Source organism: Streptomyces sp. NPDC030991 (genome assembly GCF_055571235.1).
This window is the reverse complement of the sequence record NZ_JBVIFR010000026.1, coordinates 1-56,292: the sequence shown is the minus strand read 5'-3', so window position 1 is coordinate 56,292 and position 56,292 is coordinate 1. Positions and strand designations below refer to the sequence as shown.

The 56,292-nt window shown below is 71.4% G+C and carries 49 protein-coding genes and 2 pseudogenes (1 of these 51 only partly in view); 26 read left to right on the top strand and 25 right to left on the bottom strand.

All coding sequences use genetic code 11. The features are described 5' to 3' along the window. Together ACZ45E_RS34375 and ACZ45E_RS34370 are read right to left on the bottom strand one after the other, a co-directional pair. Positions 1 to 948, bottom strand: partial view of an AMP-binding protein gene (locus tag ACZ45E_RS34375; RefSeq protein WP_468228700.1) — the 5' portion only. The gene continues 501 nt to the left of window position 1, outside the view; the window shows 948 of its 1,449 coding nt (coding positions 1-948); the start codon lies at positions 946 to 948; the stop codon falls past the left edge of the window. Beyond that, positions 945 to 2,237, bottom strand: a complete 1,293-nt coding sequence (locus ACZ45E_RS34370; protein ID WP_468228698.1) for an MFS transporter — start codon at positions 2,235 to 2,237, stop codon at positions 945 to 947. Before ACZ45E_RS34370 ends, ACZ45E_RS34375 begins: the two co-directional genes overlap by 4 nt. Before the next feature lie 163 nt (positions 2,238 to 2,400). On the opposite strand from ACZ45E_RS34370, the gene ACZ45E_RS34365 reads away from it, so the two are divergent. The 7 genes from ACZ45E_RS34365 to ACZ45E_RS34335 all read left to right on the top strand — a co-directional run bounded on the left by ACZ45E_RS34365 (position 2,401) and on the right by ACZ45E_RS34335 (position 14,419). Further along, positions 2,401 to 5,736: a non-ribosomal peptide synthetase gene (locus ACZ45E_RS34365; protein WP_468228695.1), complete on the top strand. Its 3,336-nt coding sequence runs from the start codon at positions 2,401 to 2,403 to the stop codon at positions 5,734 to 5,736. Further along, positions 5,736 to 8,333, top strand: coding sequence for a condensation domain-containing protein (locus ACZ45E_RS34360; RefSeq protein WP_468228692.1), 2,598 nt, complete (start codon positions 5,736 to 5,738; stop codon positions 8,331 to 8,333). The genes ACZ45E_RS34365 and ACZ45E_RS34360 overlap by 1 nt, the downstream gene beginning before the upstream one ends. After that, entirely contained in the window at positions 8,330 to 9,493 is a 1,164-nt protein-coding gene (locus tag ACZ45E_RS34355) for an acyl-CoA dehydrogenase family protein (RefSeq protein WP_468228690.1), read from the top strand. The genes ACZ45E_RS34360 and ACZ45E_RS34355 overlap by 4 nt, the downstream gene beginning before the upstream one ends. Then, a complete protein-coding gene (locus ACZ45E_RS34350) occupies positions 9,490 to 10,371 on the top strand; it encodes an acyl-CoA dehydrogenase family protein (protein ID WP_468228688.1) in 882 nt (293 codons plus the stop codon). The genes ACZ45E_RS34355 and ACZ45E_RS34350 overlap by 4 nt, the downstream gene beginning before the upstream one ends. Continuing rightward, positions 10,368 to 11,129 carry a thioesterase II family protein gene (locus ACZ45E_RS34345; RefSeq protein ID WP_468228685.1) on the top strand — a complete coding sequence of 254 codons (762 nt, stop codon included), beginning with the start codon at positions 10,368 to 10,370 and terminating at the stop codon, positions 11,127 to 11,129. Before ACZ45E_RS34350 ends, ACZ45E_RS34345 begins: the two co-directional genes overlap by 4 nt. 181 nt (positions 11,130 to 11,310) lie before the next feature. Further along, the gene (locus tag ACZ45E_RS34340; protein ID WP_468228683.1) at positions 11,311 to 11,586 is read left to right on the top strand and encodes an MbtH family protein; all 276 of its coding nucleotides are present in this window, start codon (positions 11,311 to 11,313) and stop codon (positions 11,584 to 11,586) included. Between the two features lie 91 nt (positions 11,587 to 11,677). Continuing rightward, complete coding sequence (locus ACZ45E_RS34335; RefSeq protein ID WP_468228681.1) at positions 11,678 to 14,419, top strand: ATP-binding protein; 2,742 nt, start codon at positions 11,678 to 11,680, stop codon at positions 14,417 to 14,419. On the opposite strand, the gene ACZ45E_RS34330 is transcribed toward ACZ45E_RS34335, so the two are convergent. Genes ACZ45E_RS34330 through ACZ45E_RS34315 form a run of 4 tightly spaced genes read right to left on the bottom strand, consistent with a single transcriptional unit; the run spans position 14,402 to position 18,321 of the window. Beyond that, positions 14,402 to 15,526: an acyl-CoA dehydrogenase family protein gene (locus ACZ45E_RS34330; protein ID WP_468228678.1), complete on the bottom strand. Its 1,125-nt coding sequence runs from the start codon at positions 15,524 to 15,526 to the stop codon at positions 14,402 to 14,404. The two genes, ACZ45E_RS34335 and ACZ45E_RS34330, sit on opposite strands and share 18 nt — an antisense overlap. Continuing rightward, positions 15,523 to 17,097, bottom strand: coding sequence for an amino acid adenylation domain-containing protein (locus ACZ45E_RS34325; RefSeq protein ID WP_468228675.1), 1,575 nt, complete (start codon positions 17,095 to 17,097; stop codon positions 15,523 to 15,525). The genes ACZ45E_RS34330 and ACZ45E_RS34325 overlap by 4 nt, the downstream gene beginning before the upstream one ends. A gap of 12 nt (positions 17,098 to 17,109) precedes the next feature. Next, positions 17,110 to 17,361 (bottom strand): phosphopantetheine-binding protein, encoded by a 252-nt coding sequence (locus tag ACZ45E_RS34320; protein WP_468228674.1) that lies wholly within the window; start codon positions 17,359 to 17,361, stop codon positions 17,110 to 17,112. Between the two features lie 12 nt (positions 17,362 to 17,373). After that, positions 17,374 to 18,321, bottom strand: coding sequence for a chlorinating enzyme (locus ACZ45E_RS34315; RefSeq protein ID WP_468228671.1), 948 nt, complete (start codon positions 18,319 to 18,321; stop codon positions 17,374 to 17,376). A 152-nt stretch (positions 18,322 to 18,473) separates the two neighbouring features. Here ACZ45E_RS34315 and ACZ45E_RS34310 point away from each other — a divergent pair, with 152 nt between their 5' ends. The 4 genes from ACZ45E_RS34310 to ACZ45E_RS34295 are packed head-to-tail and all read left to right on the top strand — an operon-like array spanning position 18,474 to position 21,989. Beyond that, positions 18,474 to 19,061, top strand: a complete 588-nt coding sequence (locus ACZ45E_RS34310; protein ID WP_468228669.1) for a helix-turn-helix domain-containing protein — start codon at positions 18,474 to 18,476, stop codon at positions 19,059 to 19,061. Further along, positions 19,058 to 19,678: an adenylyl-sulfate kinase gene (gene cysC / locus ACZ45E_RS34305; protein WP_468228667.1), complete on the top strand. Its 621-nt coding sequence runs from the start codon at positions 19,058 to 19,060 to the stop codon at positions 19,676 to 19,678. The genes ACZ45E_RS34310 and cysC overlap by 4 nt, the downstream gene beginning before the upstream one ends. After that, the gene (gene cysD, locus ACZ45E_RS34300) at positions 19,675 to 20,658 is read left to right on the top strand and encodes a sulfate adenylyltransferase subunit CysD (protein WP_468228664.1); all 984 of its coding nucleotides are present in this window, start codon (positions 19,675 to 19,677) and stop codon (positions 20,656 to 20,658) included. The genes cysC and cysD overlap by 4 nt, the downstream gene beginning before the upstream one ends. Before the next feature lie 50 nt (positions 20,659 to 20,708). Further along, positions 20,709 to 21,989 (top strand): sulfate adenylyltransferase subunit 1, encoded by a 1,281-nt coding sequence (locus ACZ45E_RS34295; protein ID WP_468228662.1) that lies wholly within the window; start codon positions 20,709 to 20,711, stop codon positions 21,987 to 21,989. A 208-nt stretch (positions 21,990 to 22,197) separates the two neighbouring features. Here ACZ45E_RS34295 and ACZ45E_RS34290 read toward each other — a convergent pair whose 3' ends face one another. Further along, complete coding sequence (locus ACZ45E_RS34290) at positions 22,198 to 22,455, bottom strand: hypothetical protein (protein WP_468228794.1); 258 nt, start codon at positions 22,453 to 22,455, stop codon at positions 22,198 to 22,200. On the opposite strand from ACZ45E_RS34290, the pseudogene ACZ45E_RS34285 reads away from it, so the two are divergent. After that, positions 22,370 to 22,756 (top strand): annotated as a pseudogene (locus ACZ45E_RS34285) (helix-turn-helix domain-containing protein); the annotation flags it as partial. The gene ACZ45E_RS34290 and the pseudogene ACZ45E_RS34285 overlap by 86 nt on opposite strands. A 51-nt stretch (positions 22,757 to 22,807) precedes the next feature. Here ACZ45E_RS34285 and cpt read toward each other — a convergent pair. After that, the gene (gene cpt / locus ACZ45E_RS34280) at positions 22,808 to 23,338 is read right to left on the bottom strand and encodes a chloramphenicol phosphotransferase CPT (RefSeq protein WP_468228791.1); all 531 of its coding nucleotides are present in this window, start codon (positions 23,336 to 23,338) and stop codon (positions 22,808 to 22,810) included. Between the two features lie 1,059 nt (positions 23,339 to 24,397). On the opposite strand from cpt, the gene ACZ45E_RS34275 reads away from it, so the two are divergent. Beyond that, the gene (locus ACZ45E_RS34275) at positions 24,398 to 25,759 is read left to right on the top strand and encodes a pentapeptide repeat-containing protein (protein WP_468228660.1); all 1,362 of its coding nucleotides are present in this window, start codon (positions 24,398 to 24,400) and stop codon (positions 25,757 to 25,759) included. A 160-nt stretch (positions 25,760 to 25,919) separates the two neighbouring features. On the opposite strand, the gene ACZ45E_RS34270 is transcribed toward ACZ45E_RS34275, so the two are convergent. From ACZ45E_RS34270 to ACZ45E_RS34250, 5 genes are all read right to left on the bottom strand, one after another. After that, positions 25,920 to 26,594 (bottom strand): hypothetical protein, encoded by a 675-nt coding sequence (locus ACZ45E_RS34270; RefSeq protein WP_468228658.1) that lies wholly within the window; start codon positions 26,592 to 26,594, stop codon positions 25,920 to 25,922. A gap of 250 nt (positions 26,595 to 26,844) precedes the next feature. Beyond that, positions 26,845 to 27,015 carry a hydrophobic protein gene (locus tag ACZ45E_RS34265; RefSeq protein ID WP_468215179.1) on the bottom strand — a complete coding sequence of 57 codons (171 nt, stop codon included), beginning with the start codon at positions 27,013 to 27,015 and terminating at the stop codon, positions 26,845 to 26,847. 103 nt (positions 27,016 to 27,118) lie between these two features. Then, complete coding sequence (locus tag ACZ45E_RS34260; protein ID WP_468228655.1) at positions 27,119 to 28,330, bottom strand: phospholipase D-like domain-containing protein; 1,212 nt, start codon at positions 28,328 to 28,330, stop codon at positions 27,119 to 27,121. Positions 28,331 to 28,493: 163 nt separating this feature from the next. After that, positions 28,494 to 28,832 (bottom strand): MerR family transcriptional regulator, encoded by a 339-nt coding sequence (locus tag ACZ45E_RS34255; protein WP_468228652.1) that lies wholly within the window; start codon positions 28,830 to 28,832, stop codon positions 28,494 to 28,496. 775 nt (positions 28,833 to 29,607) lie between these two features. Then, a complete protein-coding gene (locus ACZ45E_RS34250; RefSeq protein WP_468228649.1) occupies positions 29,608 to 30,771 on the bottom strand; it encodes an FUSC family protein in 1,164 nt (387 codons plus the stop codon). A 265-nt stretch (positions 30,772 to 31,036) separates the two neighbouring features. Here ACZ45E_RS34250 and ACZ45E_RS34245 point away from each other — a divergent pair, with 265 nt between their 5' ends. Together ACZ45E_RS34245 and ACZ45E_RS34240 are read left to right on the top strand one after the other, a co-directional pair. Further along, positions 31,037 to 31,480 (top strand): Hsp20/alpha crystallin family protein, encoded by a 444-nt coding sequence (locus ACZ45E_RS34245; protein WP_468228646.1) that lies wholly within the window; start codon positions 31,037 to 31,039, stop codon positions 31,478 to 31,480. A gap of 334 nt (positions 31,481 to 31,814) precedes the next feature. Then, positions 31,815 to 32,306, top strand: a complete 492-nt coding sequence (locus ACZ45E_RS34240) for a CAP domain-containing protein (protein ID WP_468228644.1) — start codon at positions 31,815 to 31,817, stop codon at positions 32,304 to 32,306. A 161-nt stretch (positions 32,307 to 32,467) separates the two neighbouring features. Here ACZ45E_RS34240 and ACZ45E_RS34235 read toward each other — a convergent pair whose 3' ends face one another. Beyond that, positions 32,468 to 33,700: a cytochrome P450 gene (locus ACZ45E_RS34235; RefSeq protein WP_468228641.1), complete on the bottom strand. Its 1,233-nt coding sequence runs from the start codon at positions 33,698 to 33,700 to the stop codon at positions 32,468 to 32,470. Between the two features lie 327 nt (positions 33,701 to 34,027). Between ACZ45E_RS34235 and ACZ45E_RS34230 the strand changes: the two genes are divergently transcribed. The 5 genes from ACZ45E_RS34230 to ACZ45E_RS34210 all read left to right on the top strand — a co-directional run bounded on the left by ACZ45E_RS34230 (position 34,028) and on the right by ACZ45E_RS34210 (position 38,281). Beyond that, positions 34,028 to 34,540, top strand: a complete 513-nt coding sequence (locus ACZ45E_RS34230; protein ID WP_468228639.1) for a GtrA domain-containing protein — start codon at positions 34,028 to 34,030, stop codon at positions 34,538 to 34,540. A gap of 138 nt (positions 34,541 to 34,678) precedes the next feature. Next, entirely contained in the window at positions 34,679 to 35,086 is a 408-nt protein-coding gene (locus ACZ45E_RS34225) for a YciI family protein (RefSeq protein WP_468228636.1), read from the top strand. Beyond that, positions 35,083 to 36,258, top strand: a complete 1,176-nt coding sequence (locus tag ACZ45E_RS34220; RefSeq protein WP_468228633.1) for an RNA polymerase sigma factor — start codon at positions 35,083 to 35,085, stop codon at positions 36,256 to 36,258. The genes ACZ45E_RS34225 and ACZ45E_RS34220 overlap by 4 nt, the downstream gene beginning before the upstream one ends. Before the next feature lie 166 nt (positions 36,259 to 36,424). Beyond that, positions 36,425 to 37,222: a GAF and ANTAR domain-containing protein gene (locus tag ACZ45E_RS34215; protein ID WP_468228631.1), complete on the top strand. Its 798-nt coding sequence runs from the start codon at positions 36,425 to 36,427 to the stop codon at positions 37,220 to 37,222. A gap of 192 nt (positions 37,223 to 37,414) precedes the next feature. Then, positions 37,415 to 38,281 carry a calcium-binding protein gene (locus ACZ45E_RS34210; RefSeq protein WP_468228629.1) on the top strand — a complete coding sequence of 289 codons (867 nt, stop codon included), beginning with the start codon at positions 37,415 to 37,417 and terminating at the stop codon, positions 38,279 to 38,281. Between the two features lie 83 nt (positions 38,282 to 38,364). Here the strand turns inward: ACZ45E_RS34210 and ACZ45E_RS34205 are convergent, their stop codons facing one another. The 5 genes from ACZ45E_RS34205 to map form a co-directional block, all read right to left on the bottom strand. Further along, entirely contained in the window at positions 38,365 to 38,508 is a 144-nt protein-coding gene (locus tag ACZ45E_RS34205) for a hypothetical protein (RefSeq protein ID WP_468228626.1), read from the bottom strand. A 37-nt stretch (positions 38,509 to 38,545) separates the two neighbouring features. Then, entirely contained in the window at positions 38,546 to 39,445 is a 900-nt protein-coding gene (gene galU / locus ACZ45E_RS34200) for a UTP--glucose-1-phosphate uridylyltransferase GalU (RefSeq protein WP_468228623.1), read from the bottom strand. A 99-nt stretch (positions 39,446 to 39,544) separates the two neighbouring features. Further along, complete coding sequence (locus ACZ45E_RS34195) at positions 39,545 to 41,827, bottom strand: bifunctional glycosyltransferase/CDP-glycerol:glycerophosphate glycerophosphotransferase (protein ID WP_468228621.1); 2,283 nt, start codon at positions 41,825 to 41,827, stop codon at positions 39,545 to 39,547. Between the two features lie 293 nt (positions 41,828 to 42,120). Beyond that, entirely contained in the window at positions 42,121 to 45,264 is a 3,144-nt protein-coding gene (locus ACZ45E_RS34190; protein ID WP_468228618.1) for a glycoside hydrolase family 3 protein, read from the bottom strand. Between the two features lie 93 nt (positions 45,265 to 45,357). Further along, entirely contained in the window at positions 45,358 to 46,143 is a 786-nt protein-coding gene (gene map / locus ACZ45E_RS34185; protein WP_468228615.1) for a type I methionyl aminopeptidase, read from the bottom strand. Positions 46,144 to 46,259: 116 nt separating this feature from the next. Here map and ACZ45E_RS34180 point away from each other — a divergent pair, with 116 nt between their 5' ends. Beyond that, positions 46,260 to 46,526, top strand: coding sequence for a helix-turn-helix domain-containing protein (locus ACZ45E_RS34180; protein WP_468228613.1), 267 nt, complete (start codon positions 46,260 to 46,262; stop codon positions 46,524 to 46,526). A 28-nt stretch (positions 46,527 to 46,554) separates the two neighbouring features. On the opposite strand, the gene ACZ45E_RS34175 is transcribed toward ACZ45E_RS34180, so the two are convergent. From ACZ45E_RS34175 to ACZ45E_RS34155, 5 genes are all read right to left on the bottom strand, one after another. Beyond that, positions 46,555 to 47,649: a serine hydrolase domain-containing protein gene (locus tag ACZ45E_RS34175; protein ID WP_468228610.1), complete on the bottom strand. Its 1,095-nt coding sequence runs from the start codon at positions 47,647 to 47,649 to the stop codon at positions 46,555 to 46,557. Beyond that, a complete protein-coding gene (locus tag ACZ45E_RS34170; protein WP_468228607.1) occupies positions 47,649 to 48,578 on the bottom strand; it encodes a DUF6895 family protein in 930 nt (309 codons plus the stop codon). The genes ACZ45E_RS34175 and ACZ45E_RS34170 overlap by 1 nt, the downstream gene beginning before the upstream one ends. Next, positions 48,575 to 49,324 (bottom strand): hypothetical protein, encoded by a 750-nt coding sequence (locus ACZ45E_RS34165; RefSeq protein WP_468228604.1) that lies wholly within the window; start codon positions 49,322 to 49,324, stop codon positions 48,575 to 48,577. The genes ACZ45E_RS34170 and ACZ45E_RS34165 overlap by 4 nt, the downstream gene beginning before the upstream one ends. A 44-nt stretch (positions 49,325 to 49,368) precedes the next feature. Further along, a complete protein-coding gene (locus tag ACZ45E_RS34160) occupies positions 49,369 to 49,551 on the bottom strand; it encodes a hypothetical protein (RefSeq protein WP_468228602.1) in 183 nt (60 codons plus the stop codon). Positions 49,552 to 49,787: 236 nt separating this feature from the next. After that, the gene (locus tag ACZ45E_RS34155) at positions 49,788 to 50,213 is read right to left on the bottom strand and encodes a DUF6299 family protein (protein ID WP_468228599.1); all 426 of its coding nucleotides are present in this window, start codon (positions 50,211 to 50,213) and stop codon (positions 49,788 to 49,790) included. A gap of 299 nt (positions 50,214 to 50,512) precedes the next feature. Between ACZ45E_RS34155 and ACZ45E_RS34150 the strand changes: the two genes are divergently transcribed. From ACZ45E_RS34150 to ACZ45E_RS34140, 3 genes and pseudogenes are all read left to right on the top strand, one after another. Further along, positions 50,513 to 50,716, top strand: coding sequence for a cold-shock protein (locus tag ACZ45E_RS34150; RefSeq protein ID WP_468228596.1), 204 nt, complete (start codon positions 50,513 to 50,515; stop codon positions 50,714 to 50,716). A 132-nt stretch (positions 50,717 to 50,848) separates the two neighbouring features. After that, a pseudogene (locus ACZ45E_RS34145) lies at positions 50,849 to 51,289 on the top strand (GPP34 family phosphoprotein); the annotation flags it as partial. Between the two features lie 207 nt (positions 51,290 to 51,496). Further along, complete coding sequence (locus ACZ45E_RS34140; protein ID WP_468228594.1) at positions 51,497 to 52,102, top strand: hypothetical protein; 606 nt, start codon at positions 51,497 to 51,499, stop codon at positions 52,100 to 52,102. A gap of 135 nt (positions 52,103 to 52,237) precedes the next feature. Here the strand turns inward: ACZ45E_RS34140 and ACZ45E_RS34135 are convergent, their stop codons facing one another. Further along, positions 52,238 to 54,442, bottom strand: a complete 2,205-nt coding sequence (locus ACZ45E_RS34135; protein ID WP_468228591.1) for an MMPL family transporter — start codon at positions 54,440 to 54,442, stop codon at positions 52,238 to 52,240. Between the two features lie 230 nt (positions 54,443 to 54,672). Here ACZ45E_RS34135 and ACZ45E_RS34130 point away from each other — a divergent pair, with 230 nt between their 5' ends. Beyond that, entirely contained in the window at positions 54,673 to 55,188 is a 516-nt protein-coding gene (locus ACZ45E_RS34130; protein ID WP_468228588.1) for a hypothetical protein, read from the top strand. Positions 55,189 to 55,281: 93 nt separating this feature from the next. Beyond that, on the top strand, positions 55,282 to 56,127 hold the full coding sequence (locus tag ACZ45E_RS34125) for a DUF4097 family beta strand repeat-containing protein (RefSeq protein WP_468228585.1): 846 nt from the start codon (positions 55,282 to 55,284) through the stop codon (positions 56,125 to 56,127). Positions 56,128 to 56,292 lie beyond the last annotated feature (165 nt).

Below are 56,292 nucleotides of genomic sequence, written 5' to 3'. Positions count from 1 at the left end.
CACCCGCACTCCGGGGACGGCGGTGCCGAGCGCCGGGAGCGCGGGCCACTGGGCCGGGTCGCCGGGCAGCGCGTGCCGGGTGATGACGTGGGTCTCCGAGGGGCCGTACTGGTTGGTCAGCCGGGCGCCCGGCAGGCGCAGGAACATGCGCACGATGTCCGGGGTGCATTTGAGCACCTCGCCCGCCGTGATCACCTCGGTGAGGCGCAGGTGTGCGGTGAGCGGGCTCGTGGCGGCCTGCACGGCGAGCATCTGCAGCGCGACGTACGGCAGGTGGAGCACCTCGATCCGGGTGTCGGCCAGCCAGGCGAGGAAGGCGTCCGGGCTCGCGCGGATCTCCGCGGGCACCACGGCGAGCGTCCCGCCCGCGGCCAGCGTGCAGGTGATCTCCTGCAACGACACGTCGAAGGCGACCGGGGCGAACCACGCGACCCTGCGGTGCGGGCGTCCGCCGAGTTCGGGGAGCTGCCAGGCCACGAGGTTGTCGAGGGCGGCGCGGGGCATGGCGATGCCCTTCGGCCGGCCGGTGGAGCCCGAGGTGAACACGTAGTAGCCGTCCGTGGCGCAGCGGTCGAGGCCCAGCGGCGCGGTGGCGTCCGGTCCCGGGCCCGTGTGCCGCTCCAGGCTTCCGTCGCCGGCGATCGTGGCGGCCGGGGCCGCGGCGCGCAGCACCTGCTCGCGCCGCAGCTCGGTGGCGCCGGGGTCGAGGGGGACGACGGCGGCGCCCGCGCGCCACGCTCCCAGCGCCGCGACGACGTGTCCGGTGCCGCGTCCCGCGGCGAGGCAGACCCGGCTCCCGGGCCCGGCTCCGGCGGCGGCGAGCCGGGCCGCGGTCTCGCCGGACTCCGCCCACAGTTGCGCGTACGAGACGGTACGGCTCCCGTCGAGGATCGCCACCGCGTGCGGGTCCGCCGCGACGCGAGCCGCGATCCGGTCGATGAACGTCACGTCTTCACCTCCAGTACCTCGTGGTCCACGTGATCGGGCGTTCTGCCGAGCGAGCGCACGCTCCGGTGCCCGAGGGGCAGCACGGCCGCGGTGAAGACGAACGGGACGATCCACAGCGTCGCCTGCGTACCGAACCGCTCCACGAGCAGTCCGCCCAGCAGCGCCCCCAGGGGGATGGTGCCGAAGGTGACCATGCGGTAGCTGGCGTTCATCCGGGCGTGCAGGGTGGGGGGAGTCAGCAGCTGGCGCACCGTCACGCTCACGACGCCGCCGACGCCGGTGCCCGCCGAGGTGATGGCGAGGGCCAGGGCGAACGACGCCACCACGAGCGTGCGCGAACCGTCCGCGGCCGGGAAGATCCAGAACGCGTTCACCGAGATCGCGAGGGTGCCGAGCATGGCCCGGCCGTAGCCGAGGGCGCGGATGAGGCGGGGCGCGGCGAGGGTGCCGAGGACGGCGCCGACGCCGCCGCACACCAGGACCAGGCCGTAGGCGGCGCTGCCGTATCCGCGGTCCCCCACGAGGTGGATGACCAGGGTGACGTTCAGGAGCTGGACGCCGGCGTTGTTGAGCGCCGCGTGCACGGCGATGCTGCGCACCGGGGGTGTCCTGAAGACGGTGTGGAGCCCCTCGCGCACTTCCCTGGGCAGGTCGCGGGCGGGGCGGCCGGCGGGAGGCGGGGGTTCGCGGTGCGCGATCCGGCCGGTCATCAGCGCGCACCACAGGTAGGACAGCGCGTCAAGGACGAGTGCGTTCGACGCTCCCACCAGCGCGGTCAGCCAGCCGGCGAGCCCGGGGCCCGCGGTGCCGCCGACGGCGAGGCCGACGTTGAGCCGGCTGTTGGCCGAGGCCAGCCGGTCGGCACCGACGAGCCGCGGCACCAGGGAGACCTTCGCGATGTCGGAGACGACGGTCCCGGCGCCGCCCAGCAGGGCGATGGCGTAGAGGTGTGCCAGGCCGAGCGAGCCGAAGGCGTCCGCGACCGGGACGGAGAGGACGAGAGCGGCGCTGAGCAGGGCCATCAGGATGAGCACCGGGCGCCGGGCCCGGTGCTCCAGCCACACCCCGGCGGGCAGCGGGACCAGCAGGAACGGCAGCGTGTAGAGCGCCTGGAGCAGGCCGACCTGGCCGGCTGATGCGTGCAGTGCGGCGACCGCCGTGACGGGCAGCGCGAAGAGGGTGATCTGGGAGCCGAGTTGGGAGACCGCGTCCCCGGCCCACAGGCGCCGGAAGTCGTCGTCCTGCCGTGCCGGACGTGGATCCGCCCGCCGTTGCCTTCGGGTCAGCACCGGTGCCCCACCTCGCTTCGTCGCCCCAGCGCTCCGGAAACTCCCGAGTCACGCTGGGACACCGGGGCCAGGACCGGCCAGTCGGGAGAAGTCCCGATACCCGCCCCGCACCGCGTGGGCCACAGTTGCCAGGCACCAGGAGTCCGCGCAGAGGAGATGCCGCATGCCGAGGTTCGAAGCCGGCGGGCCGATCCAGGCTCGTGCCCGCACCGCTCGCACGGCCACCGGTGACGTCACCGAGGCCACGCGTCTGCTGAAGGAGCTGGGCGCACGCCGCGGCGCTCCGGCGACGCGGCTGTCCCCGGTGCCGCGCGACCGTCCGCTGCCGCTGTCCTTCGCCGGGCAGCGGCTCTGGTTCCTCGACAAGTGGACGCCGGGGCAGGCCGTCTACAACTCACCGCTGGGGCTGCGGCTGAGCGGGGAGCTGGACCACGAGAAGCTGGTCGCGGCGCTCACCCTCGTCGTCGGACGGCACGAGAGCCTGCGCACCCGTTACCGCGAAGAGCACGGTGTGCCCCACCAGATCATCGATCCGGCCCCGGAGCGCGTGGACATCCCGCTGACCGACCTGACGGGGCGGCCCGACGCCGACGAGAGGGCCCGCGCCCTCGCCCACGAGGTCGCCACCGCCGGCTTCGACCTGGCCGCGGGGCCGCTGCTGCGCGCCCGCCTGATCCGCCTCGCACCCGCGGAACACCTGCTGGTCCTCTGCATCCACCACATCGCGACCGACGGCTGGTCCACCGGCATCCTGGTCTCGGAACTGACGGCCGCTTACGCCGCCGCGATCGCGGGCACCACCCCCGAACTTCCTCAACTGCCGGTCCAGTACGCGGACTTCGCAGCGTGGGAGCGGGAACGGTCCTCGGCCGATGCGACCGAGCGCCTGCTCGCCTACTGGCGCGAGCGCCTCACGGACCTGCCGGCCCTCGACCTCCCCACCGACCGGCCGCGCCCGGCCGAGCAGAGCTTCCGCGGCTCCACCGCCGTCCTGCGCCTGCCCGACGGGCTGCGCACGCGCCTCACCGAACTGGCGCGCGCCGAACAGGCGACGCTGCTCAGTGTGGTGCTGGCCGCCTTCAACGCGCTGCTCACCTGCTACACCGGCGCCAAGGACATCGCCGTCGGCTCGGTGTTCTCCGGGCGCGACCACCCCGACATCGAGCGGCTCATCGGCTTCTTCGCCAACACGCTGGTGCTGCGCACGGACACCTCGGGCGACCCGGCGTTCAGCGAGCTGGTCGCCCGGACCAGGGAGACCGTCCTCGGCGCCCATCTCCACCAGGGGCTCGGCTTCGACCGGCTCGTCCGCGAGCTCCGCCCCGAGCGCGACACCAGCCGCAACCCGCTCTTCCAGGTCTCCTTCACCCTGCAGAACGCGACGGCCGGCAGCGGCGAGGCGGGCGGCCTGCGGGTGGTCCCCGAGGCCGTCGGGCAGGGCACCGCCCGGTTCGACCTGGCCGTGCAGGTCACGGAGGTCCCGGGTGAGGGCCTCGACCTCTGGGCCGAGTACGCCACCGACCTCTTCGACGCGGACCGCATCGAGCGGCTGCTCGCGCAGTACGCCGCCGTCCTGGACCAGGTGTGCGCCGACCCCACCGTCCCGCTCTCCCGCCTCGACCTGCTCGGCCCCGGCCAGCGGGGACTCGCGCTGCGCCACAGCACCGGCCCCGCCGCGCCCGGTGCGCGCGGCCGCCTGCTCCACCAGCTCTTCGAGGAGCGCGCCGCCGCCGATCCCGACGCCCCGGCCTGCCTCTTCGAGGGCACCACCGTCTCCTACGGGGAGCTGAACTCCCGCGCCGACCGGCTGGCCCGGCGGCTCACCGATACGGGCGGGATCGTCGGCGTGCTGCTGCCGCGGGGCCCCGACCTGCCCGCGGCGCTGCTCGCGGTGCTCAAGTCGGGCGCGGCCTATCTGCCGCTCGACCCGGGCTATCCGGCGGACCGGATCGCGTGGATGCTCGACGACGCGGGCTGCCGGACCGTGGTGAGCGTGCGCGATGTCGCCGGGCTCCTGCCCGCGGGTGTGTCGCCCGTCCTGCTGGACGCCGAAGACACCGAGAACACCGAGAACACCGAGAACACCAAGGACACGGGGGGCACCGAGGGCGAGGTTCGTGCGGACGCTGTCGGCTCCGCGCCGGTCGTCGACCCCGCTTCCGCGGCGTACGTCATCTACACCTCGGGCTCCACGGGCCGTCCCAAGGGCGTGGTGGTGGAGCACCGCCAGGTCGTCGAGTTCGTGCTCGCCATCGTCGACACCTTCCGGCTCGCGCCCGGCGACCGTGTGCTGCAGTTCGCCAACCCCGCCTTCGACGTCAGCGTCTTCGACTTCTTCTCGGCGCTCACCAGCGGCGCGGCGCTCGTGCAGGCGCCGGTCGAGGTGCTGCACGACTTCGGCCGGCTCGCCGCGCTGATGCGGACCACGGCGGTCACGGTGACCGACCTGCCGCCGTCGATCCTCGCCGAGCTCGACGCCGACGCCTTCCCCGACCTGCGCGGCCTGTTCGTGGGCCTTGAGCCCTACCCCGGCGACCTGGTCAACCGGTGGAACATCCCCGGCCGGGAGTTCCACAACGCCTACGGGCCCACCGAGGCGACCGTGGCCTGCATCGACCACCTCGTCCCCGACGTGCTGGACGGGCCCCCGCCGATCGGGCTGCCGCTCGCCGGCTACCGGGCCTACGTCATGGACGAACGGGGCGATCTGGCGCCGGACGGGGTCCCCGGTGAGCTGTACATCGGCGGCACCGGTGTGGCCCGCGGCTACCTCGGCCGCCCGGGGCTGACCGCCGAGAAGTTCGTGCCCGACCCCTTCGGTCCGCCGGGCAGCCGGGTCTACCGCACGGGTGACCTCGCGATCCGCCGCCCCGACGGCGTCCTCACCTTCCACGGCCGGGTGGACCGCCAGCTCAAGCTGCGCGGCCTGCGCGTCGAGCCCGGCGAGATCGAGGCGGTGCTCACCGACCAGCCGGGGATCAGGCAGGCCCTGGTGACGCTGCGGGACGGCGCCCTCGTCGCCCACCTCGTGACGGCGGACGGCACCGCCCCCGACACCGCGGCCCTGCGCGCGGAACTCTCCGCGCTGCTGCCCGCCGGGCTGGTCCCCTCCTCGTTCGTCGCCCTCGACTCCTTCCCGCTGAACGCCAACGGAAAGATCGACCACGCCAGGCTGCCCGTCCCCGACCGCCCCGCCGCGGCCGAGCGGACCGGGCCGCGCACGCCGACGGAGTCCCGTCTCGCCGAGATCTGGGGCGAGGTCCTCGGCACCACGGACCTCGGGGTGCACGACGACTTCTTCTCTCTCGGCGGCAACTCGCTGCGGATCACCCAGATCACGTCACGGGTGCGCGACGCCTTCGGGGTCAGCCTGGAGCTGCGCGCCTTCTTCCGGGCCTCGACCATCGCCGGCCTGGCCGCGCTCATCGAGAGCGAGGAACTGGCCGCCGCCGACGAGGACCTGCTCGCCGAGTTGCTCGACGATCTGGAGGACCTCTGATGGGCGCCGATCTGCGCGAGCGCCTCGCCACGCTCTCCCCCGAGCGGCGCGCCGAGCTGCTCGCCCGCCTCCGCGCCAAGGAGACGGCACGGGTACGGGACGGCGCGCCCGGCCCGATCACGCCGCTGCCGCCGGGCACTGTCGCCCCCATGTCGTACGCACAGCAGCGCATGTGGTTCCTCGACCAGCTGATGGACCATCAGGCGATCTACCACACGCCCGTGGTGCTGCGGCTGCGCGGCCCGCTGGACGTGCCCGCACTCGGCCGGGCCCTGACCGGCCTGGTCGCCGGGCACGCGGTGCTGCGCACCCGGTTCGCCCAGGACCGGCAGATCGTCGAGGACCCGCCCGCCCGCGTGCCGCTCCCCCTGGAGGACCTGTCCGGACTCGACGCGGCCGGGCGGGAGCGGGCGATGCACGAGCAGGTCGCGCGGGCGGCCCGGCAGCCGTTCGACCTCGCCGCGGCCGCCCCGCTGCGGGCACGCCTGTGGCGGTTCGCCGCCGACGACCACGTCTTCGCCCTGTTCCTGCACCACGCCGTCGTGGACGACTGGTCGATCCCCCTGCTCGTCGGCGAGCTCAGCCGGGGCTACGTCGCCGCGCCCGACGGGGCCGAACCGCACCGGCTGGCCCCGAGGGTGCGGTACACCGACTACGCCGCCTGGCAGCGCGACCGGATCGCCGGGCCCGTGGGCGAGCGGCAGGCGCAGTACTGGGCGCGGCGGCTGGACGGGGCCGTCCCCACGGTGCTGCCCGCCGACCGGCCCCGCCCGCGCAAGCCGACCTGGGCCGGCGAGACGATCACCGGGGTGACGCTGCCGGCCCGGCTGGCCGGGGAACTGACGGCGCTGCACGACGGACCGCTGCTCACCGTGCTCGCCACCGCGCTGAACGCGGTGCTGAGCCGCTGGGCCGAGAGCACCGACATCACGATCGGCACCGTCTTCGCCGGCCGGATCCGGCCCGAACTCGAACCGCTGATCGGCTTCTTCACCAACACGGTCGTGCTGCGCACCAGCACCGCAGGGGACCCGTCCCTCGACGTCCTCCTGGAGCGCACCGACGAAGCCGTCACGGACGCCCACCGCCACCAGGAGCTGCCCTTCGACCAGGTGGTGGCCCGGCAGCGGCCCGCACGGTCCGGCGCCCGCAACCCGCTGTTCCAGGTCGCGCTGGTGACGGGCGACACCCGGGTCGAGGAGTTCACCGTGGGTGGCCTGCGGGTGGAGCCGTGCGACGTGCCGCTCGGCACGTCACGCTTCGACCTGACGCTGAGCGCCGCCCGGACCTCCGGGAACGCGCTCGTACTGAACGCCGAGTACTCGACCGAGCTGTTCGACCGTGCGCGCGTCGACACGCTCCTGGCCGATCTGCGGACCGTGCTGGAGAGCATGGTCACGGCGCCCGGCACCCCGGTCAGCGCCCTCCCCCTGCGGGGGCCGGTCCCCGGCGTCCCGCTCACCGGGGCACAGGACGACACCGCACCACGCCCCGCGCCCACGTCCGCACCCGAGTTCTGGTCCCCGCTGGGCCAGTTGGTCACCGAACTGTGGCGCGAGAGCCTGGGCGTGGCACACGTGCGGGCGGACGACGACTTCTTCACTCTCGGCGGCGGCTCGCTCCAGGCGGCGGCGCTCGTGGTCGAGATCCGGGAGCGGACCGGGATCGCCCTGGACCTCGGCGAGTTCCTCACGCGGCCCACCCTGGCCGCCGTGGTCGCGGCGGCCGAGGAGGCCCTGGCCGCGCAGCCCGGCAGGGTGACGGCGGCCGCCGGCGAGCGGGCGGACCTCGTGGTGCCGCTGCTGTCCGGGGACCCCGGGCGTACCCCGGTCTTCTTCTTCCACGCGAGCAGCGGGTCATCGCTGGCGTACGCGCCGCTCTGCCGTGAACTGCCCGCCGGCATCCCGTACTACGGGGTCTCGGCGCCGGGTCTGGACGAGGGCGACCTTCCGGAGTCCGTGGCCCGGATGGCGGACGCCTACGCCGATGCCGTGTGCGAGGCCGTACCCGAGGGCCCGTACCGGCTCGTCGGCTGGTCGGTCGGCGGGGGCCTCGCCCACGCGACCGCGGTGCGGCTGCGCGAGCGGGGCGCGCAGGTCACGCTGCTGGCGATGCTCGACACCCAGAAGCCGACCATCCTGGACGAGGCACCGGACGCGGCGCTGCTGCGCGCCATGTTCGCCGAGAACCTCGCGCTGACGGCCGGACTCGACCCGCCCGAGGGGTCGCTCGAAGCGGCCGTCGCGGAGCTGTCCGGGCTGGACGAGAGCGCACAGGCCGACCGGATCATCGGCGGACTCGTGGCGGCGGGGCTGGTGCCGCCCGGATCGGCCGCCCTGATGAGACGCCGGATGGAGGTCTTCCGCTCGATCATCGCGACGGCCGCCGTGTGGCGGCCCGAGCGGTACGACGGACCGATCGACCTGGTGCTCGCCGAGGGGTCCCCGGCGTCCACCGTCGAGGACTGGGCGGCCTGGACCAGCGGGCCGGTGACCGGGCACCGCGTGCCCGGCGACCACTACGGGATGATGCGCCCTCCGCAGGTCGCGGAGTTGGGCCGGACGCTCGGCGCACTGCTGGACCGGGAGACGAGATGACCGTGCCGAACCTGCCCGTGGCCGATGTGCCCGACACCCGGCCGACACCGGCACAGCGCACCTTCCGCGAGGACGTGCGCGCGCTGCTGCGCTCGCCCCGCGTCCAGGAGGAGGTCGAGCGGATCCGGCGCCTTCCCCCCGGGGAGGAACCCGGACTGCTGGAGACCTACCGGCTGCTCGGCGAGCGGGGCTGGCTCGCGCCGGGCTGGCCCGAGGAGTACGGCGGTCTGGGGCTCGGGCATCACGAGGCCGCCGTGGTCACCGAGGAGATGATCCTCGCCGGAGTGCCGGACGACGCGTACGTGCTGAGCGTCGCCATCGTGGGGCGCTTCGTCCTCGACAGCGGCACCGACGCCCAGCGCGCCCGGCTGCTCCCGGCGTTGGCGCGGGGCGAGCAGATCGCCACCGTCCTGTTCACCGAGCCGCAGGCGGGCTCCGACCTCGGGCGGATGACCACCCGGGCCGAGCCCGACGGCGACGACGCCTGGCGGCTGTACGGCACCAAGGTGTTCAACCAGAAGTCCGGCTTCGCCGGGACGGCCCTGTGCGCGGCGGTCACGGCGCCCGGGACCATGCCCGGGATCGGGCTCTTCCTGCTCCCGCTGCGCTCCCCCGGCGTGACGATCCGCACGCTGGCGAACCTCACCGACGACGCCTTCTGCGAGATCTCCGTCGACGGGGTCCGGCTGACGCGCGACGACGTCCTCGGTGAGGTCGACGACGGCTGGCGGATGATCAGCGAACTGCTCGTTCTGGAGCGGACCGGAATCGACTTCCACGCCAAGATCCGCCACTGGCTCGACTCGGTCGCCGACATCGTGCCCGACGCCCTGCGGGAGCGGTACGCCGAACTCGACGCGCGGCTCGCGGCCGGGCACGCCCTCGCCTGGCGGACGGTGGCCGACCTGGACGCGGGCCGCACCGATCCGGTGCTGGCCGCGATGTCGAAGTGGTACGTCACCGAGCAGGCGCGCGAGGTGGCCCGGTTCGGCCTCGAACTGCGCGGCCGCGAGGGCCTGTTGAGCAGCCATGACCCCGGCGCGCCGGATCTCGGCCGCGTCGAGCGGGCGCTGCGCTACGCGCCGACGCTCACCCTCGCCTCGGGAACCTCCGAGGTGATGCTGCGCACCATCGCCACCTCTCACCTGGAGCTGCTGTGACGACGACCACCGCCGCCCCGCTGACCGACATCTTCTCGCCCGAGCTGCGGCCCGTACTGCGCAGGCTCGGGGAGCGCCCGCTGTCCGCCGAGGCGGCGACCGCCCAGGGCGCCGTGTGGTCCGCGCTGGCCGGGGCGGGCGCGCTGCGCGACGCGCACGCCGTGCTGCCCGTCGCCGAACTGCTGGGCGAGACCCTCTACCGCGGGCCCTACCTCGACACCGTGGCGGCCGTCGAGGCGCTTGCCGCGCTCCCCGGCCAGGCCGGGGCGGCGCCGCTGCTCGACGCGCTGCGCCGCGGCGACCTCGCGGCCGCGCTCGCCGGGCCTGACCGGCGCTTCGTCCGCTGCGCGGACCAGGCCGATCTCCTGCTCACCGTCGACGGGGCCGCGTTCACCGTCATCGAGCTCGACCACCCGGGGGTCCGGCTCTCGGAACACGCCGACCTCGGCCGCGGCGGGCTCTTCGGCATCGACGTGGACGCGGGCGTGCCCCACGTGCTGTCCGGCCGGCTGGCGGATCCGGGCGCGCTGACCGACCGGGTCCGCTCCGGCCAGGCCGCCTACCTGACCGGCCTGAGCCGGGGCGCCCTGGACCTGGCCACCGCGCATGCCCGCCGCAGGACCGTCTTCGGCCGGCCGCTCGGCGCGCACCAGTCGCCCGCCTTCCGGCTGGCGGCGCTCTCCGCCCGGCTGGAGGCCGTCCGCAGCCTGGTCCACCGCGCGGACGCGCCCGCCCACGCGCTGCGTCTCGCCCGTGGACTGGCCGTGGACACCACGGCGGAGACCCTCCAGCTGCACGGCGCGTCCGGTCTGCTCGACGAGGACGACGCCCAGCTCTTCTACCGCCGTGCCCTCACCGAGTCCGCCCTGTGCCGATGACCTCCCCCACCCCGGCCGAACGCGCCCTGTGGATCAGGCAGTTCCGGCCCGCGCACCCGCGGGCACCGCGCCTGCTCTGCCTGCCGCACGCGGGCGGCTCGGCCGGCTTCTACCTCCCCTTCTCCCATGCCCTGGCACCGGAGTTGAACGTCCTGGCCGTGCAGTACCCCGGCCGTCAGGACCGGCGCGCGGAGCCCGCGGCCCGGTCCATCGCGCCGCTCGCCGACACCCTCTTGCGCCTGCTCGACCCCGAGGACACCACCCCGCTCGCCCTGTTCGGCCACAGCATGGGCGCCGTCGTCGCCTTCGAGCTGGCCCGCCGGCTGGAGGCCGAAGGCCGCCCCGCCGGCCTCCTCGTCGCCTCCGCCCGCCGCGGCCCGTTCCTGCCCTCGGGCCCGTCCTTCCACCACCTCGGCGACGCCGCGATACTCGCCGAGGTGGAACGCCTGAACGGCGCCGACGGACTTCCGCCGGAGCATCCCGGTCTCCTGAAGCTGGCCCTGCCCGCTCTGCGCGCCGACTTCGAGGCCGTGGAGACCTACCGCGCCGCCCCGGCCGCGCCACTCACCTGCCCGGTCCTCGCCATGACCGGGGCCGACGACCCCCGGGTCCCTCCCGCCGACGCCGGGGCGTGGGCCGCCGTCACCACCGGCCCCGCCACCCTGTCCGTCCATCCGGGCGGCCACTTCTACCTCCTCGACCGGATCCCCGAGATCACCGCCGCGCTCACACATGAATTGACCTGCGCCCCCTCCTGACGCGGACACATTCTGTCCGCTCTTCTCGACTCGCCCGCCGCGCCGGCCCGCGTCGCCTATGGCGGCTCCCAAGTGTTTCTTGAGGCCCTGCGAATAGAATTCCGGACGATCGGCTGAACGGGCGGATCGACAGCCCACACCTGCAGTTGCCGCCACCCACAGGTCATGTAGGGAGATGAGTGTGTCTACCGACAGGTTCGAGCGCCATGTCGTTGTCATCAACGAAGAGGAGCAGTACTCGATCTGGCCCGAAGGAAAAGCGATACCGGCCGGCTGGCGGGCGGTGCGGGAGCCGGCCCCCAAGGAGCAGTGCCTGGAATACATCGAAGCGCACTGGACCGACATGCGGCCGTTGAGCCTGCGCCGCTCCATGGCGGCCGAGGGGCAGCAGCCGTCGGAGGTGGCGGGGCCGTCGGCGCCCCCGTCCCAGGAGAAGATCGCCGTTCATGGAAGGTGACCGAGGAATTCCCCGTCCGGCAGCGGCCGGACGGTCCACGAAAGCGGATGCGTCAATTCCATTCGATTCGCCGGGCGTTGTTCCTCCCGTCGTGGAGATTCTGGGACAGCCCTGGATCGGAAAGACCCGGTTGCTGCACCGGATACTCGAGGACGCCAAAAAGCACGGCTGGTCCGTCGCACATGCGGCGGCGGGACCCGCCGAAAAAGCCGCGCCCTATCAACTCTTCTCCGACGCCTTCGACGAGATTTTCTCCGAACGGGCCGAGACAGTTCTGCGGAACATACCGATCGCCTTTCAGCGTGTTCTCGGACAGGTGTTCCCCGCGTTGGACCCCGCGGTCCGGCCCGACACCGCGCCTCTCCCGTCCCCGGTACCGGCAGGACTGCTGGGGTCGGCGCTGCGCCAGGCGGTACGCGGGCTGACGGGGGCGGGCGGTCTGGTGCTCGCGCTGGACAACGCCCACTGGGCGGATCCCGCCTCGCTGGAACTGCTGGAGAGCCTCGTGCGCAGGCCGCCCGACGCCCGGCTGGTCATCGTGGTCGCCCATCGCGACCGCCAGTCGCCACTGCGTCTGCGCGGACTCCTGGCGTCCGTGCCCGGAGCACGCAGGATCGAACCGGGCCCCCTGTCAGGGCAGGAGCTCGACGCACTCCTGCCCGACGCGACGCCCCGGCCGGTGCGCAGGACCCTGCTCCACCGGTCGGGCGGCAACCCCGGCCTGCTGCTGGCCCTGGCCGCTTCCCCCCGCGCCCACGGGGGGACCGCGCCGGACGCCCCGGGACTCACCCCGCTCACCCGTTTCCTGGACGAGTTCCGCGCCGTGTCCGACGACGGCTGGCTCGCCGCGCAGTCCGCGGCGGTCCTCGGCGACCCGTTCACCCTCCAGGAACTGCGGTCCATCACCGAACTGCCCGCCGAACGCCTCACGGCCGCCGTCGCGGAGTTGCTGCGCGAGGACATCGTCCGGTCCGGTGAACCGGCGGCGGACCACTACCGTTTCCGCCACTCCCTGCTGCGGGCCACGGCCTATCACAGCACCGGCGAGCAGTGGCGGCTCGCGGCGCACACCGCGGCCACCTGGCTCGTCCGGCTGCCCGCCCCGTGCGTCCATACGCAGACCGGAGCGGTGTCGCACCGAACGCCGGTGGCCGACCGGGTCCGCTCGGGGCTGCTGCCGCGGGAGTCCGGCACCGCCCTCGGGGACGCGGCCCTCCTGCACGAGCAACGGGTGCGCACGGGTAAGGCCCTGGTCGTCGCGGGCCGACCGAGCGAGGCCCTCGACATCCTCGACCGGACGTCGTCGCCCGGCGCCGACGTGCCGCCCGTCCAGCGGGCGGAGGCGGCCGAGTGGCGAGCCAGGGCCCACCGGCTGCTGGGCAGGTACGCCCTCGCCGATTCGCTGCTGGAAACGGTGCGCCCGGACGTGGCCGGCGAACCCGAGGCGCTCGCGCTGGTCGATCTGGCGCGGCTCGCGGCAGCGCTGGAACGCGGAGGTCCGCTGCCCGGCGATGAACCGCCCGCGGTGCGCTGGGCCACCGGCCGGCCCGACCCGCTGGCCCGGGGGTACGCCCGGGCGCTGCTCGGCGCCCAGGACGCGGACGCGGGCCGCACCGCACAGGCCGCCGTCCGCCTCGGTGAGGTGGCCGACCTGCTCGACGGTCTCGACGACACCACCCTCATCGGCCGGCTCGACGTTCTCTACTGGCTGGCCAGGGCCCTTGCCCGGCTGGAGCGGGACGCGGAGGCCGCACGCCACTTCGAGCGCGGTCTTGGCATCGCCGCGGCGCACGAACTCGACTACCTGGTGCCGCAGTTCGCCACCGGGCTCGCCGAGGCACGGCTGCGGCTCGGGCGCATCGACCTGGCGGTCGAGTCGGGGCACCGGGCGATGCGCGCCGCGGACCGGATCGGGAGCGACTGCCTGCTGGCCGAAGCCGGTGCCGGGCTCGCCCGGGCGGCGTGGATCAGCGGCGACCGGGCGGCTGCCCGGCACACGGCGCGCGAGGCAGCACAGCGGGCGGCGGCCTGGCACGAGCCGTGGGCGGACCGCGTACGGCTGTCGCTGCTCGAGACGACCTTCGACACGGGCGACCAGGAGCTGTGCAAGGAACTCCTGTCGACGGGAACCGTACGGCGCGCCGCCTCGTTCCCCGTCGTCTCGATGGTCCCGGCCGTCGCCGAGGTCCTCGCCCGGCTCGAAGGGGAGCGGCGCGGTTCGGCCGCCGAGGCGGGGCGCTGGGCGACGGCGGCCGAGGAGGCCGCGGGCCGCATGCGGTTGCCGGGGGCGACGGGCCTGGCGCTGCTGGCCCGCGCACACCACCACCGGGTCACCGATCCGCTCAGGGCCGCCGTCTTCGCTTCGAGCGCGGTCGTCACGCTGACCCGGGCCGGCCGGCCGCTCGACGTGGTCCGCGCCCATCTGGCGGTCGCGGCGGCCTGGGCCGGCATCGACTCCGCGGTGGCGCGCAGCCAGCTCGACGAGGCGCAGGTCCTGCTGCGGGGCCGGGGGGCGCACGGATATCTGGACCACGCGGACGGCCTGGCCACGAACGCGCGGCCGCAGGCGGCCGATGCCCGGCTGGCCAAGTTGAGCAGCCGGGAGCGGGAGATCTCGGTGCTGGTCAGTGACGGTTGCACCAATCAGCAGATCGCCCGCGCGCTCCAGCTCAGTCACAAGACCGTGGAGACGCATCTCGGGCGGATCTTCAAGAAGCTCGACGTCGGTTCGCGGGCCCAGGTCGCCACCTCGATCGGCCGGGCCGCCAGGTTCACGGACGTGCGGTTCGCCGACCGGCCTGCCCCGGTCGGCGCGTCAGATCAGATCGCGTAGCAGCTCACTGGCACCGGCCGCGATCGTGCCCGCTGAGGCGTCGCGGTAGAGCCGGGCCGCTGTGGACTCGTCCAGGCACCCTTGCGCCCCATGGAATTGGAGACAGACGTGAGCAGCCCGCACCGCGAGCTCGGTCGCCTTGAGCTTGAGCACGGTCGCCGTCCGGCTGTCCAGCTCGCCGCGGCTGTGCAGCAGGGCCGCGTGCCGGCCGTACTGGGCGACCAGTTCGTGGTCGGCCGTGAGTTCGGCGAACGCGTGGCGGACGGCCTGGTGCCCGTAGAGCGGTGTGTCCTTGACCCGGCGTCGGCGTATGTGCCCGTCCAGCAGCTCCAGACAGTGGGCGACGCCGCCGACCGCGAGGAGACCCGCGGCCAGGCGCTCGAAGTCCAGGCCCTGGACCACGTGCATCAGCGCGCGGTCCCGGCGGCCGAGCAGCCGGTCCTCGGGGACGGCGACGTCCTCGAACACGACCTTGCAGACGTCGGCGGAGCGCCAGCCGAGCATCCGCTGCCGGGTGCGGTGCACCCCCGGGGTGTCGGCGTCGATCAGCAGCAGGCTCACGCCGGTCAGGCCCCGTGGCGCCGCCGTCTCCTCCCGTGTCCTGACGAGGACGACGAAGAACGACGCCTGGGAGCCGTTGGCGACGTAGAGCTTCTCGCCGTCGACCCGCAGGCCGCCGCCGTCGCGGGGGCGCGCCCGGGTCCGGAGCCCGCTGAGGTCCGAACCGGCCTCCGCCTCGGTGATGGCGAGGGCCGCGAGACGTTCGCCCCGTCGGGCCGGCTCCAGGTACGCCTCCTTCTGCGCGGGCGTACCGAACAGGTCGAGGTACGAGGTGGCCATGTAGGCGTGTACGCCGATGCCGGCGCGCAGGCCCGCGTAGCCGGTGCGGCCCAGTTCTTCGAGGAGGATCGCGCTCTCGAGGAACGCCTCGCCCCGGTGACCGCGGGCGAGCAGCCCTTCCGCCGCGAGGGCCTTCCACAGCCCGGGGTCCGGGTGGCCCTGCTCCTCCCACCGGTCGGCGTGCGGGAGGACGGTGTCGCGCAGGACATCGCGCACCCGCGTGCGGAACTCCTCGTGCCGCGGGGTCTCCCAGGAGGCGCGGTTCACTGCGCACCGCCCACGGCGTGCTCGGCCACCAGGGCCTGCCGGTCCACTTTCCCGGTCCCGGACAGAGGGAGGGAGTCCCGCAGATGGATCGCCGTCGGCATCATGTAACCCGGCAGGTGGACGCCGAGGAATTCGGTGATCTCCTGCACCGTGCACCGGTCGTCGCGCGGGACCGCGAACGCGATCAGCGACTTCTCCCCCGCGCCGTTCTCGCCGACCGCCACGTGGCTGAAGCGCACACCGGGGTGCCGGTCGAGGTGGTGGGCGATCTCGCTCAGTTCGATCCGGAATCCGTTGATCTTCACCTGGTCGTCGAGCCGGCCTTCGAAGACGACCTCGCCGTCCGTACGGAGTCGTCCGCGGTCGCCGGTGCGGTAGAGCCGTTCGCGTACCCCGTCGATCTCGCACTCCACGAAGTGGCCCCGGGCCGCGTCGCGCGCGTCGAGGTAGCCGGGGGACAGGCCGGGGCCGGCCAGGCAGATCTCGCCGACCCGGCCGGGCGGGCACAGGGTGTCGCCGTCCACCACGTACAGCCGGGTGTTCTGCAGCGGGCGCCCGATCGGCAGACCCGCCACGGACTCCGGCAGCCCGGGCAGGTCGAGCGGGTGGTAGGTGGCGAACGTCGTGGACTCGGTCGGGCCGTACACGTTGACGACCTTGCCGGGGCCGTAGCGGGTCACCGCCTTGCGCAGGTGCCGCATCGAGTGCGACTCGCCGCCGGTCAGGACGGTTTCGACCTGGTCGAGGGCGGCCGGCCCCTCGTCCACCACGGTGTTGAACAGCGCGGTGGTCAGGAAGACCACGGTCACGCCGTGCGAGGCGACGGTTCTCTTGAGCTCCGAGAGGCGGATCCGCCGCGACGGGTAGAGCACGCACGTCCCGCCGTGCAGCAGCGCGCCCCAGATCTCGAACGTCGCCGCGTCGAAGTAGACCGGGGCGAGCTGGAGGATCCTGGAGCGCTCGCCGAGTCTGGCGTACCGGGCGCCGAAGACCAGGCGGGCGATGCTCCGGTGCCGGATCGGCACGCCTTTGGGCCGGCCGGTGGAGCCGGAGGTGAAGTTGACGTAGGCGAGATCGTCCGGCCGCGTCCGCAGCTCGGGATCCGCCTCGACGGGCGGGGCGTCCGGCGTCGTGACGTCGAGGCCGGGGAAGCGGCCTGCGACCGCTTCGGGCGCGTCGGTGACGAGATGGGCGGCGCCGGTCTGGGCAAGGACCGAGCGGATGCGCTCCGCCGGCCACGCGAGGTCCACCGGGACGTAGTGGCCGCCGCACTTGAGGACGCCGAGGATCGCGGCGATCAGCTCGGGCGAGCGGTCGGCGCCGATCACGACGGCGGCGCCGGGGGCCACGCCGCGGCGCCGCAGCTGCGCGGCGATCCCGTTCGCCGCCCGGTTCAGGTCGCGGTACGTGATCACCCGGTCCCGGTGGACGAGCGCGGTCGCCTCAGGCAGACGGGCGGCGATCTCCTCGAAGAGCTCCTTGACGCCCCGGTCGTCGGGGTAGGGCACGGCGGTGCGGTTGATCCGCCGGTGCACGGCGAGCGCCTCTTCGCCACCGGTCAGCCTGTTCATGCCGGATCCCCGTCAGTCCAGGACCCGGGACCGGTCCCGGCTCGCCTGGATCGTCGCCGCGATCTCCTGCACGGTGCTGCGCTCGAAGAGGTCGTCGGGCGTCAGGGAGTCCTCTCCGTAACGCTCCTCGGCCTTCGCGATGAGCCGTACCGCGGTCAGCGAAGTGCCGCCCCCTGCGAAGAAGTCGTCGCCGGGGTCCGCCACCAGGAGCCCCAGCTCCCGGCAGGTGTCCACGACCCAGGACTCGATCTCTGTGCTGGCCATCGAGACGGCCTCCTAACGCGTGACGAAGGGACGACCGGTGACGGTCCGGTCGACGAAGCGGTTGTGGCCGTAGCCGTCCTTGCCGGAGACCAGCACGTTGCCGAACTTCTCCAGGCTGGCCTCGCCGCCGAACTCCACCAGCGCGTCGGAGTACGGGTAGACGCGGACGGACGTCGGCAGGTAGCGCGCCGCGAAACCGAGCCGCATCTGGTCGGTCAGGCCGCTGTGCGGGTGCGAGGCGTGCATGAGCGTCGACCAGAAGACGATGCACTGGCCCTTGCGCATCTCCATCGACACGGCCTGGGACTCGTCAGGACTCCAGTTCGGGTCCTTCTGGAGCTGCCGGTAGTCATAGCCGAAGAAGCCGCGCCGGACGCCGTCCTTCTCCTTCTTGTTGATGGAATCCGCGTCGTATTCCATCACCTTGGACTCGTCGTAGTTCATCGTCTTGTGCGAGCCCGGGATGAACTGCAGGCAGCCGTTCTCGACGGTGGCGTCGGTAAAAGCGGTCCATACGGTGATGGTGCCGCCGAATTCCGCGTCCTCGGGCCACACGATCTGGGGGTACTTCGAGCCGGCCACGTTGGAGAAGTTGTCGGCCTGGTGCCAGTCGGTCCCCTCGTCCCCGGGGTACTTGGGGAAGAACTCGGAGCGCCAGCAGAGCGTGTCCTCGCCGATCAGGCTCGTCACGGGGCCCACGATCTGCGGCCGCGTGATGTGGTCGGCCAGGAAGTCGACGTCCAGGTGACGGTCGTAGTTGGCCAGGTTGGTGGCGCCGGAGACGGCCCCGCGCTGCTGGTAGATCGACGTCTTCGTGTTGAGCAGCTTGGGCCGCAGCGCCTGCAGACTGCGCTCCATCTCCTCCGGCTCGTACACGTCGAACGGGCCGATGAACCCGTCCTCGTTGAACTGCTTGATTTCAGCGTCAGAAAGCGAGAAATCCGATATCTGCTGAGCCATGACCCACCTTTTTACTAGGAGGTTTCATCTCACATCCAATAGGTGACCACGTCGCCGAGTTCACTGTCAAGACGATTCATGGTTCCGAATTCGGAACGCCGGTCGCGACACATTGAGGTTCCTTTTTCGGAACGGAAAGGAATGTGGAGAAGATGACCAAACTTTTCGCCGTGGAGGTCGGGCGGCGCGTCAGATCACTACGGCAGCTGTACGGTCTGTCGCTGTCGGAACTGGCCCAGCGCGCGTCGATCGGCAAGGCGACTCTGTCCGGGCTTGAGACCGGTACCCGTAACCCGACCCTGGAGACCCTCTACGCCATATCCACGCAGCTCAACCTCCCGCTGGCCGTGCTGGTCGCCGATCCCGACCCGGCGGAGCGCCCCGAGGAGATCCACGGCATCGCGGTCTCCGCCACGCTGCTGGAGACGTTCACCGACCACGAGGTCACCTCGGAGCTGTACCGGATCCGTATTCGGCCGGGCATCGTGCAGGTCTCCCCGCCGCACCAGCGCGGCGTCACCGAGCACCTGACCGTCTTCTCGGGCAGGGCCCGGGTGGGACCGGCCGGGAAGCCGATGGTCGTCCCGGCCGGCAGCCACGCCCACTGGCCCGCCGACATCCCGCACATCTACACCGCGGACAGCGGCGCCGAGGTGCACGCCTCTCTCACCATCCGCCACCGCGGCTGCGTCACGGCCATGACCTTCCCACCGTCCTCCAGCATGCAAGGGGTGTCATGAACCCGCGGCAGCCGCGATCAGCGCGATCGACGAGGGAGCCGCGCGAGGAGCCGGCCGGCACCAACGGTCCGGTCTGCACGTGCGGGCCGGGGGCGACGGTGTGGCTGACCGGTCTGCCCAGCGCCGGCAAGACCACCCTCGCCCGCGCGCTGGCCGGGAGGCTGCGTGCCGAGGGACGGCGTGTCGAGGTGCTGGACGGTGACGAGATCCGGTCGTCCCTCTGCGCGGACCTGGGCTTCAGCCGTGCCGACCGCAACGCCAACGTCCAACGCGTCGGCCTGCTGGCCGAGGTACTGGCCCGCAACGGCGTCACCGCCCTGGTGCCGGTGATCGCGCCCTACGCGGCCGACCGGGAGGCCGTCCGCAGGCGACACGAGCGCAGCGGCACCCCCTATCTGGAGGTCCACGTCGCCACGCCGGTCGGCGTGTGTGCCGAACGCGATGTGAAGGGGCTCTACGCCCGGCAGGCGTCCGGGGAGATCACGGGTCTGACCGGGGTGGACGACCCCTACGAGGAGCCGGACGTCCCTGACCTGCGGATCGAGGCGCACCTCCACGGTGTGCGGGAGTGCGCGGCGACACTGCACGCGCTGCTGAGCGAGAGGGGACTGGTATGACGACGACTGCCGCGCCCGGCGCCGCCCCGGAACACGGGAGCCGCCCGCGGCACACGAGCGCCCGCCGGCCGGTCCGCGACGCTCGCCGCGCCCTGAGCCATCTGGATGTGCTGGAGTCCGAGGCGGTGCACATCTTCCGTGAGGTGGCGGGTGAGTTCGAGCGGCCGGTGATCCTGTTCTCCGGCGGCAAGGACTCGATCGTCATGCTGCACCTGGCCCTGAAGTCGTTCACACCGGCCCCGTTGCCCTTCGCCCTGTTGCACGTGGACACGGGACACAACTTCCCCGAGGTCCTCGGCTACCGGGACCGTGCGGTGGCCGCACACGGGCTGCGCCTCCATGTGGCCTCCGTACAGGAGTACATCGACCGGGGTGTGCTGCGCGAGCGGCCCGACGGGACCCGTAATCCGCTGCAGACGCTGCCGCTGACGGAGAAGATCCAGGTGGAGAAGTTCGACGCGGTGTTCGGCGGCGGGCGCCGCGACGAGGAGAAGGCCCGCGCCAAGGAGCGGGTGTTCTCGCTGCGCGACGAGTTCTCCCAGTGGGACCCGCGGCGTCAGCGCCCCGAGCTGTGGCAGCTCTACAACGGCCGCCACGCACCCGGCGAACACGTACGTGTCTTCCCGCTCTCCAACTGGACCGAGCTGGACGTGTGGCAGTACATCGCCCGCGAGAGGATCGAACTCCCGGAGCTCTACTTCGCCCACGAGCGCGAGGTGTTCGCCCGCGCCGGCATGTGGCTGGCGGCCGGCGCGTGGGGCGGCCCCGGGGACGGCGAGACACCGCAGAAGCGCCGGGTCCGCTACCGCACGGTCGGTGACATGTCCTGCACCGGCGCCGTCGACTCCGACGCCGACACCGTCGAGAAGGTGATCACGGAGATCGCGGCGTCCCGGCTCACCGAGCGGGGCGCCACCCGTGCCGACGACAAAATGTCCGAGGCTGCGATGGAAGACCGCAAGCGCGAAGGGTACTTCTAGATATGTCTACTTCTACCGTTGCCGGGGTTTCTGCCGTTGCCGAGGTCTCTATGGTTGCCGAGGTTTCTGCCGTTGCCGAGGTCGACACCCTGCGCTTCGCCACCGCCGGGTCCGTGGACGACGGCAAGTCCACGCTGGTCGGACGGCTGCTCCATGACTCGAAGTCTGTCCTCGCCGACCAGCTCGAGGCCGTCGAGCACGTCTCGCGCGGCCGCGGCCACGACACCCCGGACCTCGCACTGCTGACGGACGGTCTGCGGGCCGAGCGCGAACAGGGCATCACCATCGATGTCGCCTACCGCTACTTCGCCACGCACCGCCGCCGGTTCGTCCTGGCCGACACCCCGGGCCATGTGCAGTACACCCGCAACATGGTGACGGGCGCGTCCACGGCGGAGCTGACGGTCATCCTCGTCGACGCGCGCCACGGCATCGTCGAGCAGACCCGCCGGCACGCCGCGATCGCCGCGCTGCTGCGCGTTCCGCACGTCGTCCTCGCGGTCAACAAGATGGACCTCGTCGACTACGCGCAGCCCGTCTTCGACGCACTCGCGAAGGAGTTCGCCGCCTACGCGGGCGAGTTGGGCATCCGGAAGGTCACCTCCATCCCGGTCTCCGCGCTCGTCGGCGACAACGTGGTGGAGCCCTCCCTGACCATGGGCTGGTACGAGGGCCCGACCCTCCTGGAGCACCTGGAGACCGTCTCCGCCGACGACCGCCCCGACGAGGGGCCCGCGCGGATCCCGGTGCAGTACGTCATCCGCCCCCGGACCGCCGAACACCCTGACTATCGGGGCTATGCCGGGCAGATCACCTCGGGCCTCGTGCGCGTCGGAGATCCGGTGAGCGTGCTGCCAGCGGGCCGCACCAGCACCATCGAGGCGATCGACCTGCTCGGCGAGGCCGTGGACACCGCCTGGGCTCCGCAGTCGGTGACGGTACGGCTCCGCGACGACATCGACATCTCACGCGGCGACCTGATCGCTCCGGCCGGGGCGGCGCCCGCGGTCACCCGGAAGGTGAGCGCCGTCGTCTGCCACGTCGCGGACCGCCCCCTCGCCGTCGGCCAGCGGGTACTGCTCAAACACACCACCCGCACGGTCAAGGCGGTCGTCGACGCGATCCCCTCGCGGCTCACCCTGGACGATCTCTCCCAGCACGCGGACCCCGGGCAGCTGACGGCCAACGACATCGGCCGGGTCCTGATCCGCACGGCCGAGCCCCTCGCCCTCGACCTGTACGCCGAGTCCCGCCGCACGGGGTCCTTCCTGCTGATCGACCCCGCCGACGGGGCCACGCTCACGGCGTGCATGGCCGACGGCATCGGGTGAGAGCCTGTCTTTGAACGGGGCGTTGAAGGGGGTGCTGAAGGGGGTGCTGAACGGGGTGTTCGCCATCGCCGCCTCCGGTCGAGCGCGGGACCCCGGGCCTCCGGTCGGGTACGGGACCCCGGACCGTCCGGATCCGGCACGGTGTGGGTCGGGCCCGTCGGGTCGGGTCCGTCTTCCGTTCGGCGGCAGCGTGGTGGGCGCGGGGGCGTCAGGCCGTGTCCGGCAGGGCGTGCGCGAGGAGGGTCTCCGCCGCTGTCCGGGCGTGCCGGCCGTACTCCGCTTCGCCGAGCACCATGGCCCGGCCGGCCGCCCCGTCGGCGAGGGTGACGAGTTGTTCGGCGAGTACGACGGGTTCGCGGCAGCCCAGTTCCGTCAGCGCAGTGGCCGAGCCCGTTCGTGTGCGCAGGCTGACCGACCAGGAGGGGCAGAAGCTGCGGCAGATCGTGCGCCGGGGCAGCACCAACACGGTGCGCTACCGGCGCGCGATGATGCTGCTGGCTTCGGCCGGTGGCAGCCGCGTACCGGTGATCGCCCAACTGGTGGAGGCTGACGAGGACACCGTCCGCGACGTGATCCATCGATTCAACGAGATCGGGCTGGCCTGCCTGGACCCTCAGTGGGCGGAGGGCCGTCCCTGCCAACTTAGCCCTGACGACGAGGACTTCGTCGTGACGGCGGCCACCACCCGCCCGTGCAGACTCGGCCGGCCCTTCACCCGCTGGTCGCTGCGCAAACTCTGCGCTTACCTGCGCACAGTCCACGGCCGGGCTGACTCTTCCCGGCACCGCGATCACAGCCGCAGACAGCCGGACCGTCGATCACTTGACATATACGGCGATGGTCCGCGCGCACTCCATCGACTCGGCATGTGCGGTGTCCACCTCCAGGTCATAGGCCACACCCTGGTGCACCACATCCGCCTGGGACGCGGCCATCCCGGTCATCCGGTCACCTCGTGCGACCTCACGGCCTGCGGCAACCGCACTGTCGCACCTGACGCCGACCCACAGCACCCGCAGCTCGCCCAATGCCTTCTGCCATCGCTGCTGTGAGTCCGCTCCGCCGAGGAAGACCTCATCGACGATGACCCGGGCGCCCGCGCGGGCCATCGCGGCGACCCCCTCGATCCATGCCGCTTCCAGCGTTCGGAACTCCGGCCCGACGATCACCTGCCCGTCCGGAGCGAGCTCGATCCCGCCATCCGATGCCTGCATGGACGCTGGCATCGCCTCAACCAGCGTGTCCGTCCCGAGGGCGAGCCATGGATCGGGCAGGACTGCCTGCAGACACCGAATGATCCCGGACTTCCCCGAGCTGGAACCACCGTTGAGAACGATCACCTGAGTCATCACCGCGCCACGGTAGACGCACGAGGGCAACACTCGAAACGGATTTCCGATCGCGAGGTCACAGCCTTCCACCAGAAGCGTGGACGGGGTCTGAGAACGCCGCACATGCAGACACATTGCCCGATCCGCCATGCCGCGCCACCCGTAGCCGGTTTCCGCCAGGGAGACGTCGGCGCTGTCGGGCTCGATGATGGAAACGTGAACTCCTCTGGCTCTGCCAGGGGCCGCACAGCAGTGCGACTGGGGCCCTGGTTGCCCCCAGGACCCCAGCCTTGCGTGCGGGCGGTGAGGCGGGGCCGGCCGATCACGTTGCGGCCGGGCCCGCTTCATGCGAACTCGACCTCCCGTCCGGGCGCCTCCACCTGATCGCGCCAACCTCAGCGCGCGATCTGTCCCACGCATCCTGCAACTGCGGAGACCGCACCGAGCGCGGCGATGATCACCTGTGCTCGGACGGACGGAGCGAGCCGTTTCCGCCGGCCCGGCTCCTTTTGCCGCTTGTGCATGTTCACCCCCTCTCCATGGACGGGGCGCGCCCAGAAGATGCACTGGACGTCCGGTTCTATCCGACCTCAACTCCCCATGTGCAGACCATCTGGCGCGCTCTGGCGAACCCTGGCGAATAGTCCCGCAGCAACTGCTCGGAGAACGCGTTCGGCAAGCGGCGAAACCGGAGATCACCGAGAGGTCGTTCAGGCTGCGTAGGTCAGCCCCTCGCTCGACTCGTCACCGGTCGATCGGGGCCGCACGGCCGGTGACCGCCTCTGCCGTCATGGCAAGGTCGTGCGCCTCGTCGCGGGCTAGGAGTTGTCCGCAGCGACTCGGTTGCACACCTGGTCGGCCCACTCGGGGAGGGTGTGAGCGATGCCGCGACGCCGCAGCCGGCCGCGGATCGCCTTCGAGCTGTAGTCCTTGTCGCCCAGCACGCGGGCGGGCCCGCCCCGGGAACTTCCGCGTCGGGGGCTGGAGAGTCTCTTGCTCGACCGGGAACCTCAACTTCTGCTCCGAACCGCGGCGTTCACCACCTGCCGCAGGCGTAGGGCCGAGATCATGCCGGGCATGAGCACCGCGCCACTCGCCGCGCCGATAGAGACGCGATACCTGCCCGCCGCCGGACTCGCGTTGGCGGCCATCGTCCTGATCGGCGTCATCTGGTCCGTCATCCAGGACCGCGGCAAGCCTGCTCCGAACACGGACAGGGCACGCCGGCAGCGAACTCGAAACCAGACCGCCCGAGCCGCGCTGGGCGGCCTCGCCGGGGCCGCCATGTTCGTGCTCCTCTTCTGGCAAGGGCCCTGGTGGTTCGACGGCCTTCACATCCGCAAAACCCGACTCGGTCCCGCAGACGGCGTTGTCATCACAGGCTTCCGTACCGGCCTTGTCGCACTCGCAGCAGGCCTCATCGCCGCAGCCACCCTCTACTACACGCACAAGAAACACCAACTTGAGCAGCAGCAGTTCCTTCACGCTCAGCAGCAGTTCGCCGAGAACCAGCAGCAGTTCGAGACCACGATCCTCGAAGCCCAGAAGCGAGATGAGCAGCAAGCGCGGCTCACACGAGAAGCGCAGGTGACAGGGCGGTACGTCGAGGCGATCAAACTCCTTGCGTCCGAGGAGCTCCCCGAAAGGCTGGGGGCCATCTTCGCCCTCGAACGGATCATGATCGACAGCAGTCGTGACGAACCCACCATCATTGCCGTCCTCAGCGCCTACGTCCGCGGCCTGGGACGGAGTGAAGACGGGAAGGTGCCCGCCGACCTCCAGGCAGCAGTAGGTGTACTCGGCCGACGGCCTGCCGCCGACTACGCAGTTGACCTGAGCGGCGCCGATCTACGTGACGCGAACCTCGACGGCCTCAACTTCGAGGCCGCGGCCTTCCGGAAATCCAACCTTGACGGAGCCTCTTTGGCACGGGCCGACCTGGCACGGGCCGTCTTCACCGGAGCCTCCCTGCGACAGACCGACATGACCGGAGCAGACCTGGAGGCCGCGTCGTTCATGAACGCGTCCATGGAAGGCGCCACGCTTGCTGCGGCAAACTTGTCCCGCGCCACCCTGACCGCTGATCTCGCAGGCGCCAACCTGCGATTCTCGCTCCTCGCCGGCGCCAGTTTCAGCAAGTACGAAGTCAGCGTTTTCCGGTCCAGTTCGTTCACGTCGCATCGAGCGCGTATTGCCGATGCGGACCTTTTCGGCGCCGACTTGAGCTCCGCTTCAGGACTAGACGTCGACGATCTCATGGGTGCGAAGGTGTACAGCAACACGCAACTGCCCCAGGGTTGCAAGGACGACGCGGGCCTCCAAGAGGTGACCAGAACGCTTTCGGTGGGGGACCAGGCGTTTGAAAAAATCTCTCGCGAAGCGGCCGAGCGGGCACGTCAGCGCCCGGATCGGCCGGGACGCAGCGTACCCAATGGCTGACCCCCGGGGGATCTCTGGGGATCTCCCCCACGGCACCATCCAGGTCATCACCTCCGCCCCCACCGGAGTCGAAGCCGCAGGAGCAACGAGCGACCGCCACCGCACGCCGGCCCTGGCGGTACCGGGCGCCGGCCAAAATTGGCAGGCGGCGGCGTCGCGCTCACGTTCCCCGTTGGTCGGTGGCGGGTCCCGTGGGGTCCTCGCCCGCTTCGGGTGTCTCGTCGCCCGGGAGTTCCACCGTCGTGACCACACGGGTCAGGGACGGTCGGTGGGGGACGGATCCGAAACCGAACCGGACCGGGGGGTGTACGGCTCTCAGGCCGCCCAGATCCTCGCCGTTCCACTCCGCTCGCGCCGACACGATGGTGCGCAGGTCCCGCGCCGCGTACCACTCGCGGCGCCCCGCCCCCGCGCTGCCGCGCGTCCGTACCCCTGGCATCAGCAGACGCGCGGGCACGTCGCAGAGCGCGGCCCAGCCCGGGCGGGCCGCCAGACGGCCCGGGACCAGCCGCAGCAGGCGGCCCAGCGCGGTGGAGCGTCCGGGGGTGAACGCGGCCCGCAGCGGACCCGCCGTCACGGTCCACCGGTCCTGGGCGGGTTCGATACGCACCGGGCACATGACGATCTCGTCGAACCGGTAGGTGGCGGCGACGAACCGCGCCACGCGCTCCGTCGGCGCCAGCAGCAACCGTCGGCCGTCGGCCCTCTCCACCATGACGTCGGCGAAGGGACCCATCGGGGACAGCGGCCAGTACCCCACCACCAGGCGCACGCCCGCGGCCGTACCCAGCCCCGCGATCCACCCGTCGAACCGCACCCGCCGTGCCGTACTCATCGGCTCTTCCCTCGCTCTCCCCGCATCACGCCGGACGCCGCGCGGCTCACACATTCCCGAGCAGATCGTGTCACCGAAGGACAGTGGGCGCGCCTTCACCTGGCGGCAAGAGGAGTACCCGGGGGCCGCCGGCCGGATCCGTGGTGTGCCTGCCCCGTGGACGCGGGGCAGCCCCGGGCTTCCCGTACGGAAAAAGGGCGGGCCCGGCCTGTCGAGGCCGGGCCCACCCTTGAGCGGGGTCAGGTGCGGGTCACCATCGGTACCAGCGGCCCTTGCGGCCGCCGCTCGCGGCGGGCCGGATCAGGAAGCCGAGCAGCCACACCACCAGCACGATGATCGCGATCCACCACAGCGCCTTCAGCGCGAAGCCCGCGCCGAAGAGGATCAGAGCCAGAAGAAGAACCAGAAGCAGGGGAACCATTGTTATTACCTCCTGGCCATCGTGTGCTCTTAACTCATCCTTACAAACACACAAACGGCGCGTTTCTTTCCGTGGCTGTCGGGCATCCGTTCGTGTCCTGGGATCACAGGAAGTGCTGGACCGTACGGGTCGCCAGCTCCGCCGCGCGGAAGGACAGCGGGCGCCGGGCCCACCGCTGCGGGCTGACTCGTACGCTCTGCTCGACGTCCGCGTCGTAGTCGGCGTCGAGTGCGGCGGTGAAGGACGCGTCGAGCACGGCGAGCATCACTTCCTCGTCGTGGTCGAGGGAGCGCCGGTTGAGGTTGGCGGAGCCGATGAGCGCGGCGGTGCCGTCCACGGTGACGATCTTGCAGTGGAGCATGGTCCGCTGGTACTCACGCACGACCACGCCGCACTCCAGGAGGCGCTGGTAGTGGTGGCGGCCCGCGATCCGGCTGATCTGCTTGTCGGTGTACGGGCCGGGGACCAGGAGTTCGACCTCGACGCCCCGGCGGGCCGCCGCGCACAGCAGCTCGACGAAGTGGTCGTCGGGCGAGAAGTAGGCGGTGGCGAACCGCAGTCGCTCCTCGGCGGACTCGATCACCACCCGCAGCAGCGTCTGGATGTCCTGCCAGCCGAGGCTGGCCGAGCCGCGCACGACCTGGACGACGGCGTCGCCCTGCGGCTCGTGCTCGACGAACCGGTCCCGCTCGTCGAAGAGTTCGTCGTGGCACTCGGCCCAGTTCTGGGCGAAGGCGGCGCAGATCCCGTCGACGGCGGGGCCCCGCACCTCGACGTGGGTGTCGCGCCACTCGTTCGGGCCACTCGCCGACCCGCACCACTCCTCGGCGATACCCACGCCTCCGGTGAACGCCGTCACCTCGTCGACGACGAGGACCTTGCGGTGGCAGCGGTGGTTCTGCTTGTAGGGCGACAGCAGCAGGGGCTTGCGGAACCAGGCGATGTCGACGCCCGCGCGGTCCATCCGCTCCAGGAGGTCCTGTTCGATCGTGCGGCTGCCGAATCCGTCGAGGAGCAGCCGCACCCGTACGCCCGCCTCCGCCCGTTCGGCGAGTGCGTGGGCGAACTCGCGGGCAATCTCGCCCCGCCAGTACACGAACGTCATCATGTCGATGGTGTGCCGGGCGCCACGGATCGCCGCGAGCATGGCGGGGAAGATCTCGTCGCCGTTGCGCAAGGGGGTGAGCTGGTTCCCCTCGGTGGCGGCGACGCCTATCAGGCGTTCGATCCGGCGCCGCAGCCGCTGGTTGCGGTCCGCCTCGGATCTGGCGGGGGCCGGGTCCGCTACGGCGGTCGTCGTGGAGGGGGCAGACACGTATCACTCCAGGTGGGAACGGTCGGGGGGCGAAGACCTCATGCCCCGCCGACCCCGGTTCACACCGTCCTCACATTCCGTACGGCTCGGGCACCTCTTTGTATGCGCGTGTCCGTACGGTGCCGCGCCGGGCCGGTTCTGCGCCGCGTGAGGCTTCGGGCTCTCAGGCCGCGGTCGCCGGGTCCGACTGCGCGGCGGCGCGGCGGTATTCGGCGTTGAGGCGCTGGGCCTCCTCGAGCTGGTCCTCAAGGATGATGATGCGGCAGGCGGCCTCGATCGGGGTGCCCTGGTCGACGAGTTCGCGGGCCCGCGCCGCGATGCGCAGCTGGTAGCGGGAGTAGCGGCGGTGGCCGCCCGCGGAGCGCAGCGGAGTGATGAGGCGGGCTTCGCCGAGGGCGCGCAGGAAGCCCTGGGTGGTGCCGAGCATGTCGGCGGCCCGGCCCATGGTGTACGCGGGGTAATCGTCGTCGTCGAGCCGGCTGAAGGAGTCGTCTGCTGTCATCGCACCTCTCGAAACGCACGTGTTGAGGGGCCCGGGTGCCAGTGGCACCCGGGCCCCGAAGGAACAGCTACATCAACTGCCGGCCCTGATACTGCGCCGGCTCTCTGTGTCCGCCCGTCCGACCGTGTCGCTGTCGGGGTGCGGGGATCGCGGTTGCTTGACCGGAGACCACCTCACTATCGATGTCCTGCGGTACCCGGGCTCAGCTCACTCGACCCGGGCGATCCTGATGACGCCTTGTTCCTCCGTGTTTCCCTCGACTTGCTTCTTGCGGGTACTGCGTCCTGCTCGTGGCCGTACACCTGCGCCACGTCCTCCGGCAGCCAGCCCCGTCGCCCGTCCTGCGTCTGCTCTGGCTTGGAACCCCACTGCCGGACCTCCCGATGCGCGCGCCCGCAGCCGACGCCTTCACCGAGGTACCACCTACTGACTGCACTGCTGGGAACTGCACTTGCCGACCTGCGGTACTGCTGTGGCGGCCCCTGATCACTGCGGGCCACCCGGTCCGGTCGCCAGTCCCGTCACCGTCCTGCTGCAAACCTGGCTTCGGAACTCCACCACCGCACCGTCCTGCACACTGCAACTTCCGTACTACTACCGGCAGTTCGCTCCGCCGGGTCCTTCGTTCTCTCCGGGTTACGAGAGAAACCATAACCGTGCGACAGCGCGATGTCTACTCTCGCCGGGATAGATTTTCACGTGCGTGTCGGACAGCTACCCGAACCCGCATAGGTGCAGGTCACCGGAGGCGCGGCCGCGTGCGGCGACAGGCCGATCAGTCCTCGGCCGAGCCCTGGAGGACGTCGCAGGTGTTCTGGAACTCCTCCATCAGACGAGTGGCCTCGACGATGAGGACCCCGTAGGGGCGGGTGGCGTCCGCCAGCGGCAGGCCGTATTCGTCGGCGGCGGCGAGGACCTTCCGCAGCGCCTCCTGCGCTTTCGTGGCCAGCGCGCACATCTGCTCGGCCTGGTCGGCGAGCGTGTCGCTGTCCAGTTCGGCGATGACGTGGGCGATGTCGCGCAGGCTGGCGGCGAAGTCGGCGTAGGCGGTCAGGGCGGGGCCGTAGGTGTAGGTGTTCTCGCTCTCGCGCCACCGGCCGAGTCCGCGGGTGAGGGAGGCCAGCTGGTAGACGGCGCGCTCCATCGCGCTCACCGTCTGGCGGTAGCGGGTGAAGGTGAGGTAGCTGCGGTGCGCGGGCAGCAGCCGGCGCGGGTTGAAGGGCAGGCTGTTCTCCGCCGTCTCCAGTCCGGCGCGGGCCTGTCCGACGGCGCTCTGCACCCGTTCCCCGGCGGCGACCCACTGACCGGCGCGGTCGGCATCCACATCCCCGCTGCCCAGACCGTCGGCCATGTCGTCCAGCAGCGACTCCATCTCCCCCGCCAGGGCGTGCAGCCCTTGCTCGGCGCTGCGGTAGCGCAGCGGCGGGGCGATGCACAGGTTGACGACCAGACCGATGCCGCAGCCGATGACCACGAGGAGGATGATCTGTCCGAGCTGGGCCGCCCGGTCACTGTTGGTGGTCGCCGCGGTGTAGGTGGAGAACGCGAAGAACGCGGCCGTGGCGACCTGGGAGCGCTGCTCCCCCAGGGCCTGCCACTGGCCCAGGCTCAGCGCGATGACCGCGACCACCACGAACGCGAACAGGTCGGGTCCTGCGGTGAAGCCGATCGCCGCCTGCACCGCCACCCCGACGATGACCGCCGCGGTGTAACGCAGGGTCTGCCACACCGACTTGTAGATCGTCACGTTCATCGTCAGCACCGCCGAGAACGGTGCGAACGCCGGCGACGTCGCCTTCAGCAGATCGTGCGCGATCCACCAGGCCAGCGTCGACGCCAGCACGCACTTGCCGATCAGCAGGACGGTGGCGCGCTCATGCCCGGACGAGCCCCAGGCCCGGGCCGTCCACGCCCCGATGTTCTGCAACCGCTCCACCATGCGTCCGACCAGCCCTCTCTTCGTACTCCGTCCCACAACCCAGGACTGCCACCTCACAATTAACCGCAGCAAATACAGCCAAAACCGGGCTGAGCGGTGCGGACTCTCCGAGGCGCCTCGCCAGGGTGTCATCCATGTGTTGACTATGACGTGTGTCGTCTATGTGTTGACGGCAGTTGTTGTCATCGTTCCGATGACGTGGTACAACCGATTCCAGCACAGCCCACGCGGCATGAAATGCCCTGAGCCTCGGAGGTGCAGCACGATGCTGATGCGTACCGACCCCTTCCGCGAGATCGACCGCCTCGCCCAGCAGCTGTTCACCGGCCCGTCCGGGACCTGGTCCAAGCCGTCTCCCATGCCGATGGACGCCTACCGCGACGGCGACGACTACGTGATCGCCCTCGACCTACCGGGCGTCGCCCCGGACGCCATCGACATCGACGTCGAGCGCAACATGCTCACCGTGAAGGCGGAGCGGCGCCCCGTCCCCACCGGCGAGAGTGCGCAGATGGAGCTGGCCGAGCGGCCGATGGGGGTGTTCTCGCGGCAGCTGATGCTGGCCGACACGCTGGACACCGAGCGCATCGACGCGTCCCTCGACGCCGGTGTGCTGACCCTGCGCATCCCGATCGCCGAACGCGCCAAGCCGCGCAAGATCAGCATCAGCCGGCCCGGCGACGAGGAGCCCCGGCAGATCTCCCCCTGACCGTCACCGCGCACCTGACCGCGGGCACCGGCCGATGAGGCCGAACCGCCGTTCACTGGGGCCGCCTTGCACTGGCCGCAGCCTCCCACCGGGGCCGCCCGCACCAGAGCTCGCAAGGCGGCCCCGGCGCGTCCACGTCCGTCGCATCGGCCTGGACCAGGGCCGGGCGAGAGCGGCACAGCGAAGTTGCGCTTGTATGAATATCCCCCACGATTACATAAATGCCGGGAAAGCGTGCAGGAAGTACGACTCATCCTGTTCGCCGCGCTCTCATGCCTGAGACATGAAGTGCCGCCGCCTGTCGAGGTGGTGAGACTGAGAAAGTGGGACGACCGTGACCGCATCGCTCCGGCCCCTGTTCCTCACGGCATGCGCGCTCCTCGTGGCGCTGTTGCCGGTCGACGACGAGCGGTCGGGCGGCACCGACGGTGCCGATCGCGCGGCCGGCGCGGCGGCCGGCGTGGTCGCGGGGATCAACGAGCGGCGTGCCGACGCGGGGTGCCGTCCGGTCCGGCTGCGCTCCTCGCTCAACAAGTCCGCCCGGAAGCACAGTGACGACATGGCCCGGCACGAGCGCCTGGAACACACCGGCGCGGACGGCAGTAATCCGCTGAAGCGGATGCGCGCCGCCGGGTACCGGGCCGCCTACGCGGGCGAGGCCATCGCGAGCGGTGTCGACACCGCGGGGACCGTCGTCAAACTGTGGATGGAGAGCCCCACGCACCACGACCTCATCCTCACCTGCCGCTTCACCCACGCCGGTGTCGGCACGGCCGGTGGTCCCGGCGGTCTCTGGTGGACCCTGGACCTGGCCTCCAAGCGTTAGAACACGTCTTTGAACGCGGCGGTCTGATCATGCGGGGGTGGTGGGGCCGCTCCGCGTATACAGCCCCTGGCGGCCCTGGCTGAACTCCCCTCCAGCCAGGGCCTCTTCATGCCCCGAGGCGGAGCGAGCGGGCCGACGGTGCCGAGCGGCCCCGTTCGCCGTCAGCGTGGGGTGGTGTCCTGCGTCCACGTCACCGGCAGCGCGTGGACGCCGTAGATGTTCATGTCGGTCCTGAGCCGTACCTCGTCCGCGGGGACGGCGAGGCGAAGGGTCGGGAAGCGGCGCAGCAGTCCGGTGAGACCGGCGCGCAGTTCGATGCGGGCCAGTTGCTGGCCGAGGCACTGGTGGACGCCGTGGCCGAAGGCGACGTGGCCGCGGGCCGTGCGCCGGATGTCCAGGGCGTCGGGGTCCTCGAAGCGCTCGGGGTCGTGGTCGGCGGCCAGCAGGGAGACGACGACGGTCGAGCCCTTGCCGATCGTTTCGCCGCCGAGCTCGATGTCCTCGGTGGCGTAGCGGTAGAAGATGTCGGCGACGGACAGATAGCGCAGGAGTTCCTCGACGGCGTCGGGCATCAGCTCCGGGTCGGCGCGCAGGAGCTCCGCCTGCTCGGGGTTCTCCAGGAGGGCGAACGTGCCGAGGCCCAGCATGTTCGCGGTGGTCTCGTGGCCGGCGAGCAGCAACAGGAAGGCGACGCCGGTCAGTTCCTCGATGGTGAGCTCGTCGCGGCGGGCCAGGTCGGAGAGGATGTCCTCGCCGGGGGTGGCGCGCTTGCGGGTGACCAGTGCGGAGAGGTACGTGGTCAGGCCCGTGTACGCGGCCATCTTCTCCTCCAGCGCCACGTCCTTCTCCATGAACGTGGCCGTGTCGGCCTGGAAGCTCCCCCGGTCCTCGTAGGGGACGCCGAGCAGTTCGCAGATCACCAGCGAGGGCACCGGCAGCGCGAACTCCTTGACGAGGTCGACCGGCGGGGTCAGCCGCGCCATCTCCGCCAGTTGCCGCTCGGCGATGTCGACGATGTGCTCCTCCAGCTCCTTCATCCGTTTGACGGTGAAGGCGCCGATGAGCATGCGCCGCAGCCGGGTGTGGTCCGGCGCGTCCATGCTGATGAACAGGCCCGGCACCTGCGGGGACGGCTCGGTGGGGGCGGGCATGCCGGGAATCTCGTACGGGACGTGCAGTACGCCGATGTCCTGGCGGGAGCTGAACCGGGTGTCGGCCAGCAACTGGCGGGCGGCGCTGTGGCCGGTGACCAGCCAGCCCTCGTGGCCGTCGGGGAAGATCAGCGGGCTGACGGGGCGGGTCTCGCGCAGCCGGGAGAGCGTGGCGGGCGGGTCGAAGGGGCCCGCGTCGCGCTCCGTGGGGAGGCCGTGGGGGGCAGCAGGCAGCTGGCTCATCGAGGTTCCTTTCGGTACTCAGCGGGTCGGGTACTCAACGGGTCGGGTACCCAGTGAATCCGCTTTCGTGGCCCCATCATGGCGCATTCATGGCACCAGTACGAGCCAATCTGCGCCAAGTTCAGCGAGCCAAGCGGCCAATGTGCCACCGTGATCCACAAAACAGCACGTCAGGGGGTTCTTTTCCGGGGCGCAGACAGCAATTTCCGGAACGGCTCCACATGGTGCCACTTGTGTGTCATGATGGCACCATCGAACGGCGTGCTTCCCGGTCTCAGCTCCGGGGCGCGCCTCGCTTCTCGTAGGACACGTCAAAGGGGTGGGGTCATGGAGACAGCAGCGCAGAGCCGGCAGCAGGCCGCGCCGGGTGCCTTCGTCGCCTTCGCTCGTTTCGTGCTGTGCGGCGGCGGGGTCGGGGTCGCCTCCAGCTTCGCCGTGGCGGCGCTCGCGTCCTGGCTCCCCTGGGCGCTGGCCAACGCCGCGATCACCGTGGCCTCCACGCTCCTGGCCACCGAGCTGCATGCCCGCTTCACCTTCGGCAGGGGCGGGCGCGCGACCTGGCGCCAGCATGCCCAGTCGGGCGGATCCGCGGCGGCCGCGTACGCGGTGACCTGCGTGGCGATGGCCGCCCTGCAACAGCTGGTGGCGTCCCCCGGCGCGGTCCTGGAGCAGGCCGTCTACCTGTCCGCGTCCGCGCTCGCCGGCGTCGCCCGGTTCGCGGTGCTGCGCCTCGTCGTCTTCGCCCGCACCCGCTCGCAGGCCGCGGCCACCGGCCGCCCCATGACCGCGCCCGTGGCCCGCGCCTCGGCCGGCCCCGCGGTACTCTGCCGCGCCGCGTGAGCGACGCGTGTGCGCCTGAATAGCGAGAGTGCGCGGGCCGCCGGAAAAAGTTCGCGCGGGGATGTCGAGAACACGCGCGCTGCTCCGTCCCCGGAGCGAGCACGGCCACAATGGCCGTACCTGACCAAGGAGCACAACATGGCCAAGTACCTGTTGCTGAAGCACTACCGGGGTGCGCCGGCGCCGCTCAACGACGTGCCGATGGACCAGTGGGAGCCGGAGGAGGTCTCCGCGCACGTGCAGTACATGCGTGACTTCGCCGCCCGGCTCGAAGGCACCGGCGAGTTCGTCGACAGCCAGGCGCTCACCCCCCAGGGCACGTTCGTCCGCCACGACGGCGAGGGGCGGCCGCCGGTCACCGACGGCCCGTTCGCGGAGACCAAGGATCTGATCGCCGGCTGGATGGTGATCGACGTCGACACCTACGAGCGCGCCCTCGAGCTGGCGGGCGAGCTGTCCGCGGCTCCGGGCGCGGGCGGCAAGCCGCTCCACGAGTGGCTCGAGGTGCGCCCGTTCTACGCCGAGCACTGCCCGGCCACCGAGTGAACGAGGCGCTGCTCAGGGAGGTGGTGCCCGCGGTGATCGGTGTCCTCGTCCGCCGGGGCGCCGACTTCGCGGCGGCCGAGGACGCCGTGCAGGACGCCCTGGTGGAGGCCGTGCGCGCCTGGCCGGACGGCTCCTCCCCCGGCCCGCCGGGCGACGGCGGGCCCCCGCGTGACCCCAAGGGCTGGCTGATCACGGTGGCCTGGCGCAAGTACCTCGACGCCGTCCGCGCCGACTCCTCCCGGCGGCGCCGGGAGGAGCGGGTCCTGGCCGAACCCCCGCCCGGTGCGGGCGAGGCGGCGGACGACACGCTTCAGCTGTACTTCCTGTGCGCGCACCCGTCCCTCTCCCCGGGCTCGGCGGCCGCGCTCACGCTGCGCGCCGTCGGCGGCCTGACGACGCGGCAGATCGCGCGGGCCTACCTGGTGCCGGAGGCGACGATGGCGCAGCGGATCAGCCGGGCCAAGCGGACCGTCTCCGGCATCCGGTTCGAGCAGCCCGGCGATGTCGCCACGGTGCTGCGCGTGCTCTACCTGGTCTTCAACGAGGGCTACTCCGGCGATGTCGACGTCGCCGCCGAGGCGATCCGACTCACCCGCCAACTCGCGGCCAGGACCCGCCACGAGGAGGTCGCCGGCCTGCTGGCGCTCATGCTGCTGCACCACGCACGGCGTCCGGCGCGGACCGGCCCCGACGGCAGGCTCGTCCCACTGGCCGAGCAGGACCGCGGCCGGTGGGACACCCGGCTCGTCGCGGAGGGCGTCGGGATACTCCAGAGCGCCCTCGCCCACGACCGGCTGGGCGAGTTCCAGGCGCAGGCGGCCATCGCCGCGCTCCACGCCGACGCCCCGAAGGTCGAGGAGACCGACTGGGTGCAGATCGTCGAGTGGTACGACGAGCTGGTACGCCTCACCGACAGCCCGGTGGCCCGCCTCAACCGGGCCGTCGCCGTGGGCGAGGCCGACGGACCGCGGGCCGGCCTGGCGGCCCTGGCGGAGCTCGACCCCGCCCTGCCGCGGTACGCCGCCGTCGCGGCGTACCTGCGCGAGCGTGACGGCGATACGGCGACCGCGGCAGTGCTCTACGCCGAGGCGGCCCGGTCGGCGCCGAACATCCCCGAACGAGACCACCTCACGCGCCAGGCGGCGCGGCTCAACGCGCGGCTACGCCACTGAGACCGTTCGCCACGAGCACGCTGTGACACTCATGCGGTGACACTGGTCCGCGCTTCGGGGGGCGTAGCTTGGAGGGACGTCAGCCCTCGGCGGGTGGTGTGACACCCAGCCCCCGTAGCGTGCTTCCGGCCCCGGTCACTGACTCACACGTCGACCGGAGGCCGCCATGCCCACCTCGCCATTCCCCCCTGGCCCGCCTTCGTCGAACGGGCCGCCCAGGCTGCCGCGCGAGGCACGGATCACCGCCGCGCTGATCGATCTGGCCGACACCCTCGTGGAGGACTTCGACCCCGCCGAGTTCCTGTACCGCGTCGCCGAACACTGCATGGACCTGCTCGACATCGGCGACGCCGGCGTCATGCTGGCCCTCCCCGACGGGCCGCTCCAGCTGGTCGCGTCCTCCTCCGAACGCGTCCGCCTGGTCGAACTCTTCGAACTCGACGGCCGCGAAGGCCCCTGCTGCACCGCCTTCCACGAGGCCGTCCCGGTCGACCACGGCATCGGCGGCGGCCTCGCACAGCGGTGGCCGCGCTTCAGCATCCGCGCGCACCGCTCCGGTTACACCTCCGTGCACGCCACGCCGATCCGGCTGCGCGGGGAGTCCATCGGCGTGCTGAACCTCTTCCGCCGCGTCCCCGGTCCACTGAAGAAGGCCGACCGGCACCTGGCCCGCGCCCTGGCCGACGCCACCGCCATCTCCCTGCTCCAGCAGACCACCCTCGACCAGCACCGCACGGTACGGGCCCAGCTCCAGACGGCGCTGAACACCCGCACCGCCATCGAGCAGGCCAAGGGCTTTCTGACCGCCCGCCACGGGACCGACCCGGGGATCTCCTTCAACCGGCTGCGCGCCTACGCCCGCCGTCACCACCTGCGCCTGGTCGACCTCGCCCGCGACATCGTCGACGGGACCGTCACCATCCCCCCGCCGCCGGGTTCCGACCGGGCCGCGTCACCGCCCTGAGACCGGCCGTCCCGAGCGCTTCCCCGGGCCGTGTGCGGGCGCTGTTGGTACCAAGGTCAAAAAAACTTCATGCCGCGTACAACCGTTGCCCCATGTCACAGGTCTACCTCGCGGAGTCAACAGACTCATCTGATCGATGCAGCTCCTTCCCCCATGGGGACGGGGAGCACCTTTTCAACTGGGGAAGCATTTATGCGCATACGTGCCAGCCTGGCCGCCGCGACGATGTCCGGCGCCGTGGCTCTCACCGCACTTGTCGCTCCGGCCGCCCAGGCCGACGACACCCCCTCGCCCGTCGCGAACGTCAAGTCGTTCATGGTCGGCCAGAACAGCAAGGACAAGATGTCGGCGCGGTCCACCGCCGGCACCCAGATCACCAAGGTCACGGTCAACGGGGACAAGGACATCGTCGTCGGCGGCACGCAGGCGAAGAAGTTCAGCATCTACGTGACGGCCACCAGCCCCGAGGGCATCTACGGCGTCCAGGCCTTCCTGTGGCACGGCAGCGACTACAAGACCGACGTCGACGGTGCCATCGTCCCGAACAGCGAAGACATCTCGTACGACTGCGACCACTGGAGCGCGACGTCGGCCACCTGCAAGGTGGAGCTGACCGCCGCCCCCGGTGAGGAGCTCTACGACAGCGCGCTGAACGGTAAGTGGAACGTGTACGCCGCCGCCGTCGGTTCGGACGGCAGCCTCGCCGCGAACGTCGCGTACAAGAACCACTGGATCAAGCGCGCCGCCCAGATCAAGTCGTTCAACGCCTCGCCCGAGCCGGTGGCGAAGGGCAAGCCGATCACGGTCTCCGGCAGCCTGAGCCGCGTCAGCTGGTCCTACAAGAAGTACTACGGCTACGGCAGCCAGAAGGCGCAGCTCCAGTTCAAGAAGTCCGGGAGCAGCAGCTACAGCACCGTCAAGACGGTGACCAGCTCCTCGTCCGGCGCGCTGAAGACCACCGTCACCGCCTCGGCCGACGGCACCTGGCGCTTCTCCTACGCGGGTAACGGCACCACCTCCACGGCGACTTCGGGCGCCGACTACGTCGACGTGCGCTAACCCCTTCCGCGCAAGCACGGCACACATGGAACCGGCCCGAAGCCTTGAAGGCTTCGGGCCGGTTCTGTTGCGACGACGAGCGCTCAGGTGTGCGGCCAGTCCACACACAGGACGATCACCATGAGCACGGTGAACAACACCAGCGGGCCTATGGGGAGCTTGGCCTCCGGGTCGTCCTCGTCGGGCGGGCAGAAGAGTTCGTCCTGGCCTTGCTGTGATTCGTTCACTTGACCTGGTTCCGTCCTGCCGGGGTGACGGCTCGATTCATGCAGGGCATTGTTCGGTGACGTACCTGCGCAGCCAGACACGGAAGTCCGGGCCCAAGTCATCCCGCTCACAGGCGAGTTGGACGATCGCGCGCAGATAGTCGCTGCGGTCGCCGGTGTCGTAGCGGCGGCCCTTGAAGACGACACCGTGGACCGGGCCGCCGATCTTCTCGTCCGCGGCGAGCTGCTGGAGGGCGTCGGTGAGCTGGATCTCGCCGCCGCGGCCCGGCTCGGTCTGCCGCAGTATCCCGAAGACGGCCGGGTCGAGGACGTACCGCCCGATGACCGCGTAGTGGGAGGGGGCGTCGGCCACTGCCGGCTTCTCCACCAGGTCGGTGACCTTGACGACGTCATCGTCGTCCGTGGCCTGGACGGCGGCGCAGCCGTAGAGGTGGATCTGCGAGGGCTCGACCTCCATGAGGGCGACGACGCTGCCGCCGTGCCGCTCCTGCACCTCCACCATCCGCGCGAGCAGCGGGTCGCGCGGGTCGATCAGGTCGTCGCCGAGGAGGACCGCGAAGGGCTCGTCGCCGACGTGCGGGGCCGCGCACAGCACCGCGTGGCCGAGGCCCTTGGGGTCGCCCTGGCGCACGTAGTGCATGGTCGCCAGGTCGCTCGACTCCTGGACCTTGGCGAGGCGGTCCGCGTCGCCCTTCTTCTGAAGGGCGGACTCCAGCTCGTAGTTGCGGTCGAAGTGGTCCTCCAGGGCGCGCTTGTTGCGGCCCGTGATCATCAGCACGTCATCGAGGCCCGCCGACGCGGCCTCTTCGACCACGTACTGGATCGCCGGCTTGTCCACCACCGGAAGCATCTCCTTGGGAGTCGCTTTCGTGGCCGGCAGGAACCGGGTGCCGAGGCCCGCGGCAGGGATGACAGCCTTGGTGATCCTGGTATGCATATGTGGTGGTTCCCCGTGCTGTGCGTGATGTGGTGTGGGTGTGAGCGTGCACGTCGGCACGGCCCCGCTCGGTGCGGGGCCGTGCCGATAGGTGTGAGGTCAGGCGCCGACGAGGTCGGTGCCGCTGACTGCCTGCGGAGCGGTCGCGGCGGCGGGCGCCGGGGTGCGCTGGTCGAGCGGGATGACCGCCGGCGTCCCCTCCTGGCCCAGGAAGACCGTGCGCACGGCGCGCTCGGCGGCGTGGCCGTCGTCGTACTGGACGAAGCGCTCGCGGAAGGCCGCGCGCAGGGCGGCGGAGCGCTCGTCGTTCCACGCGCCGCTGCGGAAGACCTCGATGAGCTCGTCCTCGCTGGTCGCGGTGGCGCCCGGCGTCTCGCCCGGCTTCTGCGACAGCAGGTCGAAGTAGACGCCCCGGGCCTTGCTGTAGACCTCCCAGTCATCCACGTAGGAGACGATGGGCCGGTCCAGGCAGGCGTAGTCGAACATGATCGACGAGTAGTCGGTGATCAGGGCGTCGGCCGCGAGGCAGAGGTCCTCCACCACCGGGTACTTGGAGACGTCCTTGATCAGGCCGCGCTCCTGGAGCGCCTGCAACTGCGGGTCGGCGCCGTAGAAGTAGTGGGCGCGCACCAGGACGACGAAGCCGGGGCCGAGGTCACGGCACATCCGCTCCAGGTCGAGGCGGGGGATGAAGCCCTTCTGGTAGTCGCGCACCGTGGGGCAGTACAGCAGGGCCGTCTGGCCCTCCTCGATGCCGAGTTCGGCGCGTATTCGGGCGACGTCCTGCGCGGTGGCCTCGAAGTAGACGTCGTTGCGCGGGTAGCCCGAGTCGACGTTCTCGAAGGCGCAGGGGTAGACGCGCTCCCAGATCTCCGTGGAGTGCTGGTTGGAGGAGAGGCTGTAGTCCCAGCGGTCGACGCGCTTGAGCATCTGGTGGAAGCTCATGTTCTTCGCGGCGGCCGGGAAGCGCTGCTGGTCGATGCCCATCTGCTTGAGCGGCGTGCCGTGGTGGGTCTGCAGGTGGATCTGGCCGGGGCGCTTGATGATCTCGTTGGCGAAGTTGACGTTGTTGACGAGGTACTTGGCGCGCGCCATGACCTCCCAGTACCGGGGCGAACGCGTCACGACGTAGTCGACGCCGTCCGGAACGTTCTCCACCTCGCCCGGCCGCACGACCCACACCCCGCGGATGTGCGGGGCGAGCTCCTTGGCCTTGTGGTAGATCGCCGCGGGGTTGCAGGCCACACCGCGCTCCCAGTAGGCGCTGTAGACGGCGAGGTTCTCGTCGATGGGGCGGCGCAGGTGCATCCGGTAGAGCTGGTCGTACGCCTTCCTGCCCAGCGCGGTCTTGGTCTTGGCGGCGCGCTTGCGCAGCTTGCCCCGCGTGGAGCCGGCGAACTGGACGGCGGCGTAGGCGGTGTAGGAGCCGCGCTCGACCAGGTCGAAGCGCAGGCCCGTGACGCCCTCGGGCCGCTTGAAGCCGGCGGGCTTGAAGCGGTTGTACTGCTGCGAGGAACGCTTGAAGAAGTCGGGGCGGTCCTTGGGCAGGATGCGGTCCTCGCGCACCAGCGTGAACAGGAAGTGGCTGACCATCCGCTCGAAGAGCAGGCCGCGCACCGGGGCCAGGTGCGGGCGCTCGTCGAGGAACGTGAACAGCCGGGCGTACTGCTCGAAGATGCCGAAGTGCTTCTGGCCGGGCGTGCGCATGGAGTTGCCCTGGCGGCGCTGGCGGTACTCGACACACACCTGCTCCAGGCAGGCGATGCGCTCGGCGGTCAGCATGGTCTTGTAGACCATGAGGGCGTCTTCGTAGATGCCGTCGGTGAAGGTGAACTCGTTGCCGACGTAGAACTCGCGGCGGTACACGCGGTTCCACACGACGGCGAACATCGTCAGGTACTCGGGCCGCTCCAGGGCGGTGAACACCTCGGTGCCGGCGGCGGCGAGGAGTTCCCCGGCGGCGCTCGCCTGCACCCGGTTCGTCCAGTACGTACGCACGTGGTTGAGCAGCAGGATGTCGGGATCGTCCGTCAGGTCAAGACGGTCGGCGACGGCTTGCAGCGCGCCCGGGGCCAGTGTGTCGTCGCTGTCCAGGAAGAAGATGTAGTCGCCTCGCGCGCGCAGCGCGCCCAGGTCGCGCGCCTTGCCGATGCCCTTGTTCTCCTCGAGGTGGATCGGCCGGACACGGTCGTCGCGTGCGGCGTACTCGTCGAGGATCCGGCCGCAGGCGTCCGGTGACCGGTCGTCGACCGCGACGATCTCGAAGTCGGCGAAGGACTGGTCGAGGATCGAGTCGAGGCACGCACGCAGGTACCCCTGGACCTTGTACACGGGGACGACAAGGCTTATTCGAGGAGCGACCGTGCTCTGGGCATGAAACATGTGGGCTTCCCTGGACCTGGAGCGCGTCAAAAGGACGCCTTCTCAGGCGCCTCTGGGCGGTACGTATAAGCAGAAGGTGAATATTACATGAAAATACAGTATGAGCGGAGGGGGCAATACCGCTCCCACCTCCTGCTCAGCGACGCAACCGGCCCTGCCGGGCGCTCCGTTACGTCCCGCAGTCTCGCCGCCCACCGGCACCTTTGATGATGGGACTGCACCTTCGCCCCGGTAGACAGTCGATGTCGCATGAAGGTTGCATCGCAGCACACGAGTGTGATTTTTGACACTGGTCAGGGTGTGCGAGGCGACCGTTCGATCCGGTTTCTGGAGGAAATGACCACGGGGTCGAGATTCCTGAACCGCTCGGTGTACGAGCCCACCGAGATGCCCTGGACGTTCCGCGCCGCGGCCAGCTGCCGGAACGCCGAGGTCCTGGTCGCCGTGGTGAGGACGCGGATGGCGCTGCGCTGGAGGTCGCCCAGGCGCATCGTGTAGCTGTCGGCGGCGGGATAGTCGCCGCTCAGGGTGACGCTGTACGAGGTGACCGGGCCGCTGGTGTCCGCCGACTCGGCGCGGCGCACGTCCGTGACCGTGATCGCCGCTTTCTGGCCGCGGGTCAGGGCGGTGGAGGCGAGCAGCGTCCGGACGGCACGGTAGGCGTCGTCGACCGAGGTCAACTCCGGGTCGGGGGTGTGGGTCCGGTTGTTGATCTCGTCGATCCTGGTGGTTCCGGAGAGCGGGGTCCTCGACAAGTCGGTGGCGGCGTCGACCGTCGTGGAGACGGTGGTGGCGCCGCCGGCCGCGAGGGTGAGCCCGCCGAGCCGGAAGGCGTAACTGGTCGAACCGGTGCTCCCGACGGTTCTGGTGTGCGCGGGCAGACCGGTGAGATCGATGGTGGGCGGTGTCCTGAGTGTGGCGTCGACGATGTCCGAGGGTTTGCCGCCGGGCTCGATGAGGTCGTTGCCGCTGTACATGGTGGCGGTGGCGCCGTGCGCGCCGCCCCAGTCGCTCATGACGAGGCCCGCGAACCCCCATTCGCCGCGCAGGATGTCGGTGACGAGGTCGTAGTCGCCCGCGGCGTAGGTGCCGTTGAGTCTGTTGTAGGAGGTCATGACGGCCATCGGCTGGGCCGCCTTGACGGCGATCTCGAAGCCCTTGAGTTCGCTCTCGCGCAGACTCCGCTCGCCGACCACGGAGTTGCCGGTGGTCCGGGCGGTCTCCTGGTTGTTGGCGGCCAGGTGCTTGATGGTCACACCGACACCGGGGTTGCTCTGCACGCCGTCGGTGGTGGCGGCGGCGGTGAGGCCGGAGACGAGCGGATCCTCGGAGTAGTACTCGAAGTTGCGGCCGCCCAGCGGGTCGCGGTGGATGTTCATGCCGGGGGCCAGCCAGAGGGAGACGCCGTACCTGTTCATCTCCTTGCCGACGGCGTCGCCGACCCGGCGGACGAGGTCCCGGTCCCAGGTCTGGGCGAGCAGCGTACCGATCGGCCAGGCCGTGGCGTACTGGTACGTGGCCGGGGTGGTGGGGATCTTCTGGGTCAGGCGCAGTCCGGCCGGGCCGTCGGAGAGGGTCATGCTCGGGATGCCCAGGTCCTCGTGGGCGCCGGTGGTGTAGCCGGCGGCTCCGACCGCGGAGCGTGTGCTGCCTCCCGCGTCGGTGCCTTCGACGAGCGTGGCGAGCGTGCTGACGGGGAGTCCGGCGACGAACCGCTCGATCGACGTCCGGCCCTTGGCGACGTCGTAGAGCGTGCTCGCGGGGTCGGTCCTGACGTACGTGGTTCTCTCGCCGGTCTTCGGCGCGTAGGGGGCGCCGGTCCTCTCCCAGTTCTTCTGGTCGCGGTCGAGGTAGACGGTGGTGGAGGAGATCTTCGTGCCGTCCAGCGCGTGATAGGGCGAGGTGGCGTCGACGGTGACGTCCTGCTCGTGGTCCGAGGCTCTCTCGACGGTGTGGAACGCGCGGGCGTCGAGGGTGATGCGCCGGGCGGCGGCGATCTCCCGCTTCTCGGCGGGGTAGGTGTAGAAGTCGGCCGGATCGCTGGACAGTTCACGGCCCGGGCTCTGGTCGTCCAGCTCGTTGTGCACCTGCTCGGTCACGACGTCGTCGGCCAGGTGCAGTGTGGCGGCGACATGTGTGGCGCGGGAGGAGTCGCCGACCCGGACCACGTAGTCGCCCGCGTCGAGGACCCAGGCGGCGCGGGACTCGCTGTAGGACGCCAGGGAGGCGGGGGCGAAGCCGATCGTCACGGTCTGCGAGGCGCCGGGAGGCAGCTCGTCGGTCTTCACGTACCCGGCCAGCTGCTGGTACGCCTTGTCGGCGCCGCTCTGCGGGGCCGACACGTAGACCTGCACGACTTCCCGGCCGCTGCGGCGGCGGCCGGTGTTGGTGACGACGGCGCGGACCGTCACCCGCTTCGCGTCCGCGGTGACCTGCCGGGTCCGGATGGCGAAGTCGGTGTAGGAACGCCCGTACCCGAAGGGGTAGTTGACGGCGCCTGCCGGGTTCTTCCGGTCGAGGGAGCGGTGGAAGGAGTCGAAGTAGCGGTAGCCGACGTAGATGCCCTCGTCGTACTTCTCGGTCGCGGACCCGCCGTCGTTGTCGGCGAACGTCGCGGCGGCCGGGTACGCCGAGTAGCTGGACGCCCAGGTGTCGGTGAGCTTGCCGGAGGGGGTGACGGTCGCGTCCAGTACGTCGGCCAGTGCGTTGCCGCTCTCCTGTCCGGCCTGGCTCATCAGCAGCATCGCGTCCAGCGCCGGGCCCCCCGCCGGGTCCCGCCGCGCGGCGTTGATCTGCCGGTAGAAGCTGGTGTCGATGATGCCGCCGGAGTTGATGACCACGACGACGCGTCGGTAGCCGCGGCCCAGGAGTTCGAGGTTGGCGCGCTCGGTGTCGGCGAGCAGGTAGTCGCCCTTGCCCGCGGAACGGTCCTTGTTCTCACCGGAGTTGCGGGCGAGGACGTAGACGGCGGTGTCGGTCCTCGCGGTCGGCCGGGCGGTGGCGGCGGTGAGCGGCTGCTCCAGGGAGGCGTAGTCGACCCTGCGCCCGAAGGGGCCGGGCGCGGCGCCGTACTTCTTGTCGTAGGCGGCGGTCATGGCCGACCAGTAGGCGTCGCCGGTGGTGACGTGGTGACCGGCGCTCTCCAGGCCCTGGCGGACGCTGACGGTGTAGCGGTTGTCGACGTACCCGGAGCCGGTGCCGCCCTTGACGGTCCGGTAGGCGCCGGCGCCGAACAGGGCGACGGCGTCGGAGGTGGCGATCGGCAGCGCCCCCTCGTGGTTCTCCAGGAGGACCATGCCCTGCGCCGCCGCGTGGCGGGACAGGGCCGCGTTCGCCTGCTCCAGGGGGCGGGGCCGGGGGCCGTCGGCCGCCGGCCCGGCGGGTATCAGCCCGCCGAACACCAGGGTCGCCCCCACTACCGCGGCCCCGACGGCCACGAACACAGGTCCACGCCGGGGGTGTCGCCACAACGCCTTCACCGAGGGCGTCCTCTCCGTCCGCGCCGGCCGGGAGCCGGGCGCACGAGGAGGCTATGAAGCGCTCTTCGGCCCGTCAACGCGCGTCAGCACGAGCGGGTCGGTCTCGGTGATGGCGACCGTGTGCTCGGAGTGGGCGGTGCGCGAACCGTCGGCCGAGCGGATCGTCCAGCCGTCCGGGTCGTAGACGATCTTGTCGGTGCCGGCGGCGAACCAGGGCTCGATCGCGATGGTCAGGCCGGGGCGCAGCTTCCAGCCGCGGCCGGGGCGGCCGTCGTTGGGGATGTGCAGGTCCTCGTGCATGGTGCGGCCGATGCCGTGCCCGCCGAACTCCAGGTTGACCGGGTAGCCGTACTCGGCGGCGACCGCGCCGATGGCCGCCGAGATGTCCCCCAGCCTGTTCCCCGGGCGGGCCACCTCGATCCCGGCGGCCAGGGCGACCTCGGTGGCCTCGATCAGCCGCAGGTCCGCCGCGGACGGCGTGCCGACGATGACAGAGCGGGCCGAGTCCGCGGACCAGCCGTCGATGGTCACCGCCATGTCCATCGTCAGCAGGTCCCCGTCGCGCAGCTTGTAGCTGTGCGGCAGTCCGTGCAGCACCGCGTCGTTGACCGACAGACATACGACGTTACGGAACGGGCCCTTGCCGAACGAGGGCTCGTAGTCCCAGTAGCAGGACTGCGCGCCGCGCTCCTTGATGCGGCGGCGGGCGTGCTGCTCCAGGTCCAGCAGATTGACGCCGACCTGGGCGAGGTCGGCCAGCTCGGCCAACACTTGGCCGACGAACTGCCCCGTCACGCGCATGCGCTCGATGTCTTCGGGTGACTTGTGCTCGATCACTGCGTTCCTCGATTTTCCCGGGGCGACCGACAGGTATATTTATACCAGGCCCCGCCGGTATATCTATACCAGAGAGATGGTTGCTGCCCCACCGCCTGCGGCTCTAGCATGGGCCCATGGTCCGCCACCCGCTCGCCCCCGAACAGATCGAGGCGGGCCGACGCCTCGGGGCCGCGTTGCGCACCGCCCGCGCCGGACGCAGCCCCGCCGAAGTGGCCCTGGCGGCGGAGATCTCACCGGAGACCCTCCGCAAGATCGAGACCGGCCGGCTGCCCACCCCCGCGTTCGGCACCATCGTCCGGCTCAGCGAGGTGCTCGACGTACCGCTGTCCGAACTGGCCCTCGTCTGGCGCACCGACCCCGCCCTGAGCGAGGCTTCCTAGCAGGAGCGGAAGGCTCAGTACAGCCCGCTCAGCCACCAAGACCCCGCAATGTGTTGTACGCCTGCTGGATCAGGTCGTTGCCGCGGCCCGGCGCGCAGCTGGCCAGGGCGACGACCGCCACGCGCCGGTCCGGGTCGAACCCGGCGAAGGCGGTGCAGCCGCGGGTGCCGCCCGAGTGGTGGTAGAGGCGGGAGCCGTCGCCTCGCGGGCGGACGTTCCAGATCAGGGAGAGCTGCCGGGCACCCTGCCGCAGGGCGAGTCGCGGCCGGACGGTGTCGTGGAGCGCGGCGCGCAGGAGTGCAGGGCGGTGCCGCTCCCCCGCCGTGCCCTCGGGGTCGAGCAGCGCTTCGGTGAACGTCAGCAGGTCGCGCACGCTGGAGCGGACGGCGCCGGCCGCCGGCATCCCGGGGATGCTGAACGGCGGGCGGGGGCGGCCGTGCCAGGAGCCGGTGGCGTCGGACGCGGGGTCCCGGGCGCGGGCGCCGCAGTCGGTGTCGTGCAGGCCCAGGGGGTCCAGGACGCGGGCGGCCAGCAAGGAGCCGTAGTCCTGGGCGCCGGCCGCGTCGCACAGGGCATGGCCCAGGACGCCGACGCCGAAGTTCGAGTAGTGCACGCGGGTGCCCGGCCGGGAACGCAGGCGGGTGTGGGCCAGGGCGCGCAGGGTGTCGGCGGTGGTGAAGGCCGCGTAGGGGTTGGTGAACAGGTGTGGGACCGCCGCGCGCAGCAGGCCGGGCGGGAGCCGGGGCAGGCCCGAGGTGTGGGTGGCCAGGTGGGTCAGGCTGATGGCCCCCGCGCCGGGTGGCAGGCGGCTGCCCGGCGGCAGGTGGCGGGAGAGGGGGTCGTGGTGGCCCAGTTCGCCGCGGGCGGCCTGCTCGGCGAGGAGCAGGGCGGTGAACGTCTTGGTGAGGGAGCCGATCTCGAACCGGGTCGCCTCGTCCGCCGGTGCGCCGTCGTGGTGTGCCGTGGTGCCGTGCACGAGGAAGGCGCGCCGTCCGTCGTGGTGCAGGCCGACCGCGACCGCGCCGGCCGCCGGTGCCGCGGAGAGCAGCGCCGGGAGGTACGGCTCCGCCGCGGGCCACGGACGGGTGGGAGCCGGGGCCGGCGATGTCGGCTCGGGCGGCATCAGTGCGGCTGCGGCTCTTCCAGCGCGCGGGTGAGCGCCAGGTTCCCGGCGATGACGGCGACGATGGTGGGGTGCTGGTGGTCGTCGAAGCGCTGGGCGGGGTCGTCGTCGACGGGCTGGGCGTCGCGGGGCAGCATGCCGTCCTCGTGCTGGACCTCGGCCAGCCGCTGCCAGTCCTCGGGGTCGACCCGGGAATCGGGCAGACACATGTCGACGATCATCAGCTCGGCCGTGAGGTCCCAGTGGCCGGCCTCCGACCAGATGTCGGTCCACACCGGGAGCCAGCGGCGCAGGTATGCGGTGAGGTCGGCGGGGACCCCGGTGGGGAGCCGGCCCCAGTCCGTGAGGTGGTAGACGGTGTGGGTGACGGCGTAGGCGGTCAGCCAGTCGATGTGCCAGGGGTCGGGTGTGTGGCCGAGCCAGGTGGCGCGGGTGAGCTCCGCCCAGTCGGGTGCCCCGGCTCCGTGGTCCAGTCCGCTCACGCGCAGGGCGTTGGCGACGCCGAGCCGGCGGTTGGGTACGTGTTCGGAGGCATGTGTGGAGGTCAGGGTGACGGTGTGCGCGAGCAGTTCGTCCAGTTCCTCGTGGCGGAAGCCGCCCCGGTTGAAGTGTGCGTACGTCTCCAGTGGGTCCGTCTTCAAGGGGTAACGCAACAGCCGTTCGTACAGCAGTGCGCCCTCGTTCGCCTGCTCCCAGCAGTAGGCGAGCAGTTCGCGAGCGAGGGTGAGTTCGGTCGTGCCGGCGGCGCCGCCGCGCAGGACCAGCGAGGCGGCCAGGGCCGTTTCGCCCAGTGCCTTGTACGCGCCTGCGTCGGCGTTGAGGTCCGCGCCGGGCAGGTCGGACAGGGATCCGTGGTGGCGGTTGGCGTGCAGCCAGTGCAGCGCCCGGGAGCCGACGGTGTGGGCGAGGTCGGCGGGAGGGTGGCTCATGCGGGCCCCTGGTCGAGCAGTCGTCGGGCGATGGCGGTGTCAAGTACGACGCGTCCGCCTCCGCCGAGCAGAGCGATGTGCTCGGTCAACGGCACGGGGTCCAGGGGCAGTTGTACGTTCTCGGCGTGCAGCCAGGCCAGCCAGCGGTTGATCCGGGCCGCGGTGGGGAAGTCGCGCCGCAGCACAGCGCGCGTGGCACCGCGGGCCAGGCCCGTCGCGGCGGACCGGGCGGCCTGGTGCACCGGCCCGTCCAGGCCGGGCAGGGCGAGCGGGGCCAGCTGTCCCATCAGCACCGACCAGGGCACCCAGCCCTGGCGGGTCCCGTCGGCGTGGACCGTGGCGGGGGTGTGCCGGGGCGCTGTCGGCGCTTCGCACTGCGGGGGCGGCGGTGGCTGGGGCGCCGCCGGCGGCACGAACGCGGGGTCGAGACGGGCGAGGACGGTGACGAGGGACCAGTCCACCCACCCCCGTACCCAGGCCGGCTCCGGGCCCTGGGGCGGTGCGGCGGGGGGTGGCTGGGCCGGCGGGAGCGCGTCGAGCGCGGCGGCGACGGCGGCCGTCTCCTCGGCGGGCGGGGTGCGGCCGGTCAGTACGTAGGGCGCCATGACGTCCGCGCCCAGGAGGCGGACCGCGCCCAGGGCGGCCACCTGCTCCTCCGGCGTCAGAGCCGCGGCGTCCTCCAGGTGGCCCGCGGTGACAGCCGTGTGCCCGGCGCCCCGGAGGGCGTCGAGCACACGACAGGCCAAACGCTCAGCCGACCCGTTGTGGGCGGTGCGTGAGCATTCGCTGATCACCGGCCCTTCGGCTCCTTCGGCTCCTTCGGCGAGAGCAGCAGACCCAGCAGAAGAGCGCCCGCACCGCCGTTCTCCGGCGAGGGGATCGGAGCGTCGGTCACCGGCGCTTCCGAGGGGGCCATCAACTCTTCGATGACGTCCTTGTCGAGCTTGAGGCTCGTGGTCTGGAGGGTGAGCATCATTGGCTCCTCCGCATCGATGTCGGCACTGCAGCAGTGCCCCAACACCTCACAGAAACACCACAAATTGGTACGGAGCAACCGATACGACCCCCGCAGGCGCGGAGATCGCCGCCGCCACCGGGCCGCCGGCCCGGTACGAGCGGGGCGAGGCCGAGCCACCCGGCGTTAGGCCAAACGGGTGAACGGAAGGGGCGGCGGATCCGGGATGCCGGGGAAAGCGCCTGCTCAGCCGGTCATTCGCCCTTCAGCGTCACGTCCTCGTTGCGCACCGCGTGGAAGTACGGCAGCGGCAGGCCGTTGCGCAGACGGAGCTCCATCACGGTCGCCTCGACGTGCACGACACCGGGCTTGACCGGCTCCGCGTGGGTCTCGCCGGAGTTCTGCCAGCGGTGCTCGGCACCGTCGCAGACGGCCGAGGTGCCGCCGATGCCGTACCGCTTCGTCTCGGAGCCCTGCCGGACCGAGGAGGAGACGAAGGCGAGGCCGGTGCTGTGCTGACAGCGGTACGTGCCGGACAGCGTCACGGTGCCGTCGGCGGCGACGCGTCCGGCCGGATCGACGGTGACGTACTCGTTCGGTTCGGTGGCGGACGCCGCCGGGGCGGCGAGCAGGAGCGAGACGACAGCCGTGCCCAGGACGGGGCGAAGCCGAGATGACATGAGAGATGCTCCTTTTTCGGTGTTCGGTCAGAGACCTCCATTCATAACCGGCACCCCGTGCCCGGCCGTCGACCGTCATCCCTTCGGGGGCGAGTCCGCACCGCCCCTGGACGAAATCCCGCGGACGGCCGGTGGGTGCGGGGGGAACTTGCCACCATCCGTCATCCCACAGCCCGTAGGGCTGGTGTGTGCACACGTGGACGGGGTAAAACGGTGCCAGGCACTGTTCGTGATCATCGGGCGGTGTTCTCGATATCCCAGCCCGGCACCCTGTCGGGCACAAGTAAAAGGACAGCAGTATGGCCAGCGGTACCGTGAAGTGGTTCAACTCCGAAAAGGGCTTCGGCTTCATCGAGCAGAGCGGCGGCGGACCCGACGTGTTCGCCCACTACAGCAACATCTCCGGCAACGGCTACCGCGAGCTCGTCGAGGGCGAGACGGTCTCCTTCGACGTCACCCAGGGCCAGAAGGGCCCGCAGGCCGAGAACATCGTCCGCGGCTGAACCAGCACGGCACCGGCACCCGGTGACCCGACCGAGGGCGGGGGCGGCCATCCGGCCGACCCGCCCTTCGTCGTTCCGTCCTTCGTCGTTCCGCCCTTCGTCGTCCCGTTCTTCGTCGTTCCGTCCTTCACCGACCGCCTCCTCGACGCGGCCGCGGTCCTCCTCGTGCGGCGGGAGCCGTACGAGTCCGTCGAGGAGTGGCTGTGGCGCCGGGGCCGCGGGCTGTCCGCGGCCTACGTGGACGAGCTGGAGCGGACCGGCTCCGCGGCCCGGGCACGGGGCCACCTGATCTCCCGGCGGACCGAGCGGAGGGTGCCGCTCGACTCACCGGCCCGCCGTCAGGCCGCGCAACGGCTGGCGTCGGGCGAGCCGGTACTCGCGGCCCTGGCCGCCGCGGCCGGAGTCCAGGACCCGCCGGCCGAGCCGGCCGACGGCCGGGCCGACTTCGCCGACGACGCGACCGGCGCCGCCGTCCTGGCCGCTGTCGGGAGCGCGGTGATGGAGCTGGAGGCGGTACGCCAGCAACGTTCGGTCGAGAACGCCGCGTTCGACAACATCTGGCGCGCCCTGTAACGCGAGCACTCCCGAGGAGCGTATCCCCGCCGACCGGACACTTCTCCACAGTTGAACACGTGTTCCACCGCCCATGTGGGTTTCGGCGGCGGCCCCGCACGCCCTGGGGTGTCTCCCGTATGGTGAGGAAGGATCGCTGCCGCGGTGCTCCGACGTTTCGGTGTGAGCACCTGCGCGGCGTCCACCATGAGTAGGGAGTGAACGGTTGTGACCAGCCAATCAGCCGCCACGCTCCGGTCGCGGTACGTGGAGCAGGCCGCGTCGGATCTGGAAGAGAACCGTCACCGGCAGCGGGAACTGACCGAGAAACTCAAGATGTTGGAGCAGGAGGAGTCCCTCCTGGTCGACATCATCCGCCTCGCCGAACGTTACGAAGGCAGGAAGGACCTGCCCCCGCTCCCCGAGCAGGCGCAGAGCGAGCCCGTCCTCACGGGGACGAAGAAGCGCTCGCGGCCCTCCGCCTCTTCGCCGGCGCGGCGCACGTCCCGGTCCACGGGCAAGCCGTCCCCCGCGACGACCACGACGACCGCGCCGGTCCCGAAGGCCGCCGCGAAGGGCGAGCCGCGCCGGCCCCTCCTCGGGTCGCTGCTGATGGACCTGCTCGCGGCCTATGACGAACCCCGCCTGGCCAAGGAGCTCCGGGAGGAGCTCGTGGGCAAGCACCCGGACCGCTCCCCCACTCCTCAGGTCGTGCGGAACACCCTGGAGTCGCTGGTCGCCAAGGGGAAGATCCGGCGCCACAAGCAGCAGCGGTCGGTGATGTACACCCTCACCGAGCCGGCCCGCGCGACCTCCGCGGCCGACGCCGGCTGAGGCCACACCTTCCCGTCGGCTGCGGGGTCGTACGGCACTCACACGTGTTCGGTCATGGCGGTGTCTCGGTCCTGTGGGTGGGACGGTGACGCACCTCATGGGTGAGGGGTTCCGGGGTGTCGGCCGGTGTGCCGTTCAGCTCACCGGCTCCAGGGGGCGGGGGGCCGGCTCGGGGGTGGTGCGGGCGCGGCGCACACCGCGCGACGGCCACCAGTTGGCTTCGCCGAGCAGCAGCATCAGGGAGGGCAGGACGAGCATCCGGATGACGAAGGCGTCGAGGAGGACGGCGACGGCGAGGCTGAAGCCGATCTGCTTCATCTCGATGAGGTGCAGGGCGGCGAAGCTGGCGAAGACGGTCACCATGACGACGGCGGCGCTGGTGACGACGCCGGCTGAGCTGCCGATGCCCTCGATGACTGCCTTGCGGGTCGGGACACCGCGCAGGGCGGCTTCCCGGATCCGGCTGATCACGAAGACCTGGTAGTCCATCGAGAGGCCGAAGAGGATCACGAAGAGGAACAGGGGGACGCGGGAGCCGATCGATCCGGTCGAGGTGAAGTCCACGACGCTCTCGGCCCAGGTGTGCTGGAAGACCAGGACGAGGATGCCGAGGGAAGCGGCGACGGAGAGCAGGTTGAGGACGATGCCGACCAGGCCGAGGACGATCGAACGGAACGCGTAGACGGTCATGCCGAAGGTGACCAGGAGCAGCGCCCCGATGATGAGCGGCAGCTTCTCTTCCTGGTGGGTCGGGTAGTCGGTGTAGCGGGCGACGTCGCCGGTGACGGCGTGTTCGGCGCCCTGGATCCTGCCGACGGTCTCGGGGACGTAGGTGGTGCGGATGTCCTTGAGGGAGGACTGGGCCTCGTCGCTGCTGACGTGGTGCGGGACCTGGAGCTGGAGCATGGTGACGCGCTTGTCCGGCGAGGTGCGCAGGGTTGAGGCGCCGCTGAGGCGCGGGTCGTCCTCGACGTCGGCGGCGAGGGTGCGCAGCGCCGCGGTGACCTCGGGCGACTGGTCCGCTTCGGCGCGGACGACGACCTGGTGCATGGACTTGAGGTCGGGGTAGGCCGCGTTGAGGCGGTCGTAGACCCGCATGGCCGCGATGGAGCGGGAGTGTGTCTCGCGGCCCATGTCGGTGAGCTTGAGGGAGAGGACGGGGGCGGCGAGGGCGAGCAGCGCGACGACGGTGACCATGAGGGTGGCGGCGGGGTGCTGGACGACGGGGCGCAGCACGGCGGCGGTCAGCCGGCCAGGGCCGTTCCTCTGGGCCCGCTCCTTCTTCGGGGCGAGGCCGCGGGCGACGCGGCGCTCCGCGCGGCGTTCGGCGCGCATGCCCATCTTGGCGAGGAGGGCGGGGAGCACGGTGAGGGAGCTGACGACGGCGACGAGCGTGACGACGATGGCGCCGGTGGCGATGGAGGAGAAGATGACGTCGTCGGCGAGGTAGAGGGTGGCGCTGGAGATCGCGACGGCGAGGCCGGAGAGGACGACGGCGCGGCCGGAGGTGGCGGCGGCGAGTTCGACGACGGCCTGCGGGCTCAGTCCGCCGCCCGCGCGGGCTCGTTCCTCGCGTTCGCGCTTGAGGTAGAAGAGGGTGTAGTCGACGCCGACGGCGAGGCCGATGAGCAGGATGACGTTGGTGCCGACGCCCGCGTCGGGGAAGGCGTGCGAGGCGACCATCGACAGGCCGATGGCCGCGGCGATCGAGGACAGGGCGAGCAGCAGCGGTACGAGGGCCATCGCGACGGAGCTGAAGACCAGCAGCAGGGTGATGAGGGTGACGGGCAGGGCGATGACCTCGGTGCGGGAGAGGTCGTCACCGCGGAGTTTGTCGACGCCCTTGCTGATGGAGGGGGAACCGGTCTCCTCGATACGCAGCCCGGGGTGGGCCTTCTGGACGGCGGCGCTCTGTGCGAGGAGCGGGTCGACGTGCTTCTTGCCCTCCAGTTCGGGGCCGTTCATGGTGACGGTGACCCGCACCGCGGTGCCCGCCGCGTCGCGCACCGGGTCGGCGACGGCGCGTACCTCGGGGAGCTTGTCCATGCGGGTGGCGATGTCGGCGGCGGCCGCGTCGGCGGCCTCGGTGTCGAAGGTGCCGGCGCCGGGTTTCGCGGTGATCAGGATGTGTTCGACGGGGCGCTGCTGGAGCCCGCCCTCGGCGGCGATCGCCTCGCCGCGCCCCGCTTCACCGATGCGGAAGTCCTCGGTGGTCGCCGGGTTGGTGCCGGCGACGATGCCGACGCCGAGGCACAGGGCGACGAAGACGAGCCAGCCGACGATGCCCCGCCAGGGGTTGGCGGCGCTCCAGCGAGCCATGCGTACAGGAAGGTTCTTCATGTGATCCATGCTCTTCGTGGGGTGTGTGGCGCCGACAGCGGCGACCGGTGGAACCTGGGGTCCACCACCTGGTGGACCCCGTGCGGATCGGCTGAGTCCGAGATGTGATGGTGCGTCACGTGCCGTCGCGCGTGGCCGGGTTGCGGCACGTGTGGTCGCGGTTCCCGCCGGGCCGGACATGGCATCAGCGAAACTTGCGCATGATGCCATTTTGGCGCCATAATGACGCCATGGATCTCACGCCGTACATTGACACCCTCCGCCGGGAGCTCGCGGTGGCCGCCGAGGCCGGCGGCGACGACGCCCGCGAGCTGGCCGAGCGGCTCACCGCTCCCCTGGAGTCGGCGACCCGTCTGACCCTGCTCAACGTGATCTCCGCCGCGATGGACGAGATCACCCGGGAACTGGCGCCCGGTTCGGTGGACGTACGGCTGCGCGGTCTCGACCCCGACTTCGTGGTGACCCTGCCCCCCAGTGAGAACGCGGCCGCGCAGCCGGCCCCGTCCTTCGAACCGCTCAAGGCCCCCGTGCCCGCGGAGGGTGACGAGGGCGCCGCCGCCCGGGTCAACCTGCGGCTGCCCGCCCACCTCAAGGCCCGCGCCGAGGAGGCCGCCGGCCGCGAGGGCCTGTCGGTCAACGCCTGGCTGGTGCGCGCCGTGTCGGCCGCGGTCGACGGCGCCGCCGCCCCCCGTACGCCGCTGAAGAGCCAGGCCGTCGGACACAGCCTCACGGGCTGGGTGCGCTGACCCGCGTGCGCCACTCCCACGTGTCCGCGCCGCCCCCCGCGCACTTCACCCAGGTCGCCCAGGTCATCCAGGACTTTTGAGGACGGTTCCGCCATGCCTTCGTTCGACACTCCCCGAGCCATCTCGGTCACCGCCCGCGTGGAGGCCGGCTCCATCCAGTTCACCGCGGGCGACCGCCCCGACACCGTCGTCGAGGTCCGGCCCCGCGACCCCAAGAAGGACCAGGACGTACGGGCCGCCGAGCAGACCGAGGTCACCTACGCCGGTGGCGGCCTGACCATCCGTACGCCCAAGCAGCGCTACTTCGTGGGCCGCACCGGCACGGTCGACGTGAGCGTCGAACTGCCCGCCGGCTCACGGGTGGACATGACGGGCGCCTGGGCCCAGGTGATCGGTGAGGGGCGGCTCGGCGAGGTCAGCGTACGGACCTCGTCCGGCGACGCCCGCTTCGACGTGACCGGCCCGCTGAAGCTGGCCGCGTCGCACGGCTCGATCACCGTGGACCGCGTCGAGGGCGCGGCCGAGATCAGCACCAGCACCGGCAGCCTGCGCGTCGGCCTCGTCGACGGCTCCGCCGTCCTGAAGAACTCGCACGGCAGCACGACCGTCGGCGCCGCCACCGGCGACCTGCGCGTGAGCGGCGCCAACGGCGACATCAGCATCGAGCGCGCCGAGGCCTCGGTCACCGCCACCACCGCCCACGGCACCCTGCGCCTGGCCGACGTGGCCCGCGGCACCGTCCAGCTGGAGACGGCCTACGGTTCGATCGACATCGGCATCCGCGAGGGCACCGCGGCCTGGCTCGACGTCACCTCCGGCTCCGGCCAGGTGCGCAACAGCCTCACCAGCTCGGACGCCCCGGAGAAGACCGAGGACACCGTCCGGGTCCGCGCCCGCACCAAGCACGGCGCCATCGACATCCGCCGCGCCAGGCCCTGAGAGCCTGTCTTTGAACCCCGCGCAGCGACCGAAGCGACCGAAGCCGCCGAAGGGGTACGTCTCAGCCGGCGACGGTCCAGGTGTCGCCGCCGGTGAGGAGGGCGGTGAGGTCGCCTTTGCCGTGTTGTTCGATGGCGGTGTCGAGCTGGTCGGCCATCTGGGTGT

What these genes read in the sequence shown, in the direction of transcription:
- ACZ45E_RS34130 (WP_468228588.1), top strand. Translation starts at nt 54,673, where the DNA reads ATGGATCTCACGCCGTACATTGACACCCTCCGCCGGGAGCTCGCGGTG.
- ACZ45E_RS34255 (WP_468228652.1), bottom strand. Translation starts at nt 28,832, where the DNA reads ATGACAGCAGACGACTCCTTCAGCCGGCTCGACGACGACGATTACCCC.
- cpt (WP_468228791.1), bottom strand. Translation starts at nt 23,338, where the DNA reads ATGACTCAGGTGATCGTTCTCAACGGTGGTTCCAGCTCGGGGAAGTCC.
- ACZ45E_RS34320 (WP_468228674.1), bottom strand. Translation starts at nt 17,361, where the DNA reads ATGGCCAGCACAGAGATCGAGTCCTGGGTCGTGGACACCTGCCGGGAG.
- ACZ45E_RS34170 (WP_468228607.1), bottom strand. Translation starts at nt 48,578, where the DNA reads ATGAGCCACCCTCCCGCCGACCTCGCCCACACCGTCGGCTCCCGGGCG.
- ACZ45E_RS34310 (WP_468228669.1), top strand. Translation starts at nt 18,474, where the DNA reads ATGACCAAACTTTTCGCCGTGGAGGTCGGGCGGCGCGTCAGATCACTA.
- cysC (WP_468228667.1), top strand. Translation starts at nt 19,058, where the DNA reads ATGAACCCGCGGCAGCCGCGATCAGCGCGATCGACGAGGGAGCCGCGC.
- ACZ45E_RS34225 (WP_468228636.1), top strand. Translation starts at nt 34,679, where the DNA reads ATGGCCAAGTACCTGTTGCTGAAGCACTACCGGGGTGCGCCGGCGCCG.
- ACZ45E_RS34325 (WP_468228675.1), bottom strand. Translation starts at nt 17,097, where the DNA reads ATGAACAGGCTGACCGGTGGCGAAGAGGCGCTCGCCGTGCACCGGCGG.
- ACZ45E_RS34195 (WP_468228621.1), bottom strand. Translation starts at nt 41,827, where the DNA reads ATGTTTCATGCCCAGAGCACGGTCGCTCCTCGAATAAGCCTTGTCGTC.
- ACZ45E_RS34210 (WP_468228629.1), top strand. Translation starts at nt 37,415, where the DNA reads ATGCGCATACGTGCCAGCCTGGCCGCCGCGACGATGTCCGGCGCCGTG.
- ACZ45E_RS34155 (WP_468228599.1), bottom strand. Translation starts at nt 50,213, where the DNA reads ATGTCATCTCGGCTTCGCCCCGTCCTGGGCACGGCTGTCGTCTCGCTC.
- ACZ45E_RS34265 (WP_468215179.1), bottom strand. Translation starts at nt 27,015, where the DNA reads ATGGTTCCCCTGCTTCTGGTTCTTCTTCTGGCTCTGATCCTCTTCGGC.
- cysD (WP_468228664.1), top strand. Translation starts at nt 19,675, where the DNA reads ATGACGACGACTGCCGCGCCCGGCGCCGCCCCGGAACACGGGAGCCGC.
- ACZ45E_RS34295 (WP_468228662.1), top strand. Translation starts at nt 20,709, where the DNA reads ATGGTTGCCGAGGTTTCTGCCGTTGCCGAGGTCGACACCCTGCGCTTC.
- ACZ45E_RS34355 (WP_468228690.1), top strand. Translation starts at nt 8,330, where the DNA reads ATGACCGTGCCGAACCTGCCCGTGGCCGATGTGCCCGACACCCGGCCG.
- ACZ45E_RS34160 (WP_468228602.1), bottom strand. Translation starts at nt 49,551, where the DNA reads ATGCTCACCCTCCAGACCACGAGCCTCAAGCTCGACAAGGACGTCATC.
- ACZ45E_RS34315 (WP_468228671.1), bottom strand. Translation starts at nt 18,321, where the DNA reads ATGGCTCAGCAGATATCGGATTTCTCGCTTTCTGACGCTGAAATCAAG.
- ACZ45E_RS34365 (WP_468228695.1), top strand. Translation starts at nt 2,401, where the DNA reads ATGCCGAGGTTCGAAGCCGGCGGGCCGATCCAGGCTCGTGCCCGCACC.
- ACZ45E_RS34345 (WP_468228685.1), top strand. Translation starts at nt 10,368, where the DNA reads ATGACCTCCCCCACCCCGGCCGAACGCGCCCTGTGGATCAGGCAGTTC.
- ACZ45E_RS34135 (WP_468228591.1), bottom strand. Translation starts at nt 54,442, where the DNA reads ATGAAGAACCTTCCTGTACGCATGGCTCGCTGGAGCGCCGCCAACCCC.
- ACZ45E_RS34270 (WP_468228658.1), bottom strand. Translation starts at nt 26,594, where the DNA reads ATGAGTACGGCACGGCGGGTGCGGTTCGACGGGTGGATCGCGGGGCTG.
- galU (WP_468228623.1), bottom strand. Translation starts at nt 39,445, where the DNA reads ATGCATACCAGGATCACCAAGGCTGTCATCCCTGCCGCGGGCCTCGGC.
- ACZ45E_RS34125 (WP_468228585.1), top strand. Translation starts at nt 55,282, where the DNA reads ATGCCTTCGTTCGACACTCCCCGAGCCATCTCGGTCACCGCCCGCGTG.
- ACZ45E_RS34180 (WP_468228613.1), top strand. Translation starts at nt 46,260, where the DNA reads ATGGTCCGCCACCCGCTCGCCCCCGAACAGATCGAGGCGGGCCGACGC.
- ACZ45E_RS34250 (WP_468228649.1), bottom strand. Translation starts at nt 30,771, where the DNA reads ATGGTGGAGCGGTTGCAGAACATCGGGGCGTGGACGGCCCGGGCCTGG.
- ACZ45E_RS34245 (WP_468228646.1), top strand. Translation starts at nt 31,037, where the DNA reads ATGCTGATGCGTACCGACCCCTTCCGCGAGATCGACCGCCTCGCCCAG.
- ACZ45E_RS34215 (WP_468228631.1), top strand. Translation starts at nt 36,425, where the DNA reads ATGCCCACCTCGCCATTCCCCCCTGGCCCGCCTTCGTCGAACGGGCCG.
- ACZ45E_RS34275 (WP_468228660.1), top strand. Translation starts at nt 24,398, where the DNA reads ATGAGCACCGCGCCACTCGCCGCGCCGATAGAGACGCGATACCTGCCC.
- ACZ45E_RS34175 (WP_468228610.1), bottom strand. Translation starts at nt 47,649, where the DNA reads ATGCCGCCCGAGCCGACATCGCCGGCCCCGGCTCCCACCCGTCCGTGG.
- ACZ45E_RS34360 (WP_468228692.1), top strand. Translation starts at nt 5,736, where the DNA reads ATGGGCGCCGATCTGCGCGAGCGCCTCGCCACGCTCTCCCCCGAGCGG.
- ACZ45E_RS34235 (WP_468228641.1), bottom strand. Translation starts at nt 33,700, where the DNA reads ATGAGCCAGCTGCCTGCTGCCCCCCACGGCCTCCCCACGGAGCGCGAC.
- ACZ45E_RS34230 (WP_468228639.1), top strand. Translation starts at nt 34,028, where the DNA reads ATGGAGACAGCAGCGCAGAGCCGGCAGCAGGCCGCGCCGGGTGCCTTC.
- ACZ45E_RS34150 (WP_468228596.1), top strand. Translation starts at nt 50,513, where the DNA reads ATGGCCAGCGGTACCGTGAAGTGGTTCAACTCCGAAAAGGGCTTCGGC.